We start from the raw sequence: 55,783 nt of genomic DNA, 5'->3' as shown, positions 1-55,783 counted from the left end.
CCCTCGGGCCCGCAGTTGGCGCCCGTGCCGCGCGCCCTTGCGACCAGTGAAGTCCCCGCTGTAGCGGAGTCGTACGCGGCCGCGGCGCGCCGGGCCATGGAGGCAGGCTTCGACGGCGTTGAGCTGCACGGCGCAAACGGATATCTGATCGGGCAGTTCCTGTCGAGCAACGCCAACCTGCGCACCGACCGCTACGGCGGAACGGTCTCCGGGCGCATCCGCTTTGCCGTGGAAGCGGTGACCGCGACGGCCGATGCAATCGGGGCGGACCGCGTTGGGCTGCGGGTGTCGCCCGGCGCGGGGATCTGGGACGTGAGCGAGTCGGAGATTCCCGAGCTGTACGGGGCGCTGCTCGAAGAACTGGCCCCGCTTGGCCTGGCCTATCTCCACGTGGGAGCAAGCCCGGATGACGACGTGATCCGCGGCCTGCGCCGGGCGTGGGAGGGCGCTCTCATCGTCAATCCGTCGAAGCCAGGCAGTGCCGTTCCCTCGGCGCGCGAAGATGCTGACCATTGGCTTCCTGAGGGCGCAGATCTGATCTCCTTCGGGCGGGCATTCCTCGCCAATCCCGACCTTGTCGAACGCCTGCGCGCGGACCACCCTCTTGCCGTTGCGGATGTCGACACCTACTACCAAGGCGGCGACGAAGGCTACATCACCTACCAGCCCTTCTGCCACGCGCCATCCGCCCTGGTCGCCGCGGAGGGCTAATGAGACCCCCCCGGCTCGCCGTAACGTGATCTTGGTGCCGCTGTAATGTCACCGCAATGGAGGCTCGTCATGCTGAAGCCATGAAGCAGACATTGAATCACTCAACTACTGCAGAGCTCCGGTGCGACTCGTGCGGAGTGCTTCCCGAACCCGGCAGGACAAGGCTGACACTGGCCAACGTGGCCGTGGTGCTTCCCATCGAACTGGCAGTCCATGCCCTCGTGGTCAACACGGAGCTGTCCTATGGCCTGAAAGTGGCCGTGCTGGCCGTCACGGCAACAGCGCTCGTGATCTGGATTGCCGAGCCGTCGGTCATGCGCCTGCTTCGTTCCTGGCTCCACGCCCCTGCCCTGCGTCACCGGGGGAGGCTGGCCGCGGCACCCGCTCTCTGGCGGGTACGGGTCGTCCTGGCGGATCGGCCTGGTGCCCTCAAGCGGATTACCCACCAGCTGACCCGACTCAACATCAACATCCTCGGAATCCACGTACACCCGACGGCCGGCGGAAGCCTCGATGAACTGGTGCTATCCGTGCCGGGCCAACTCACCAAAGAGGACGTCCTCGAAGCCCTCAATGCGGCCAGCAGCGGTGTGATCGGCGTATGGCCCACCACCCCTCTCGTCCTGGCTGACGGCCAGACACGGGCGCTCAGCCTCGCGATCAGTATCGCGCGGAACCCCGACATGCTTCCATGGGTGATCGCCGATATGCTCCGAGCCGACGTCGTTCCACCCCACCGGCAGGTTGTTCCACCTGCCGGTTCTCCGGTGTTGAAGGTACCTACAGCCTGGAAAGGGCCACTCCTGTTCCGCCGCGACGGCGAACCCTTCACACCTGCGGAATCGGCGCGGGCGCACCGCCTGGCCGAACTCGCCGAGATCCTCGAACTGGGCAGACCGGCGCACGCCCCCACACGCCAGACAGCCTGACCGGCCCCTGCCAGCCAGGGTGACATCACTGCATTCCAAGGAAGGGTTTTCATTATGCGAGTCGGTCTCATCAGGGCTCTATCCACCACTGACCGCCGGCTGCTGCACGCCCACGGGCGCTTGCTGCACAAGGTCTTCGGGTACGACGTGACCACACGGTGCATTCCCGACCAGCCCCACGGCGTCTATGACGCGGCATCATATGAAGCGGCGGGCCCCAAGGTCGCTGAGCTGGCCCGTGAAATGGCAGGAGGGGTCGACGCCCTGATCATCAGCTGCGCTGCGGATCCCGGACTCGAGGAAGCCCGCGCCACCGTCGGGATTCCCGTCATCGGAGCAGGGTCCGCCGCAGCAGCGGCCGCCCTCGCCTACGGCGGCCGTGTGGGCGTGCTGGGACTGAAACACCCGGTGCCCACCACTATTTCCAGAGCCCTGGGGGAGCGGGTGATCCTCCTTGATGGATCCGACGGTGTGGAGACTTCCAACGGCTTCCTGCTGCCCACCGGCATTTTCAACTCCCTGTCAGGAGCGCAGATGCTTGCCGAGGCGGGGGCCGATGTCATCCTGCAGGCGAGCACAGGCCTGAGCAGCATCGGCATGGCAGAGGTGCTGCGCCGTGAGCTCGGCCTTCCGGTCATTGATGCCGTGACGGCTGCCGGCTCCATGCTGACCGCAGCCGTATCGATGCGAACTCCCCAGCCCGTGTAGGAAAGACCGCCCGGCCGGCACGCCCCGATCCTGCAACAGGACCAAGGGTCCTTCGTGAAGGCAGAGCGCCGCGCTAGTCGCTGCCGGCTTCAGTGCTGATGCACAGCCGGTTGCCTTGGGCGTCAGTGGCCACTACCCACATGGGCGCGTGTTCATTATTGAGCTTTGCACCAACGCTTGCCAGAGCATTCAGAGTAGAGGCGCTTTCGCTGAAGGGGACAGTGACGTCCACGTGTAGACGATTCACGTTGGGACTCTGGGACTCCTGAAACCAGATGGCCGGACCCCTGCCATAGGGATCGGTCAGGCTTCCGTCTTCCCGCATCTTATAGCCCAGTGCAGTTCGCCAGACTTCCGAAATGGCCTCCGGGGCGTCGGTATCGATGGCTATCTCCACTGTGCGCAGGAGTTCCGGGAGGGGCGTGACGCCCGTAGCCTGGGCCTGCTTCGATATCGCGCGGGCCAACGTCACGTCACGCGCCGTCACCCTGCCTCCGGCATCGTGCGACGTGAGCGTGATGAACAAGGTGTCATACCGCCAGTCCACATCAGGGTGGTGGCCGGATTCCTGTGCCAGCCCACCAATGGTGGAAAGCAGATCCAAGGCAGTGGCGGATGATTCACATTTAAGTGCTGTCCGCAAAGCACCCAAACCATAGCGCCATTCCGGCAGCTCGAGCAGATTTGCTTGGATTTGCTCCTGGTTCAGAACATCTCTTGCTGGCATGGTTTTCTCCTCCGGTTTTCGGGTCACAGATAGGGGTCTGCCGCATGGGCTGGGATGGGAGCCAGAAACCGTTCATCGAATTGCGTCACGGTTGACAAAGTCATTCCCCTGTCGCTCCGTTAGCCGACACCCCCGTCATAGCGGCTGCGCGCTGCCTCGATGCCGGGCAGGTGAACCGCGGCCCATTCAAGGATCGTATCGACCGGCGCTCGAAGGGTCTTGCCCAGTGCCGTGATGCGGTACTCCACCGCTACGGGCCGGACGTCGAGAACGACGCGTTCGACGACGCCATTGCGTTCAAGCCGGCGCAAGGTGCCGGTCAATGATTTCTGCGTGACTGCCGGAATGGCCCGGCGCAACTCATTGAAGCGGCAAGGCCGCTCACACAACTCTCCCAGCACCTGCAGGGACCATTTATCGAGCACCTGATCGAGGAGCTCCCGATGCGGCGCGCTCAGCTCAAAGCGCTCCGTGGAATGGGTATCAGTATCCGACATGAAACCTAGTCTCGTTGAAGTGTCCAAAACATACCAAGTACCTTAATGATACCAATCACCAGCTGAAGGAGATTCCTGTGAGCGTTCGCCTTTCCTCCCCCCAGGGCATGATGCCCTCAACCCCTTACCACCACGTCGCCGTCGCGGCCGGCACCCGCCACGTGTACATTGCCGGCCAGGTTGCTACGAACCAGGACGGAGCACCGCAGAAGCCCGGTGACCTCGCCGGGCAGGTCGCCTCGGCCCTCCGCAACGTCCACGAAGGCCTGGCCAGCACCGGCGCCACCTTCAGCGACGTCGTACGCCTCACCTTCTACGTGACGGGCTGGGCCCCTGAAAAAATTGATGCCTTCATGGCGGGCATCGACTCCGTTGCAGAGGAACTCGCACTGCCGTTGCCGATGCCTCCCGCGTCATTGATAGGAGTCGAATCCCTCTTCGAACCCGATGTTCTCGTCGAGGTCGAAGCCACCGCCATCCTCGACTGACCAGCTGGTGTGAATCGCTCCCCGGCGACGCCGCGGCCCCGATGGTGCACGCACGCCGGTGCCTTCCGTGGCGGCTGCGGCGTCGCCGTTGACACCAGCGCCAGGGCGGGTGCAGCTAGCGCATCACCGAGCTGAGGAGCAGGCTCGTCTCGCTGTTCACGACCCCTTCGATTGAGCGGATCTGCCCGAGCACCGCGTCGAACCGGGCGAGGCTGTCCGTGCGCAGCTCCGCCACGAGGTCCCACCCGCCGTTGGTGGTGTGCAGGGTGGTGATCTCCGGCAGGCCCCTGAGCTGGCGGATCACCCGGTCGGTGGCCCGCCCTTCAACCGCGATCATCGACACCGCCCGGATGGCCAGCGGGTCCACCTCGTCACGGACCCGGACGGAGAATCCCACTACGGTGCCTGTCGCGACGAGGCGGTCGAGCCGGCTGTTCACTGTCGCCCGGGCCACGCCGAGGGTCCGTGCGAGGCTCGCCACCGAGGCCCTGCCGTCCGCGCGGAGGGCCGAGAGGAGCCGGTGGTCAAGGTCATCGAGAGTTGCCATGTACAGAAGGTACATCTACGGGCGTCAAAATGCTCAGCCAACCAGCAAAAAGTCGGCATCCCGCTCATTGAGTGTGCAAATGGACCAAGCCTAAGCTTTCTCCAAGACCACTAAGGAGGCGCTCGTGACAGGTTTTGTCGATGTCCGCAATATGGCCCGCTGGGTGGCCAGCCGGGGGCCCGAAAACGTGATCGCTGGCCTCGTCGACTACCTCGAGGCAGACTTCCTGCGATGGGAAAGCTTCGACAAGTCGCCGCGTGTGGCCAGCCACACCCCGTTCGGGGTGATCGAACTGATGCCCACGAGCGACAACGAGACCTACGGCTTCAAGTATGTCAACGGGCACCCCTCCAACCCCGGGCGCGGCTTCCAGACCGTCACCGCCTTCGGCGTGCTGGCCGATGTCTCCAACGGCTATCCAACGTTCCTGACCGAAATGACGATCCTGACGGCGCTACGCACCGCAGCCACCTCGGCCCTCGCCGCCAGGGCGCTGGCGAGGCCCGGCGCACGGCGCATGGCCCTGATCGGCGCCGGCAGCCAGGCGGAATTCCAGGCCCTCGCCTTCCGCGGCTCCCTCGGCATCCACGAACTCAGCCTGTGGGACACCGACCCGGCGGCCATCGAGAAGGTGGTGCGCAACCTGGCCCCCCTGGGCTTCGACATCACCGTGGCGTCCTCCGCCGCCGGGGCCGTCGGTGGTGCGGACATCGTGACCACCTGCACGGCGGACAAGGCCCGCGCCACCATCATCACCGACGACCTGGTCGAACCCGGCATGCACCTCAATGCCATCGGCGGGGACTGCCCGGGCAAGACGGAACTGGACCCGGCGATCCTGCGCCGATCTACCGTCTTCGTCGAGTTCACCCCGCAGACCCGCATCGAAGGCGAGGTCCAGCAGTTGCCGGCCGACTTCCCCGTCACCGAACTTTGGCAGGTCCTCACCGGCTCCGCCCCTGGGCGCACCTCGCCGCAGGAAGTCACGGTGTTCGATTCGGTCGGGTTCGCGGTCGAAGATTTCTCGGCCATGCGTTTCGTCCGCGACGCTGTGGAGGGCACCCGTTTCGTCGAGGACATCGACCTCGTCGCCAATCCGGATGACCCCAAGGACCTCTTCGGGTTCGTCGGGTCCTTTTCCCCAATCCTGACCTGACACGCCGGCGGCGTGCTCGGCCAACGACATCACGGTTCTTGGCATCATCTGCAGGACCTGGACTGGCGTCTCGTGTGCCCGTGCGGGGATCCAGGCGGACGGGCCGCACAAGGTCATAGATGAACTTCATGGCCTTTTCCCCGGCCTGGTCCTAGCTGTCGTGCTCCGCCGGCAAATCGTCGGCCAGCATCGATGAAGTGTCCGGCAGGGTCCGGGCGTTATAGTCGATGATCTGCCAGCCGCGGTCGGCGTGTTCTTCCAAAACGGTCCAGGCGCCATTGGCCATGCCGGCGAACATCTCGCGCATGTGGGCGGGGGCGTCGAAAAAAGCCATCAGTCCGCTGCGCAGGGCGGCTCCGTGGCCGACCAGCACACCGGTTCCGCCGTCCCGCAGGGCCAGGGCCGCCTCCCTCATCACGGTCTTCATCCGGTCGTTCACTTCCGAGGGCAGTTCGGCGCCTGGGACCCGGTAATTCTCCTCGGTGAAGAACTTCCGATGGATATCCGGGTGCTGCTGACGGAACTCCCCGAAGGTGGTGCCCTGCCGGATGCCCACATCGTATTCACGTAGCCGTTTGTCAAGGACGGTTTCGAGGCCGGTCAGTCGAGCCAGCTCGTCAGCGGTATGCCGGGCACGTTCCAGATCGCTGGACCAGATGAACCGGGGTTTGAGCGTCGCCAGCAGGTTCGCCGCCCGCCTCGCCTGGCGGCGGCCGGTCGCATCGAGCGGGATGTCCGCGTGGCCCTGCGCCTTCTCCAGGACGTTCCATTCGGTCTGGCCATGCCGCCACAACACCAGGCGGGGACGTGGGCCGTCGGCCCGTACCTCCTGCATCAGTTCTCCTCAATGCTGCTCGTTTCCAACGGCCACGACCCTTGATCCCGGACGTGGACCGGTCCTATCCGGTCGCTCTGCGGTCCCGGATCGAAAGGGTACTGAACTATTCCCAAAGGGCTGGCAGAACCGTAGGCTTCGAGCTGATCCTATCGATAGCCGGGACGGGGACCACCGGCGCCCTTGGTGAAAGGGAACCGGCATGCGCGCAGAGGTTCAGGATTGGTATTCGGCCCGGAGCTATCAGGGCAGCGTGTTCGACCGGCGGGACCTCGTGGCGCGCAAGCAGGGCCAACGCGTCAGTGTGGTGCTTCCTGCGAAGAACGAGGCAGCAACCATTGGGGCGATCGTCACCGCGCTCCGCGTCGAGTTGATGGAGGAAGTTCCGCTGCTGGATGAGCTCATCGTGATTGATTCGAACTCCACGGACAATACTTCCGCCATAGCGGCGAATGCCGGAGCGCGGACAGCGCATCAGGACCAGATCCTCCCGGACACCGGATGCATTCCCGGCAAGGGCGAAGCGCTGTGGAAGTCCCTGGCCATTGCCTCGGGGGACATCATCGTGTTCATCGACGCGGACCTGCATGGGTTCGACGCGCAGTTCGCGGTCGGTCTGCTCGGCCCGCTGCTGACCGATCCGCAGATCCACTTCGTCAAGAGCTACTACGACCGACCTCTCGACAACGGGGTCCGGGTCATGCCGGCAGGCGGTGGCCGTGTAACGGAACTCGTGGCGCGCCCCCTGCTGAATCTGTTCTGGCCCCAGCTGGCTGGCGTTGTTCAGCCGCTGGCCGGAGAGTACGCGGCCCGCCGCAGCCTGCTGGAATGCATACCGTTTGTCTCCGGCTACGGCGTAGAGATCGGCATGCTGATCGACGTGCTGGAAACAGTGGGCCTGGGCGGCATGGCCCAGGTGGACCTCGGCGAGCGCCGTCACCGCAACTCCACCGATGACGAGCTGGCCAGGATGGCGATGCAGATCCAGCTCACTGTGCAGTCGCGGCTGCACCGGCGCGGGCTCGCCCCGGCCGCCCCGCCAACCGTGGAGCTGACCCAGTTCCTGCGTGACGGCGAACACTACATCGGTGACAGCACCGTCATCGGGGTGTCCGAACGCCCCCCGATGCTCGAAATCGGCCAGCACTCGTTCACCACCGGCAAGTGGGCCTGAGCATGCGGATCCTCATCAACGCCGGACCATGGCTGCCCGTCCCTCCCTCCGGCTACGGCGGCATTGAAACGGTCATCGCCACCCTGGTCCCCGAACTGCGCCGCGCCGGCCAACATGTCACCCTAGCGACCGTCGGCACCAGCACGATCGAAGCGGACAGCTACCTGCATCCGGTGGCCGAGCCGCAGTTCGCCTCGATCGCCCGGCCCTACAACCAGGTGTCGGGTATCGCGCACGCCCAGATGCAGGGGATCGTGAAGGCCATATACGACGGCGGCAGCTGGGATCTCGTCCACGATCACCTCGAAGTCGTGGGGCCGGCGGTGTTTGCCGCCATGGGCCGGGCCGCCCCGCCGGTGCTGCAGACCATGCACTGGGACCTGGCTAAGCACAAGGCGTTCTACGAATCATTCGACGGCCGCGGCCGGGTCCGGTTCGCCGCAGTATCGCAGTCCCAGCTGGACAGGGCACCGGAGGCACTGCGGCGCCAGACAATCGGCGTCGTCCCGTTGGCGGCTCCGCCGGGGCTTGAAATCCACGCGGACAAAGCAGACCACGCCCTGGTGCTGGCCCGCATCACGCGGGACAAGGGACAGGATGCGGCCGTTCGGATCTGTCGGCAGGCGGGCCTGCCGCTGGTGCTCGCCGGGCCGGTCGCCGGCATCAACGATCCTGAGGAGCTGGATCGCCGTCTGGCGGCGGGCGACGCCCAGTTGATGTCCCACCCGGATGTTGCTTACTTCCAGGACGAGGTCCGTCCGCTGCTCGACGGCGACCGCTACCGGTGGATCGGAGGCATCGGCGGCGAGGTGAAGGAACGTGTACTGCGTTCTGCGCGGGTGCTGCTGGCGCCCAATCGATGGGCCGAGCCCGGAGCAACCGGGGTGGTGGAAGCCCTATCACGGGGCGTTCCCGTCGTCGGCACGCCGCTGGGAGTGCTGCCCTCACTGGTGGAGCACGGCCGCACCGGGTTCCTTGCCGCCGACGAACAGGATCTGGCCGGATTCCTTCACAAACTGGACACCATTCGTGCCGAGGACTGCATTGAGGCGGCGTCGGTCTGGACGCCGGAGGCGATGGCTGCCAGTTACCTGCGTCTGTACGACCAACTACTTTCGGAGGCCCCATGACCGTGAACGTAGCCCTCATTGGAGCCGGATCGGTGGGGCAGCGCCATGCCTCAAACCTGCAGAGGCTCGGCGTCCGGATCACCAGTGTCACCGACGCCCAGCCGGCTGCGGCCGAAAGGTTGGCCCGCGGCCTGGACGCACCGGCGTTCACGGACCCCGATACGGCGCTGGACCGGACGGAGGCCGACGCGGTCTATGTGTGCGTGCCTCCCTTCGCCCACGGTCCGGGTGAGCGCGCAGCACTCGCCCGGAATCTGCCCCTGTTCGTGGAAAAACCGGTCGGCCTGGGCCGGGAAACCGCAGAGGAGATCGGAGTGCTCGTCGGAGCCGCCGGTGTCATCACGGGCACCGGCTATCACTGGCGCTGTATGGACGCCATGGACCACGCACGCAACCTGCTGGCCGAGGCACCGGCTCTACTGGCAAGCGGCTACTGGCTGGACAAGCGCCCGCCGGTCCCGTGGTGGGGCAGGGTGGACCGCTCCGGCGGCCAGGTGGTGGAACAGCTGACCCACATCCTAGACACTGCCCGCTTCCTCCTCGGAGAAGTCGTCGAGGTCTACGCCGCCGGCGTCCGGGGGGCCACGGCCGCCGACACGTTGCCGGCAGACGGGGAGCCGGACGACGTCGACGACGCCACGGCGGCCACCATGCGCTTCGCCTCGGGAGCGGTCGCGACGTTGGCTGCAACGTCCGTGCTGGCGGCCAAGCACCGCGCCGCTCTGCACACCGTGAGCCCCGGCCTGTACTTGGAATTGTCGGAAGCCGGCCTCAGCAGTTTCGACGGCACTTCCCGCATGGATCTTGCCTGTGGGGAAGACCCCCGCGTAGCGGTGGACCGGGAATTCATCCAGGCCGTCCGCGGCGAGCGGGAAAACACACGCGCTCCCTATGCCGAGGCCCTGCGCAGCCATCGGCTCGGCTGCGCCATCGCTGAGTCGGCCCGCACCGGACTCCCCGTGAAGCTGCCCGAAGAGCGCTCCGCTGCACCAGGAGCGGCGCCATGATGCGCCGGAACCTCGTCCTCCCGGCGCCTGGAGTCCTCGAAATTGTCGAGGAGCAGCTGCCCGAAGTCCCGGAGGGCGGACTGCTGCTCGAGACCCTTGTCACGGGCCTGTCCGCGGGCACGGAACTGGCCTTTGTGAAGGGGGACCACCCGGGGCTGCGGTCGCGCCTGGATTCTAACCTTGGCCTGTTCCTGCCGGACGCCGCCGGCACTGCTTACCCGGTTCGCCGACTTGGCTACATGGAAGTCGCCCGGGTCGCCGAATCGCGGACCGCCGCCTTCTCGGAAGGGGATGTCCTCGCGGGCGCGTACGGGCACGCCACCGCCCATGTGGCGGACCCGCTGAACGAGCACCTTGTGCTGCTGGGCGACGACCTTGACCCGCTGCTCGGCGTCTTTGTGGCACATCTCGGCCCGATCTGCGCCAACGGCCTGCTGCATGCCGCAGCCGAGGCAACCGGCGGCCAGGTCCGAAGCCTCGCCGACGGTGTGGACGGACGTCAGGTGCTGGTCACGGGAGCCGGCCCCATCGGGCTTCTGACCGCCTTGTTCGCCCGGTCACTCGGGGCAGGGGAGGTCGCCGTCGCGGACTCGGACCCGCGCCGCCGCCGGCTGGCTGAAGAACTGGGATTCCTCGCCCTGGACCTCAACGACGATCCGGGCAGGCTATTGAAGACACGGTGGCGCCATGGGCCGGCGGACCGGGGCGCCGACGTCGTATTCCAGTGCCGCGGACGTCCCGAAGCACTTCATACGGCCCTCCGCGCGGCCCGCCCCCAGGGAACCATCATCGATCTTGCCTTCTATACCAGCGGAGCGGACACCGTTCGGCTGGGGGAGGAGTTCCATCACAACGGGCTGAACCTGCGCTGCGCTCAGATCAGCCGCGTGCCGCGCGGCCTGGCAGGGCACTGGGACAGGGCACGGCTTTCCGCCGAGACAGTTAGACTGCTTCGCTCCCACGGCGATGTGATCCGCAAGCATCTGGTGACCGATGTCGTACCGTACGAGGACGCACCGCGGCTCATGCGTGAGGTATCGCTGCGCGAACGGCACGTGCTGACCGCCGTTTTCGCTGTGGCCCCCGCATACCTCTAAGCACGAATCCGCTGTCGTCCACAGGACGTTAGTTGCGGACCTGGGAAGGGTTTGTTTTTCAAGACACGGGTGTCTGGGTGGTGCCCGGGTGAGGGATGAGAATGACTCTATCGCCGCTCTACGTTTCGAGCCGGTGAACCAAGAGGACCGTATGCTCGGAGGGGAAGGAATCGACGATGAGGCTCCTGCTGACATCTGGAGGCGTCACCAATGCGTCCATCCGGGGGATGCTGGTGGAGATGCTCGGCAAGCCGATCGAGGACTGCAAGGCCCTATTCATCCCGACTGCGCAATGGGGACATCCCATGTGCTCACCGCAGACGGTGTGGCTGACGCTGGCGGGCCACGGGCCCGGCCGGCAGGGTCTGCTCGACCTGGGCTGGAGGTCAGTCGGAGTGCTGGAGTTGACGGCATTACCAAGCATTGCAAAAAGCCGCTGGCTGTCCTGGGTGCTGGAAGCAGACGTTCTCCTGGTGGATGGGGGAGAGGCAATCTACCTCGCGCATTGGATGCGGCAGTCGGGTCTGGCAGATCTGCTGCCGTCCCTTCCGGACACCGTCTGGGTCGGGGTGAGCGCTGGGAGCATGGTGATGACTCCGCGAATCGGCGCGCAGTTTCTGGACTGGAACCCCAGCGGGGGCGACGAAGCGCTCGGTGTGGTGGAGTTTTCGATCTTCCCTCACCTGGACTACCCGGGGTGGTTCGCGAACACGTCCGAGAGCGCGCGTCGGTGGGCAATGGATATTCGTGGACCCGCCTATGCCATCGACGACCAAACCGCGATCTCCGTCGTGGATGGCAGTGTGAAAATCATCTCCGAAGGGCGCTGGCAACAGTTCAATTCCGAGATCGAGCAGAAGCGCTGAGCATCATGCGGCGGACGGTGGAGGGCGCGACCTGCGGTAGTTCCTCGAATGCTGGCTTCGCGAGCCAGTACCCCTGGAACAGGCGGATACCAACCGCCTTCAGGAAAAGAAACTCTGCCTCGGTTTCGACGCCTTCGGCGAGCACCGCGATGCCCAACTCCTCCGCGATGGCTACGATGCCTGTGACCACGGCGCGGCGGGCCGGGCTGGTATCAATTCCTCGGACGAGCTTCATGTCGATCTTGATTAGATCCGGCTGGAACTCGACCAGGAGCCCCAAGCCGGCATGACCGGCACCGAAGTCATCGATGGCGGTGGTGAAACCGTGCCTGCGGTATTCGGTGATGATGTTTGTGAGGTGCACGGTGTCCGTGACCTCCTCATTCTCCGTGAACTCGAACATGATGGACGATGTGGGAAAGCTGCACCGTGAGGCGGCATGCAGCGTCGCCCGCAGACATGCGGCTGGTTCATAGACCGCGTTCGGCATGAAGTTGATCGACAGCTTCAGATCCTCGCCCGCAGGAAACAGCCGTGATGCCAGCTCGATCGCCTTGACGCGGCAGTCCTGGTCAAAGCGGTAGCGCTGTTCCGGTGAAATTTTCGACAGGACCTCAGAAGCACCCTCACCGGACACGCCTCGGACCAGCGCCTCATAGCCCCAGACGCGCGCACCAACCGCGTCATAAATGGGTTGGAAGGCCATGCTGAAATCAAAGCCGGGTTTCAATGATGCGGCGCAACTTTTGCATGCCATGCAGGTGCTCCCTCCGTGGATTCGTCCACCATAGGACATGCGGCACCAATCCGCGCAGAGGGCGCCGGCTCAGGGCCATTTGCGGGCGGCCGCCGGATGTTCCCCTCGATGGGCCATCTCCGGTTCTTGGAGACCGAGCCGAAGGAGCTGTCCCTACTCGTCGTGCCCTTCCGATTCTTCGTCGGCCTTATGCCGGGCCTCTTGCTGATGCTGCCTCAGCTTCGCCTCGGCGTCCCTGCGGCGGTAGATAATGGCCTTCGCTTGTTCAGCAGTTGGGTGGCGGTGTTCCCGCTCCCAGGCATGGTCGTTCACCCCGGTCCTCGGAGGTGGCCCTTCATTGCGTGCGCTATCGTTTTCGCCCATACCGTATGGTCCCATGAGACGCCGGACGGTGTACGGCCCGGGCCCGCCCCTACGCCCTGGAGGTCAGCGGACCGCCGGGACGGGCATGAAGCGTGGCGGAGCGCGGAAGGCGGGGGCTAACTGGTCTGAATCGCGATGGTGGGATCAAGGGCGCTGAAGGAGGTGTCGATCAGCGTCGACAGGTCCTCCCGCCCTTCTGATTCCCTCCAGACCGCTAGCGCCGCCGCAAAACACTCCATCGCGGCCGCTACCCGAACCTGAGTGACGATTGACGCATCCGGAGCGGCATGGGTTCGTTGCAGTTGGCGGACAATATTCGGCCGCCAGTCGAACTGCTTCTCCCGGAACCGGGCGCTGAGCGCTGGTGTCTCGTAGATCAAATCCAGGAATGCCATCACTTCGCTTGTGTCGCGCATGAGGAAGTCCACTACCGGATTCAAAGCGCGCCGCAGCGCATGCCAGTCATCGTCTGACCGGGCATCGGAGGCCAGGGCTTCGATGATGGTGTCTCCGATCGGATCGAAGAGGAACAGGACAACGTCTTCTTTGTTCGTGAAGTACCGCAGGAATGTGCTTCGGGACACTCCGGTAGCACCCGCCAGGTCAGCAAAAGTGACCTGATTGAAGCCGGTTGCGCAGAACTCGTTAAACGCAACGCGTGCGAGCTCTGCTCGGACTGCGTGCCTACTGATGGCTCGGACACTGACAGGACTAGGAGGCATGCCTTAACTCTACCCCGTGTCCCACGAATACACCCCAAGTGCTAAACTGATACTCAGTGTCACTATTGACGCCGGAGTGCCCAAGGTGCGGTGTCTCCACCCTTCGGCTGCGTGCGGCCCTTTCGAATCGAGATATTTTGACTTACAACAACCTGCCGGGACTCCACGTATCTGTCGAGGCCGGAATCGCCACGGTGACGCTGGATCATCCGCCGCTGAACCTGATGGACGGTGTCCTGCTGCCCTCACTGCGCGGATTTCTCTACCGAGTGCATGATGACGCCGCAGTCAAGGTCATCGTGTTCCAATCTGCTGATCCGGAATTCTTCGTCGCTCATGGGGACATGGGTTATCTGACAGATCCCGAGGCCCTTCCGGCAGCCACCAACGCGGCCATCGCGGCCGCACCCGGCTGGGATGTCCCGGAGGGCCTGAACATTCTTCAGGCTTTGAGCGAGGACGTGCGGAACCTGCCCCAGGTGACGATCGGCAAGCTCGCAGGTTTTGCCCGCGGCGCGGGCAATGAGTTCCTCATGAGCCTCGACATGCGGTTCGCGGCAATCGGCAGGTCCGGACAGGCCCAGCCCGAGGTTCAGATGGGCATTCTTCCCGGCGGCGGTGGCACCGTAAACATGACCCGCCTCATCGGCCGTGCCCGAACCCTGGAACTCATCCTGGGCGCTGAACTTGTCGACGCGGAGCTGGCCGAGCGGTACGGCCTCGTCAACCGGGCCCTGCCCGCCAAGGAGATCGACGCACACGTCGATGCTCTTGCGCGTCGCATCGCGCGGCTTCGCCCGGAAGTCATCTCTGCAGTCAAAACGACCGTCAACGCCATGGCACCGGCAGTGCCGTTGGAGGCCTACGCGGTCGAAAACACCTCCCTGTACGCGGCATTCGGCGACGAAGTTTTCGAGCTGGCCGACAAGCTCCTCGCCGCTGGCGTCCAAACCCGCGAAGGTGAACTGGATTACGAGCGCATCTCCAATAGCATCTAGGCTTCGGCCGAAGCGCAGGACAGCGTGAGAAAGGCCCTGCCTATTACGGCGGGGCCTTTCTCACGCTGCTTCGAGTACACCCAAATAAAACTGTTCAAAACGCCACGAAACGCGGCCGTATGGTGGTCACATCAGTACCGCTGCGTAAGGAGGGAAGCGGGCTCTGCGATGTTGACGGCCACGGATACTGAAGATCGGGACGGTAGAGGCACCCTCATCGACAGGAGACTGTAATGACCGACTATGTGACGTCACAGGACGGCGCCCGTATAGCCTACGACCGGGTCGGGGAGGGTCCCGGAATTATCCTCGTCGGCGGGGCCATGCAATTCAGGGCCGTCGACCCCACAACGACCGACATGGCCCGCCTACTGGCGGGCCGTGGATTCCCGGTCTTGAACTATGACCGGCGGGGACGAGGCGACAGCGCCGGCGCCACCTCCTTCACGCTGCAGGATGAGATTAACGATCTCTCTGCACTGCTTGAGGCAGCCGGGGGTGAGGCGGCACTCTACGGCAGCTCATCCGGGGGGGGCGATCGTCCTCGCGGCTGCCGCCGCGGGACTCCCGGCCAGCAGGCTGGCGTTGTGGGAGGTGCCACTTGGTGAGGAGAACGGCACCGACGCCGCCGCGTCTCTTGCCGGGCTGCGTCAACGCATCGACACCGGGAACAACACCAGCGTCATTGAATACTTCATGGACGGCATGCCGCGGGAGTGGCTCGATCCGGTCCTGCAGAACCCCGCGATGCTCGCCACGGCCCCCAGCCTGGCCGCCGACACTGAAGCGCTTGCCTGGACGCAATCCGCTCCCCGAACGGAACTGTGGGGAGGCATCGAACAACCGACTCTGATCATCCTTGGAGATGAGACGCTTCCGATCATGCCTCCGGCGGCGGAGGAAATTTTCGCAGCGATCCCGAACGCCCGTATGGAAATTATCGAAGCAAGCGGCCACGGGTGGGAAAGCGCCGTCATGGCCGAAACCCTGAGCAGCTTCCTCAGGAACTAGCTGCAAGGACTCCGCAACACCTGAGGGGTCCAGTCGGGATCCCATTCCACGCAGGAATGCTGGAGACGGCGCCGCGGTCCTCCACGGGGCGTCACTTGGCTGGCCGGAATCGGCCTTCTAGTTCCCCCGTGTCGCTTCGGCTGGCGCTGCTTCGGTCGGCGCGGCAGGCGGTGTCGCCGGCCCAGGGGATATGGCGCTCGCCTGAAGAAATTCTGTGATCTCCTGAGCCATCGCCTTTGACTGGGTCCAGTGCAGGGAGTGCGGGCCCTCGAGTTCGACGATTTCGTGGCGTCTGACGTTCCTGAGCTGGTTCTCGTGCGTCTCGCGCCACTTCGGGTCGGCGGCGATGCTGTCGCTGGCAAGAATGCCAAGAACGGGCAGGTTCTCCGGGTAAGTCACTCCATTGAGTGCTACGGCGTTGCTGCCTATTCGAGCGGTTTCATCCGCGACTGCCGCGTTGCCGAAATTCCAGGTCGTCATTTGGCGCATGCGTTCCAGCTCGGCGGGCGTGAAGTCCTCGCCGGGTGGGTCCGCCAGGCTCGGCGCGACCCATAGCGCGGCTCGGACCAGTCCGATCGTCGACAGGATCTTGGTGATATTGATGCCTGCGCCACTGTCCGCGGAATCCGTGTCGGCGTTGATTGGCACGGCGGGCACGGAGGGGTCGATGCCGACCACCGCGGATACTTCGCCGGGGTACCGGTTGGCATAGTCGAGCGTGTAGAAGCCGGCGATTGAATGTCCGGCGAGAACGTATGGTCTTCCGATGTCGAGGGAGGAAAGGGCCTGATGGAGTTCAGCGCTGATGTTCCTCACGGTCCGTTCTGGTGCGCTCATGTCGCTGTAGCCGTATCCGAAGCCCTCGACGACGATGACGTCGTAGGAACTCAGTTCCCGGATCAGGGGCGCGAAATCCAGCGCCGGTGCGGTCGTGCCGAGACCGCTTAGCAGAACGAGGGGTTGTGCACCTTCCGTGCCGGCCCGGTAGACGTTCATCGAGCCGCCGCCGACGTCCACAAGGTCGCCGTAGGGGGTAATGCTCGACTTCTCGTGTAGCTCCAGGAAGGAGTTGGCGGCCGTGGATGCAACGGCGATCCCCAGCGTGGCAAGCATGACGACGCCGGTGACTCTGATCGCGCGACGTGGACCGCGCTGCTTCAGCTTCGGTTTGTCTTTTGCGGGGGAAGATACGAGATGACTGGGGTGTGCCATGGGGACGTTTCCAGACGTGGGAATGTTCGAATGAGTGGGAGCCCGTCGAAAGGCGGGCCGTTCGCCCGGCTGGCGTCACCCCGACGAGCGAAGGGAAGTCCTACAGGCGTGTCATTTTTTCGCTGAGGTGAACAATGATGTTCGCGTGGAGGACCTGGTGTGCCTTGTGTGAGCCGAGAGCGTGAGGTTCATCCACAACCTGAAACTATACCCCTAGGGGGTATATGTCAAGAGATCCTCAAGACTGGGATCCCTGCGCATCTCATCATGCTGCGCTCGCACCGGCCGCCGGCGGGCTGGCCGAGCGGCTCGAGGGCTCAGCGCCGCTTCCGCTTTGACCGCTGCTCATCCTCCCGCTCTGATCTGGCGCGCTCTGCGGAACGCTGGGATTTTCCTCCTCCGACCACTTTTTGGTGCCACTCACGCTGGTATGCCCGGGTGGCTGCGGCATCCTTGCGGCGGGCCAGTGCGGCCATTTCGCGTTGGAGTTTCAGGTAGTTGTTCCAGCGGCGGTCCTCGAGTGTGCCGTCAGCGAGGGCGGCCTGCACAGCGCAGCCGGGTTCCTGTTGATGGGCGCAATCGGAAAACCGGCATAGGCTGGCGAGTTCCTCCACATCCCTGAACATCTGCTCCATCCCGTCGTCGGCGTCGAATAGCCCGAACCCGCGGACGCCGGGAGTGTCCATGAGGACAGTGCCGTCGGCCAGCGGTACAAGCTCCCGGGAGGTGGTGGTGTGCTTGCCCCTGAAGTCGCCGGAGCGGACTTCGCCTGTGTGCTGCACGTTGTGGCCGACCAGGGCGTTGATCAGTGTGGATTTACCTGCGCCGGAGGGCCCCAGGAGGACTAACGTGCTGCGCGGCGGCAGATGTGCCAACAGGTCCTCGATCCCGTCCCCGTTCTCAGCGGAGGTGGTGACCACGTCAACACCTGCTGCCTGCAGGATGACCTGCCCGACGACGTCATCCGCCGCGTGCGCCAGGTCCGCTTTGGTGACGATCACCAGAGGAACGGCGCCTGAGTCCCAGGCGGCGACGAGCGTCCGTTCGAGACGGTTGTGCGTGAGCGGCCGGTCAACCGGAACCACCACGCCGATCACGTCTATGTTGGCAGCCAGGACCTGAGCGGCGGAGGAGTCCTCGAAGGCGCGTTTCCGGCTGAGCTCCGAACGCCGGGGAAGCACTTCGATAATCTGGCGATCACCCGCGCGGTTGGGTCCTATCCAAACCCAGTCGCCCGTGACCGGCACGCCGGCTTCAAGCGGGTAGGGAAGGTGCAGGAGCTCCATGCCCACAGCCACCAGAACGAGGCTGCGGTCAACCCGCACCACGCGGCCAGGTTCGCAGGGCTTGTCCGCGCTACCAACAGGCGGCGGGTTGTCGTCGAAGTGGCGTGCGACGACGGCGTTGTAGCCGTAGGGGGTTGGGCCGGTGCGATCTGATATGGATGCAGCAGGACTGTCTAGGCCGTGGCCTGAGAAATTTTTCATTGGAGTACCTCGGGAAAGTCCCCTGGCACCGGCCACTACCGGGCAAAGACCCAAGGTGTTGTGGCGTTCCGCGGGCAGTGCCCTATGCGGTATGGAAGCGGGAGACGGGGGCGGTTGTTTTGATGGTTTCAAGGCGCCGGGGGCGCATGGCAATGACAGTCATCAAAAAACACCTCCGCTCTCGTCTGTGGTCCATTGACGTTATACCGGACCGGTTCCCAACTTTAGCTTCCGCCCGAGGCTTTTGCCATGGCCTTCGCGATCCGGGACCAGGAATCGCGGCGGTGTTCATCACGCCACCGACGCGGGGGCTTCTGCACTACCTCAGAGGCTCCTTGTTCGTTGCACATCGCTTGCTTGTTTTCGATCGCGTCGCGTCAACGTGGGCAGCTCGAACAACAGAGTGACTGAGACGTGCTCGCGGGTTGAATAGATCCAGGCGAGCCCGAGCGGGACGCCGATGCCAACCAGCAGCAACAGCGGCAGAACATACCATTCCCCGGCAGAGCCGACCGCGTCGGCCAGGGCGAGGGTGATGATGATTGGTCCGAGATGGGCGACGTAAAACACGATCGAGTAGCGTCCGACGAATTCGAGTGCGGTGGTCACCGGTCCGGCGGGGAGTCGGGGAAAGAACCAGTACACGATCACGAGCGCACCCGCCACGCCCCACGCGAACTCCCCCTGGTACAGCACCTCCCAACCGGCCACGCTCAATACACCAACGGTCACCGCGCACGCACCGGCAACAGCCAGGACCCACGGCTTCCCGATGAATTCCGCGATCTCCCGCGGGTGCTTGGCGCACCAGGCGCCAAAGAAGAAAAACGCTGAGAGAAAGGCCATGGCCTCCGGGCGGCCGTTGTCGGTGAGCATGAACGACATGCCCACTCCGGTGCCGGCGATCAGCAGCGGCGGGACGCGTCGCAACGGATAGGCAAGAGCGTAGAAGACGAGGATGAACCAGAGGTACCAGAGGTAGGTCGGCGAATCGTGGAAGATCTGACTCACCGCGGCAGGGCTGAGCTCGCCGCTTGCCGCTAGGATGATCAGCGACCAGAGAACGTACGGCCAGGCCACCTTGGAGGCCTTGCCGGCGAAGTACTTCCTCCCGGTCTTGGTCATCGACTGTGGCAGCGTGATTCCGGACAGGAACATCAGCACGGGCATGCGGAACGGCTCGAAGAAGAGATTGAACTGGTCGACGCCTGGAGTCGGGCCGGCGGTTATGCGAAGGGCCTCGCCGGCATGAAGCACGACGACCAGCAGGATGGCAACCCCACGGCAGCTGTCCAGCCACCGTATACGGGTGTCCGTGGAAGTAGTCATGGCGGCCTCCCCGTCGAGTCTCATCAATCGAACCTGTGTACTGCCCCTGGGTTCGCTTGGGTGAGGTTCGGTGTCGGGATGAGTCCGGATGGCCCGTCACAGGTGGTTCTGTATTGGTGATGGCCGGGCATTTGCGGAAGGACCATGCCCGGGCGCCGCGTGATGGGCGTGTCACTATTCTTGCGGATATTGGCATTGTCGCCACTGGAGGATGTGGATCGTGTGCGAAAAACTGGGAGAGAACCGCCTGTCCCGGCGCTTCGCAATCCCAGAATCACGATGAGGAACACCGTTATGACTGATCAGATGAAGGCCGTTGTGCTCGCCCGTTTCGGAGGCCCCGATGCTTTTGAGCTGCACGATGTCTCCGTACCGAAGGTCGGACCCCGCCAGGTTCGGGTGCGCGTCCATGCGACGGCCCTCAATCCCCTCGATTACCAGGTGCGGCGCGGAGACTACGCGGACTATGTTCCTCTTCCTGCGATCACCGGACACGACATCTCCGGCGTGATCGAGGAAGTCGGCTCCCACGTGACGGAGTTCCGCGTCGGCGATGAGGTCTACTACACGCCCCAGATCTTTGGCGGCCCCGGCTCCTACGCGGAGCAGCACGTCGCCGACGTCGACCTCGTCGGGCGGAAGCCGGAGAACCTCAGCCACCTGGAGGCGGCGAGCCTGACACTCGTCGGTGGAACGGTGTGGGAGGCCCTCGTGACGCGGGCTCAGCTCACCGTGGGGGAGACGATCCTCATCCACGGCGGCACGGGCGGTGTCGGCACGATCGCGATCCAGGTTGCGAAGGCAATGGGCGCACGGGTGATCACCACCGCGAAAGCAGGCGACCATGAGTTCGTGCGCTCCCTCGGATCGGATGAGGTCATCGACTACACCTCGACGGACTACGTGGACGCCGTGGCCGAGCTGACGGGGGGCGAGGGGGTCGAGGTCGTCTTCGATACGATCGGCGGCGACACGCTCACGAAAAGCCCGCTGATACTCGCCGACTTCGGACGCGTCGTCAGCATCGTCGACATCGCGCAGCCGCAGAACCTCATCGAGGCGTGGGGCAAGAACGCCGCCTACCACTTCGTCTTCACACGACAGAACCGCGGCAAGCTCGACGCACTCACCAGCCTGGTCGAGCGCGGCCTCGTGAAGCCGGTCATCGGCGCGACTCTTCCGCTCGCCCGAATGGGCGAGGCTCATGAGCTCCTGGAGAACAGGGGTTCCTATGCACTCCGCGGCAAGGTCGCGATCGACGTGGCAGGTGACACCGTCGCGCTTCCGCCTCGCATCTCGTAGCCGAACGTTCCAGGCACCCGGGCGATGATCGCGGTGGTCAGCCCCGCCCGGAGAAGGTGGCGCGGTACTCCGAGGGAGACACATCCAGGAGCCGGCGGAAATGCAGTCGGAGGTTCGATCCGGTTCCCAGTCCGACCTGGTCCGCGATGCGGTCGACCGACAGCCTCGTGCTCTCCAGGAGTTCGCGGGCGGTGTCGACCCGAGCGCGGAGGATCCACTGCACCGGGGTGGTGCCGGTCTCTTCGGCGAAGCGGCGCAGGAACGTGCGGGGCGACATCCGCGCGTGTGCGGCGAGCCCGGCGATCGTAAGCTGCTGGTCGAGCCGCGTCAGGGCCCATTCGCGCGTCGCGGCGAGGGTTTCGCCATGGGCTGCCGAATTGGTCTTCGGCAGGTACTGGGCCTGACCCCCGGTCCGGTAGGGCGCGGTGACGAGTCCTCGTGCGATCTCGTTCGCCGCGCTCACGCCGAGGTCGCTTCGAACGATGTGCAGGCAGAGGTCGAGGCCGGCGGCGGCCCCGGCCGAGGTGAGGATGGATCCCTCGTCGACGAAGAGCACGTTCGGCTCGACCGTGATCTGCGGATGCCGCTCCGCAAGCTTTTCCGCCGCATCCCAGTGCGTCGTGGCCCGCCGGCCGTCGAGCAGGCCGGCATCGGCGAGGGCGAATGCGCCGTAGCAGATCGACGCGATGCGTGCCCCGCGGGATGCTGCGCTCCGGAGCGCTTCGCGCACCTCCTCCGGTATCGGCCGACCCGCCGGAGCGTACCCCGGGACGATGATCGTGTCCGCGTCGGCCAGTGCGTCCAGGCCCCGCGGGACCGTGTAGCCGAACCCTCCGTGGGACGGCACCGTTCCGGCGGTGACCCCGCAGGCCGACACCTCGTAGGGGAACCCCGACTCCGGATGGAACACCTCCGCCGGGATCCCTACGTCCAGCGGAAGCGCCCCGTCGAGTACGAGGACCACCACCCGATGAGGTCGCTGCATCATTCGACTCCGATCCGGTCGAAGCGTGCCGACCGCATCATTATTTTTGCACGCTGGGACAGCGGTCTCGGGCACCGCGCGATGGGCCGCCCCTCAATGAACGTATTTGTCCATATGGTCCAGAATTGCTAGTCTTGAGTCGTGGAAGGGACAAATAGAATGGAAACGTCTAACGTGAAAACCCGCGCAACGAAGACCGCGTTTATCTTCAACTCCTACTACCGAGTGCATCCCGAGGACCGCCAGAAGTTTGTTGATGCGGTAGCAGAGCACATCCCGCCCACCGCCCAAATGCCCGGGTGCGTGTACTACGTCTTCGCTGCTGACATCCTCGATCCCAACACATTCCACCTCTCCGAGGGGTGGGAGGATGAGGAGACGATCGAGCGCCATCACAGGTCGGATCTGTTCCAGGAGGCCCTCAAGAAGGCCACGACGTCGGTGCGCATCCTTGAGAACCAGGGACAGCGATACGAAATCGCCGCGCAGACCGATGGTCGCCCTCCTCGGCTGAGCTGAGAGCAGCAGTTCCACCGCCTGTCCGACGATCAGTAGAGAAGCGGGCAAGGCAGCGGGCCGTGTGCCGTTCGGACGTGTGGAAAGGTTCGCTGCCCGGCGAGGTTACGATGAAGACGCCCCGGCACTCGCCTCAGGAGAAGGAGCGGAAGTGGACGCCTCACCCGCCCCCGATAACGCGTTGTTCGTGCGAGCCACCGGTACCGGGCAGGAAGGGCTGATCGCCGCGGAACTGATCGGTTCAGGGGCTTCCGCGCTCGGCGTCGGGCTCGTTCTTGCGGCCTTGCTGATGCGGCTGCTCAACGGCTCCATGATGAGAACCACCGCCGTCCTCGCCGGAACCGCACCCGATCTGGTCCTTCGGTGGCACGACCGGTTCAACATGGTCCATGAGGCGCCCTGGTCGGGTCACGTACCGGACGACGGTGACCGCGACCTTACCCTGTTCTATTCGGCCTCCGACCCCGACCGGTGGCAGCTGCACCGCCCCCACCGGGGAGCCGGCATGCTGGCACTGGTCGGTGTGGGACTCCTGCTTGCGGGGGTCGCGTCGGCTGTGCTCCCGCTGTAGGGACCGGCGGCGAGGGGGATAGATCCTTGGACGTCCCGGCTTGGCCTACGTGCACCCTGGTCTGCGGGAGAGCCCGGCCCGCTATCCACTGACTTCGGAGAGTGAGCGGAAGCTTCTCCTCGGGGACTGGTTCAGAGTCGGGGGAGGCGTTCACCTGTCTCGTCGGCGAGGGCCGAGAGGAGCCTGTCCTGGAACGCCGTGTCGTGAACGGAGGAGTGAGGCTCTCGTCGGTGCTGGTGGTACCAGTACCCACCGCTGGTGTGCGCTTCAGGGTCGTCGCTGGTGGCGAGCCACTCCTGCGTGCGGTGGCCTAGTTCGAGGCTGTCCGGGGCTCCGGCTCCGCCCATCCGGGTGGGTACCCATCCTGGGTCGACGGAGTTGGACAGAACAGCCGGGAACAGGCGCGCCATCGCCGCGGCGAGAGTGGTCACGTAAAGCTTGCTGTCACTGTAGGAGCCGGCCCCCTTGCCTTTCCAGTCGACGCCGTCCACGCGCGGCCGGCCGCCGAAGTGGGACCCGCTGCTGAGGTAGACAAGCCGTTCCGGGAGCGGAAGAAGGGCCGTCAAGAGGTACGGGGCTATGACGTTGACGGGCATGACATTCCGCCCGCCCCCAACGCCGACGTTGTGAATGACTGCGTCCAGCGGTGCCTGTTCGGCCAGTTCGGCGGCGATGTGGCGTAGGGCGTTGCGATCGGCGACGTCTCCGATGACGATGCCGGCACCCTGGTCGGTGAGACGGTGCAGGTGCGCTGCGCGGTCGGCGTTTCGGGCGTGCACGACGACGTCGTGCCCCTGGGCGTGCAAGGCTTCGGCGGTGAGGCGGCCCAGTCCGTCAGCTGACCCGGTGATGAGGATGCGACTCATGATTAGTTTCCTTCATGGGGCCCAGGGATCTCAGGGATCGTTCCCGACCTGGGAGGGGGTCAGCCGGCGGCCTTCCTGACTAGAGTACGAAGTTTCTTTTCAGCGGCTTCGGTGATCTCCAGCACCGCGAACGCGGTGGGCCAAAACTCACCGTCATCGAGTGCGGCGTCGTCATTGAAGCCAATCGACCCGTACCGGGATTTGAACTTGGCAGCCGGTTGGTAGAACACGATGACCTTTTCGTCCCTGGCATAGGACGGAAACCCATACCAGGTCTTGGGGTGGAGGCCAGGGGCTTCCTCCAACACAATGACGTGCAGTCTTTCCGCGATTTGGCGATCGGTGCCCTCGAGACCCTCAATCGCGGAGAGGCAGTCCTCGTACTCTTTCGCGCGCTTGGCCGCGCCCTTCACTCCCTTCATTGCCTTCAGTTCGGCGGCTCGCTGTTTCATGGCGTCGCGCTCGGCGTTCGAAAATCCGCTTGTGTCGCTCATAATCGGCATCCCTCAATTCCCCGTCCAAAGATCACTCCCGCCCGCCGGGGCACGGAGTGCGGCATCACTTACCGTAAGCCCGACGACGCAGGTGACAACAGCTGCGCCTGACTTAAGCGAAGATCTCACGTGAAAGTCCCGAACCGATCCAGGCGTTCGTGGGATACTCCTCGCACCACGCAGAACTCCTTGCCCCCGGCTGAAGGATGCACGGCTCGTTACCGTCTGGATCGCCCAGGACGACGTGCTCGGCATCCGGTCCCTGGCCGACATCAATGTGGCGTGCGCCCAACGCCAACGCCAGCGCTCGATCGACCGCAGACGCCTGCTCGTGGATAGACTCCGGTTTCAGATCGGGATGCATCTGGTTGGGACCCCACTTCTCACCGGCACCGGCAACCAGTCGGAGACTAAAACCCACCCCGGGCAGTGCCGTAAGCGACGGTGCGCCCCGTTCGATGGTGACGTCCTGGCCGAGCAGGCCGCCTCAGAACACGGCGAGACGCTCCAGATCGGGTGACCTGAAGGTCAGGGCAATCAACTCACACACCATGGCCGCTAATCTTCCGATCCGCCAGTGGCGCGTCAATCGAATAGCCAGCCGGCCCAAACCCCGCTGGAATATTCAGACCTGGGTTTCCCCTCCGTCCGCGAACAATTCGGTCCCGGTGACGTAGCTTGCCTGATCTGAGGCGAGGAACAGCACGGCGTTGGCGATTTCAGCCGGCTGGGCGACGCGGCCGAGTGGAACGTTGCCGGCCATTGCGTCAAGCATGCCCTGAGTCTGGCTCGGGTCGGGGGCGAGTCCTGTCAGGCCGGGGGTCTCAGTGGGTCCCGGGGCGATTGTGTTCACCCGGATGTGGCGGCCGGCGAGCTCTGCCGCCCACGTGCGCGTAAACGAACGCAAGGCTGCCTTTGTCGCAGCGTAGACGCCGAACGCAGGGTTCCCCTTGCTCGCCGCGTTCGATCCAGCGATGATGACGGAGGCGTGATCCGCGAGCATGGGCAGCGCCTTCTGCACCGTGAAGACTGTGCCCCGCACGTTCACGCCGAAGGTCTGGTCGAACGCCTCCGGGGTCAGCTGCTCAAGAGTTGCGAATCCTCCGCCGCCGGCGTTCACGAAGAGAACATTCAGGTCCTTCCCGGTCGATGCGACGACGGAAAAGATGCGGTCCAAGTCGTCGAGATCCGCGACGTCGCCCCTGATGCCTGTCGCCCGGTCTCCCAATGCGGCGACCGCGGCATCCAATTCCGCCTCGCGGCGACCGGTGATGAAGACATGCGCTCCCTCCTGGACGAAGCGCTGGGCGGTCGCGAAGCCGATGCCCGATGTTCCCCCAGTGATCAATGCGGTTTTGTTCTCAAGCTGTCCCATGGCGGGCCTCTGTTCTTCTGATACGACGTGAATGTCTCATCGTAGATCGTTTTAGTCTATATGGTCAATAATGGGTTTTGCATGCGGTCGCGCTGACGTTGCCCTCCCGGGCCTCAGGGGGCTACCTCGCTGGGGGAGGCACGCGCCGCGCGAGATGACCTGACGGCGCGGACGGTAAGCTGCGCGGCGACGACGAGGAGCAGCAGGCCAAAGAGAATGCCAGACAGCCGCGCCGGCAGGGCCAGAGCGAGTGCGGCACCCGGTATGGAAGCAGCCGTTGCGGCCACCCCAACGATCAGGCCGGCGCCAACGTCGACGGTTCCGGCCCGCCAGTTGGCGCCCGTGCCGATGGCGCTGGTGGGGATCATGACCAGCAATGAGGTGCCTTTGGCGATGAGGTCGCTGATGGCGAAAATTCCGATCAGGGCCGGCACGACGATGATTCCGCCTCCGATTCCGAACAGGCCCGAGAGTATCCCCATGGCAAGGCCGAGCACGACATAGCCCAGCGCGACCAGCGCGGAGAATTCAAGGCTTTCTCCGCGGACCGGCGAGACCAGGACCATGCGTGCTGCGACCAGGAGGGTGAAGACGATGAACATCCAGCGCAGCCACACAATGGGGATTCTTTTCAGGAGGGCGCTGCCGAGCAGCGCCCCCACGATGCCGCCGACGGCGATGAAGAACCCGGCAAGGAGGTCGATCTCACCGGCGAGCAGATACGTGGTTGAGCCCACGACCGATGCCGGCACGATCGCGGCAAGCGAGGTCGCGGCGGCCCTGCGCTGGTCGAAGTTCGCCAGGGCCATCAGCAGCGGCACCATGATGATTCCGCCCCCGATGGCGAACAATCCGGACAGCAGCCCTCCCACCACTCCGACTCCGATGAGAACGATCCAGAATCCCGTCCCCGCCGCTCCGGGTACGGGCGGGGAGCTTTCCTTCACGCCGCTCATTTTCTCTCCTCGATGGGGCGGATGTGCTTGGAGGTGCCGCCCGTCAGTTCCAGGTGAAGAGTGCGGGCTGCTGGCCTGCCAGGTCCGGGTCCGCGTAGATATGCAGACGGCTGATCAGCCGGCCGCGGAACTCAAAGACATTGCAGAAAAGGCCGCTGCTGCGCGCGTCGCCGGGAAAAGGAACCCCGGAGGCAAGCATGCCGGATTCGGCTCCTTCGACGACGACGCGGTTGTCGCTGGAGGTAAATGTCATCCGGGCCTCCGGGTGATCGAACGAGGTCACGGCCGAACCCAGGCCGACGAGAAACGGAACGATCTCCGCTTTTCCGCGCGCGATTCCGAACTTCGGGAAGAAGATCTCGGTGTCGTCGGTAAACATGTCGAGCAGGTTGGGATCACCTGAGTCGACTTTCCTGAAGTATTCCTTGGCAAGGGCGATCTGATCCGTTGTGCTGATCTGTTGCTGATCCATGGTGGTGCACCTTTCAGTTCCTGCAGGTGAGGGGATGCCGCGTCATTGGCATGGGGACTGGGGCTCCAAGGACCTCTGTCTGTCGTCGATGCGGAGGGTTCAGCGTAAGTTGTTATGGTCGGAATGGTCAATAAAAGTGGAACGTGTCACTACACTTCCCCCGCCAGCTCACGGGGTTGCTTCAGTCCTTTCCGGTCCCCAGGGCTTTCTGGAGCGAGCGGATTGCCTGCTCGATGGCGGCGGTCGTTCCCTGGGTGACGCGTTCGGGGTTGAGCATCATGAAGTCGTGGGTGACGAAGTTGTAGCGGACGCTGGTGGTGGGCACCCCGGCTTCGACGAGTTTCGCCGCGTAGGCCTCGCCCTCGTCCCGGAGCGGGTCGTTCTGGTCCACGAGCAGCAGGGCCGGCGGAAGCCCTCGAAGGTCCTCGAGCGTGGCCCTCAGCGGTGAGACGGTGATCTCCGAGCGGCGGCTGACGTCGGGGAGGTAGGCGTCCCAGAACCAGGCCATGCTTCTGGCGGTCAGGAACGGTCCGTCGGCGAAGGTGCGGTAGCTTTCGGTGTCCTGGCCGGCGTCCGTGACCGGATAGTACAAGGACTGGTGGACGAAGGTCACGTCACCGCGCTGCTTTGCGAGCAAAGTCAGGGCCGCGGTCATGTTGCCGCCGACCGAGTCACCGGCAACGGCCATGCGGGACCCGTCCAGGCCCTCCGTGGCGCCCTGCTTCGTGATCCACTGCGCGGTGGCGTAGGCCTGCTCGATGGCCTTCGGGTACTGGGCCTCGGGGGAGCGGTCATATTCCACGAAGGCCAGGGCGGCGTTGGCCCCGGCGCACAGTTCCCGGATGAGGCGGTCGTGGGTGCCGGAGTTGCCAAGGATCCAGCCGCCTCCGTGGACGTAGAGGATCACCGGCAGCGTCCCGGTGGCGCCCACGGGTTTGATGATGCGCACCTGTACGTCTCCGACCTCGGCCGGGACGGTGATCCACTTGTCCTCGCCGATCTCGACCTTGTCGACCGGCGCTGCCTGGAGGTCATCGAGCAGTTTGCGGGCACCTTCGACCCCCAGGTCGGCCAGAGCCGGTGGCTGGGCGGTGGCGTCGGCGATGATCTGGGCACCTGGTTCGAGCACTACTTTGGACATGGTGGTACCTTTCTGGGCTGCTGCATGGATGGATGATGTGCACTGATGTTCATTCGGCACGTTCCGGTGCGGGGTAGTTGGTGACCAGAGGCTCGTCCGCTTCGACGAAGTAGGTCGAGAGCATTTTCGTGGTGACAGAACCGACGTTCACCGCGTTGTGGATGGTGTTCGGCGGAATGAGGAACGGGCTTCCGGCGTGAAGCTCGAGCGGGGGCCTGTCGTCGAACTCCATGGACACGTCTCCGCGGATGATGTAGCCCACTTCGGGCCCGGGATGGCTGTGCCGGCCGGAGGAGGTGCCTTCGGGGATTTCCACCAGGGTCTGACGGATCCTCCAGCCCTGCACCGGACTGGACGCATCCTGCAAACTGACCCGGGTCAGAGCCGGCTTGGCCTCTTGTGCTTCGGTCATGTTCCTGATCCTTCTGAGCTTGGCAGCTCGTGTTGCCCGGTTATCCTCTTACTGGCGGCCGGTGGTCGCGGCGGCGGCTTCGCGGATGAGGTCAACGACCTGGGCCGCCTCGGGAATCGCCACCGTGTGGGAGCCGCCTTCAAGCTCGATCGTTTTCCGTGACCCGGCGCGCTCGGCCATGAAGCGGTGGGCGGCGGCCGGGATGTTCCGGTCCTCGGCACCGAAGAGGAACCATGAGGGCACCGACTTCCACGCCGGCTCTGTGGAGGCCTCCGAGAAGGCGGCCTCCAGGATGGGGCGCTGGCCGACACCCATCACCGCGGCGACCTCCGCCGGGGAATCGGCCGCGAACTGCGCGTGGTAGCGGCTCTGCATGATGTAAAGGTCCCTGCCGCCGGGGACATCCACCGCAGCGAGCGTTTCCCCGAGGGTGGAGCCTTCGAACTTGTTGGCAAGCTCCCTGGGGGTCTCTCCTTCCTCGGGTGCGAAGGCACCGATAAACACCAGGGCTTTCACGCCGGGGTTGCCGGTGCCGCCGCCGCTGATGACCGTGCCGCCGTAGGAGTGCCCGACCAGGATGATCTCGCCGGTGATGTCGGCCAGCAGGGCCCGGAGGTATTCGGAATCGACGGTGACCCCGCGCAGCGGGTTCGCGACGGCGATCGCCGGGTAGCCCTCGGCCAGAAGCGGGCTGATCACCGCGTTCCAGCTCGATGAATCCGCGAACGCGCCGTGGACGAGCACGACGGTGGGCTTGGCGGGGGACGGTTCGGTGATGCTCATGATGTTCTCCCTTGTGCAGTGGGCGCCGGTACCGTGCCCGCGCGGGCCTTTGACAGCTCAAGTCTCGTCCGTCGTCTCCACCGCCGCGCCGGGGATACCCGGAGTAATGCTCTGGTAAACCCCCCTGCAGAAGAGCAGACTGAGTGGGAGGCTGGGGGATGGCCCAATTCGTGCTCGTCGTCGATGATGATGAAAGGTTTCGGGACTTGGCCAGAAGACTGCTCGAGAGCTGCGGGTACGCGCCAGGGGGCGATGCTGGCAACGTGGCCGAGGCATTGCGTTGTGCCGACGCTTCGCGGCCCGACATCGCACTTGTTGATATTGGGCTTCCCGACGGCGACGGTCTGGAACTGAGCCGGCAACTCACCGGAGCACCGTATCGGGTTCGGGTAGTGCTGATTTCCGCCGATAGCGACGCAACCTCGGCAGAGGAAGCCGCCGCGGCAGGTGCGGACGGGTTCATTCCGAAAAGCGAATTGTCGTGCTCGACGCTTCGGTCGATCATGGGCGACGGGTAGGGAAGGTTGGTGAGTTCACCCGCACCGTCCCCGGTGCGCGTTGCCGTCGGAGAGGACGATGTACTCCTCCGTGAGGGAGTGACGCGGGTGCTCCTGGGTGCAGGGCTAGATGTCGTCGCTTCGACCGGGGACGCGACCAAACTTCTCGCCATGACTTTGGCGTTCCGTCCCGATGTCGTCGTCGTCGATGTTCGAATGCCTCCACATCACGGTGACGATGGCTTGCGTACCGCCATCGAAGTCCGCAAACGCCTGCCCGGTACGGGAGTGGTGCTGCTGACGCAGTACTGCGAGCCCGAATTCGCGATCGATCTGATCGGTGATCGGCCGCAAGGCGTCGGATATCTCCTCAAAGAACGTGTGGGGGACGTCGACGATTTCGCAGCGGCGGTCAAACGGGTTGCCCATGGAGGAAGTGCCCTGGATCCCGAGGTCGTCACACGGATGCTGCGGCCGCGCACTGTCCCCTCCGAGCTCGCTGATCTCACCGACCGCGAGCGCAGTGTCTTGGCCTGCATGGCAGAAGGATTATCGAATCGAGGCATCGCCCGTGCGCTTCTCATCAGCGAAGCGGCTGTCGAGAAGCACGTCACGGCGATGTTCCGGAAGCTCGGGCTCGCCCAGCTGACCGATGGCCACCGCCGGGTGCGCGCCGTGCTCCGCTACCTCGCCGCTCAGGGCCCCTGATCATGAGCCTGTCCGAGCTTCCAGTTCCCGATCATGACCTCGAAGGGTTACAGAGACTAGCCAGCGAAGGGCGCTCTCTCCGCGACATCGCTGACCTCGTTGCGCGAGCGAGCCGCACTGAAGATGTGTTTCAGTTGGCAGCGATCGAGGCATCCCGGCAACTTGACGGAGACGCGGTCACGATCACTCGATACACCGCTGGCGACGAAATCATGGTCGTGGCCGCCCATGCCGGCCCGACGCCGATCGGCACCCGCATAAAGTTCGGACCGGGTACCCAGCCGTATCGAGTACGCCATCAGAAATCCAGCGTGCGTGTTGATGACTTCAGGCTCGAGGTTAACGCCGCGCTCGCCGAGACATATGGGCTTCGGGCGTGCGTTTCAGTACCGGTGATCATCGAAGGCGTCGTCTGGGGTGCGTTCTCAGCCACCTCACTCACCGGGCCCCTACCCAGGCGTACTGAGGACAGACTCCAGAGCTTCGCTCAACTCGTTGTGACGACGATCGCCAACATCGAGGCCCGGGAGGAACTGCGCGCTACCGCCCAACACGATTCCGCAATACGGCTTTTGGCCGAGCAATCAGTCACGGGCGCCTCATCCGAGAGGGCGCTGGCGATGACAGTGGCTCACGCGCTCACCCTGCGAGGCGTCGTGCGGGCATCGATCAATCCGCACCTGCTGACACTCTCATCACATCCAGAAAGCCCGACCTCGATGGCGGAGGATCATCCATCCCTGTCCTATCCCATCCAGACCCACGAGCGCACGTGGGCGTATCTCGAGATTGAAGCACGGACCCACCCACTACCCGACACGACGGACGCGCGATTAAGGAACCTCACACAGGTCACCGGCCAGGTCGTATCCGCGATCCTGACGCGCCTGCACCTACGCCACCTTGCCGAGGAGCAGACAGCACTTCGCAGGATTGCCGAACTCATTGCAAGCGGCGCAGCGCCGTCGGCCGTCGTCCATTCCATCGCGGCAGAACTGTCCCGCCTGCTCGAGAACTCGCCGGTCGTGATCGTACGATTCGACGCGGACGGACCGGTGATCGCGGCGGCCTGTCAAAGCGGGATCGCGGCAGGAACAAGACTCCCCGCAGTCAAAGAAACACCTGTCGAGCGGAGCCCGCGCGGCTCAAGACAGGTCGACGAGATAACTTCCGCGGCGCGTTGCGTGTTCGGCGGTGACGCAGGGGCCCACGTCGGGGTACCTGTCACAGTCGCAGACCAGTTGTCCGGCGCTTTGCTCGTTGCGCCCCGTCCGGATTCGACGGCGGACACTGCCGGGACCGATCTGGAAGCCTTTGCTGATCTCGTTGCGGCCACTTTTGCCAACGCCCGGGCCAGGGAAGCGCTCATCGCATCCAGGGAGCGCATGGTCAAAGCCGCAAACGACGCACGGCACCAGCTGCAACGCGATGTGCACGACGGAGCGCAGCAGCGGTTGGTACACACCATCCTGGCACTCAAACTCGCCCGCGACCGGGGCGCGCACGGCATGTCCACGGCCGCCCTCATTCAGGAAGCCTTGACGCACGCCGAGGAAGCCAACCGGCAACTGCGGGACCTGGTGCGGGGCATCCTGCCCGTCGCGCTCACGCGGGGAGGTCTCGTGGCCGGCATCGAATCCTTCGTCACCGACCTACCGGTGCCCGTCAGGTTGCACCTGCTGCTGCCCAGGCTTCCCGGGACGGTCGAGACGACAGGGTATTTCACCGCCGCCGAGGCGATCACGAACGCCATCAAGCATGCGCACGCAGAGCATGTCGACGTGGCAGCGTGGCTCTCGGAAACAGGAGACGAGCTTCACCTACGGGTGCGCGATGACGGCGTGGGCGGCGCCGACCCGGACATGGGAACCGGACTCACCGGACTGACCGACCGCATCGAGGCCGCCGGTGGAACGATCACCATCACGAGCCCACCGGGATCTGGCACCGACCTCGAAGTGACTCTTCCCCTGCCCTCGGCTTCGCAATACGACCGGGACAGGTGACTGGAGCCGCCTTCAGGACACGCTCCACTCCGGCTCGTTCCAGCCTTCCCGCCGCACACTGGGCCCAGCGTTGAGCGAACGCGGCTCCTACTGCGGGTCCTGGACAACTTCCGCCGGGGACCATCCCAGGGCGGGTCCCAGGCTGGTGGCGATGTCGGTGAGGATCTGGACGTAGTCCTCATGATCGAAACTGAACGGCAAGGCGAAAGCCACCTCATCGACCTCCTGGAAGCCGGCGTGTGCGTAGAGCTGTTCTGCGATCTGGTCGCTGGTGCCGATCAGATCCGGGGCGAACAGCATCCCCCTCGGCCCCTGCGGTGCCCGGGTGCGTGGTAGGCGTTCATTCACGTACTGGGTGTACTTCTTCCGCTGGCCCGACGACGCCGAATCGGTCGGGATCACCACCAGGCCCTGCGAGACCCGGGCCCCTCCGAGCGCATCGGGTGATGCAGCCCCTGCTTCACGGTAGGCGCGGATCTGAGACTGCTGGATCTGGGCGAAGACGGGGTCCTGGTCCTCATCGGGGAAGATCACGCTGCTGGAGAGCAGGTTGAACCCATTCGCTGCGGCCCAGACGGCCGACCTCCTGCTCCCTGCCCCGTACCACAGGCGTTGCCTGAGCCCAGGGGAGTGCGGCTCGACACGGTCGGAAAACTCCTCGACCACGCCGTGCCGTCCGGAGAATGCCCGTATCGGTTCCCCGGCGACAAAGCGGGCGAACCGTTCAACGCGCGTGTAGCTGAAGTCCTCCGACGCGGACGAATTCGGGTACAGCTCGTCCTTCACGGTCTCGTAGTGCATCGGTTCCCCAACACTCAGGCCCGGATTGATCCGTCCGCTGGAAAGGAGATCGACGGTGGCCAGATCCTCAACCAGGCGCAGCGGGTTCTCCCAGCCCATGGGTGTCACTGCAGTGCCAAGCTCAATCCGGGAGGTGCGCTGGCTGGCGGCTGCCATCATCGCGACAGGCGAGGAGATTCCGAACTGCAGGTGGCGGTGGCGCAGCCAGGCGCTGTCAAAACCCAGCCGCTCGCCGAGTTCGATGATCTGCAGGGTCGACTCGTGCCCAGCGGCCGGATCCGCCGGATCGAACAAACCGATCGTGAGGAATCCGAGCTTGCGTAGCGGGCGCGGGGAGACGGGCATGGGCTTCCTTCGACGGATCGGCGTACGACTGACCTCAGACTATGCGCCGGGTCCCGCGACGCCTGCGAGGGTGAAGGAAAGTTACCCTTCACGTCCTCGGCGCCCCTCACCTCTGCGTTGAAGCTTGGAGATCTGTCCGACCGCTGCCGCTCCTGGCCGGCAGGAGCCAGTAGCCCTATCCCCGCCGGCGGGACCGGACGGCGACTCCATCCTGAGCGTGGATCAGACGGCGTCCCCGCCCTTCACCGAGCTGGATCCACAGCATGCTGCGGTCCTCGGCGAGATCGTCGACCCACCCGGGGAGGCTGTGGCCATCGACCGGCTCAACGGTCACAGCCTGCCCGCGGCGCAGGTCCTTCCAGTTCATCCCGGTTTCCGATGACCCGATGCCCGCTGCACTCTCTTGCCCGTCAGCTGCCTGTGACACGTCGTCCTCCTGTTCCGCCCCGCACGATCGATGTGTTCCAAGGCTTCCACGAGGAAGTGAACGTGCCATGAACCCGCCGTGAAGACGCCGCGTTCCATCCCTCCGCTGTCCTGCCGCCAGCCACGCGGAATGCGTCACCCCATTGTCCGGGCCTTGGCCTTTACCGCGCTGACCAGCCGCCGTCCATCGTGTAGCTGGCGCCGGTCACCATTCCGGCGTCGTCCGAAGCCAGCCAGGCCACCAGTGACGCTACTTCCGGGGGCTCCACCAGACGCTTTATGGCCGATTCGGTAAGCATCACCTTGGCCAGGACCTCGGCTTCGGGAATGCCATGAACGCGGGCCTGCTCTGCCAGCTGCTTCTCTACCAGGGGAGTTCGGACGTAGCCCGGGTTGATGCAGTTGGAGGTAACGCCATGGCCGCCCCCTTCGAGTGCCGTCACCTTGCTCAGCCCTTCCAGGCCATGCTTGGCGGAAACGTAGGCGCTCTTGAACGCCGAAGCGCGGAGCCCATGCACCGAGGACACGTTGATGATGCGTCCAAAGCCGTTGGTGTACATGTGGGGCAGGGCGGCCCGGATCAGCAGGAACGGGGCTTCCAGCATCAGGGCAATGATCCGGCGGAACTCCGCCGGATCGAACTCTTCGATAGGGCTTATCCGCTGGATTCCTGCGTTGTTCACCAGGATGTCGCAATCCAGACTCATGGTGGCGAGCGAGTCCACGTCCAGCAGATCCACTGCCCATGAGGTGCCGCCCACCTCATCGGCGAGAGCGGCGGCGCTGGCAGAGTCGACATCGGCCACCACCACTTTCGCGCCCCGCCCCGCCAGTTCCCGGACGCACGCAGCACCGATTCCGCTGGCACCTCCGGTCACCAATGCCTTACGGCCCTTCAAACCGTCTTCCATTTCCATCCTGGCTTCCTCTGTTGTTCCAGCGGACTGTCCCACCAGCAGCTCAGCGCTTGCCGGCCGACAGCACTCCTTCACGGGCGGCGTCGGCCCTGTCCACTTCCTCCAGCGCGATGCCCTTAGTTTCCTTCAGGCTCAGCACGGCAGCCGACGTGATGGCGCACGCGACCATCAGGTAGATCGCGGTGGGCACCCATGAGCCGGTGTCTTTCAGCCACTGGGTGGCGAGCAGCGGAGCCAGCGAACCGGCGAAGATGGACGTCACCTGGGAACCGAGCGATACGCCGGAGTAGCGCATGCGGGTAGGGAACAGTTCGGCCATGATGGCCGGCTGCCCGGCGTACATGAACGCGTGCAGGCACAGCCCAATGGTCACAGCGGCAACGATGGCCGCGGCATTGCGCGTGTCGAAGATGGGGAAGGCAAAGAATGGCCAGCTGGCGCCGAGGACGGCTCCGACAAGGTAGACCGGCTTCCGGCCCCAGCTGTCCACGAGGCGTCCCACCTGCGGAATAACCAGAAAATGCACGATGTGGGCAATCAAGAGCGCCAGCAGGAGCGAGGACGTGTCGTACTGGTGGACGGTCTTGAGGTAAACGATCGAGAAGCTGACCACCAGGTAGTACATGATGTTCTCGGCGAAACGCAGCCCCATGGCCTGCAGAATTCCCTTGGGGTACTTGCGGACCACTTCGAAGACGCCGTAACTGACGGCCTGCTCCTTCTCCACCAAAGCCTTGGCCTCCAAGAAGATCGGAGCCTCGGTGACATGGGTGCGGATGTAGTAGCCAACGAAGACGATCACCGCTGAGAGCCAGAACGCCACGCGCCAGCCCCAGCTGAGGAATTCTTCGCTGCTGAGCACGGAGGACATGATGAACAGCACGAGCGTGGCCAGCAGGTTGCCCACCGGAACGGCGGCCTGGGGCCAGCTGGACCAGAATCCACGGGACTTGGCGGGGCTGTGCTCCGCGACCAGCAAGACGGCCCCACCCCATTCGCCGCCCAGAGCAAAGCCCTGGATGAAGCGCAGCGCGACCAGCAATGCAGGTGCCAGATAGCCGATTTCGGCGAAGCCTGGCAGGCAACCCATCAGGAACGTTGCCACGCCGACAATCACGATCGTCAGCTGGAGCGTGGGCTTGCGGCCCAGCTTGTCACCGATCTGCCCGAACACAATGCCGCCCAGCGGGCGTGCTACGAACCCGACGGCGTAGGTGAGGAAGGCCTGGATGATGCCGTCCAGCTCATTCCCGGTGGCGGGGAAGAAGTACTTGCCGAAGACCAGAGTGGCGGCGGTGGCGTAGAGGAAAAACTCGTACCACTCCACAACGGTGCCCACCATTGAGGCGGCCACGATCTTCTTGAGTCCGGATCCTTGGGATGCAGGTCCGGCTGCCTTGTGCGGCGGGCGTTGCTCAACGCTCATGAGGTTCTCCTTCGTGGAAGAAACGACGCGTGCTGTGATCTACAGCACTAATGCTCCGATGGACTTTACTGCACAGAATCGAGTCGTCTATGGCTAAAACAGCACCGCCACTGTGCATAATTGCAGACATGAGTGCCCGTCCTGATGACCTGCTGGTCCTGCTCGAGGTTTCCCGCTCCACCAAGTTCACCGCGGCGGCCCAGGCCCTGGGGCTAAACCACACCACCGTCGCGCGGCGGATAGCGGCTTTGGAGAAGGCGCTGGGCGGCCGGGTTCTGGCCCGGGCCACCAGCGGCTGGGAGCTCACAGACCTTGGAGCCCAGGCGGTGCTGGTGGCGGAGCAGGTGGAAGCGGCGGTGGGCACACTCGGCCCCGCCGGGCGGGCACCCGACCCGATCACCGGCGTCGTGCGGATGACGGCCACGGACGGGTTCAGCGCCTACATCGCCGCGCCGGCCGTAGCGCGGCTGCGGCGCGAACATCCGGGGCTGAGCGTGGAGGTGGTGACCATGACCCGGCGTGCCCTGCAGCAGCGTTCGGGACTCGACATCGAGGTGGTGGTCGGTGAACCGCAGGTTCACCGGGCCGAAGCGATCCGTCTAGGCGAGTACATGCTGGGGATCTACGCCTCGCGCGGCTACCTGGCGGTGCATGGAAACCCGGCCACCATGGCCGACCTTAAGGAGCATCCACTCGTCTACTTCGTGGATTCGATGCTGCAGGTGGATGCCCTGGACGCCCCACGGCGGCTAATGCCAGAGATGCGGGACGGCTTCACATCCACCAACGTCTTTGTCCATGTGGAAGCCACCCGAGCGGGAGCCGGAATAGGTTTCCTGCCCTGCTTCATGGGTGACCTCCATGACGACCTAGTGCGACTGCTCCCTGCTAACGTCGCCGAACTGCTGCCCTATTGGATGGTGCTCCGACCCGACTCGATGCGGCGTCCCGCGGTGGCCGCCGTGGTTCACGCACTGCGTGAGCAGATGGCCATAGACGAGGAGAAGCTGCTGGGCCGCGGCTAGGTACAACTACCGAAGATCTATGGCGGCGTGCCAGTACCGAGCGTTGGTCCTCGAGGCGGCCAACACCACCAGGCCGGTCTGACCGGTGACATTTTGTTTTGTTGTGGTGGGGTCGTTGATGTCCAGGTCGGTACTGCTGCTGATGATGGGCGTTCCGGGGCCGGGCGGGAAGGAAACGTTGTCAAGCGGCGCCTTCTTGTAAAAGACGGTGCCGCCACCCTCCGGCGCGACCGCGAACATCCACACCTGGCGGCGCTCCTGGTCGATCATGACCATGGGCCGGGTGTGGGCGTCCTCGACAGCACCGAACGGCGCGCTGGTCCAGCGGCCATTGCTGTCTCGCACCAGGAGCGCCACCAACGTCTGACCGGGTTGCTGAGCGGATGTCTTGATCGCGGCGTAGAGTCGGCCGCTGCCGTCGGTTGTCAGTTGCCTGAGGTTGAGATGGTCGTTCGCGCATCCCCCGGTGCAGTTGTTTCCCGCTCCATAGGCGACCTCTGTCTGCCACGATTTGTCCGGCTGACCGTCCTGGTGGATGGCCAGGTAGAACCTCTTTTGCTCCGACCGCTGGTTGCTCCACATGACTGCGATCTTGTTGCCCTGGAAGGAGGTGACTGCGGAGATATCGTCGTGGCTCGTCTGGGCGTTGGGTGTTGGCAGGACGAACGGTGTTCCCCACGCCGCGTCGCTCGTCGTCGAGTGGTTGACGTAGACACGGTTGCTGTTGTCGGCCGAGACGACGGTGTAGGTGACCCAAAGCTTTCCGAGGGAATCTTTGGCCACCGTAATGGATTCCGAGCTCCCACTGTGAAGGGTGACGGGGAACCCGGCGTCCCGAGTGTAGGTCTTCGTCGATGCGTTGTAGCTGAATCGATGAAGCTCTGCGGACCCGGAGGTCACCGCCTCCTGAGGCGGTGGCGAACCCCACTCCGAGAGCACAGTCGTGCCCGACACCACGTAGAGCTTGCCGCCCCTTTCGTCCCAGAGCGCGTCACCGCGCGCATTCGGCCGCTTGTCAACAACCGTTTCCGTCTCCTGCCACACCTGCGTCGCGGCGTCGAGCCGGTGGATTTTCGTCGCATTTGCGGACGCGCTCCACAACAGCCCCCACCACGTCCCGTCCTGGATCCACAGCTTGCTCTGGGCCTTGTCCGCAGTCGGGGTTCTGACGCCGTCGCCTGCATACGATGGCCCGGGCACTCCCACATCGGCAGCCTGGGCAGGAACGGGGAGCGTGACAGTGACGGTCACCGCGAGCAGCAGAGCAATGAAAAGGCGCAGCAGACGCATGGGGGTGCCCTCGAAGTTATGTCGGCGGACCGGTTGAGTCATGATTGTTCTCCGATAGGAGACAGGGCATTGCGAAGGACGCCATCCCTGTCATGAATAGCTGAAAAGACGGTGCCTGCTCGGCGACAAAATAATTCGCGGCGGCGGCTCTCGGCCGCACTTTCCTCTGGCAACCACAACTTAAATCCGCCCACTGGGTGTGTCAACGATTGTGCCTACCCTAAATGAAATAAAGGTAGGGGCGGCTCGAACGGTTGTCCCTGCCACCCTGCGCGGAAATGTTGCTTTGGGTAGGGGTGGCTCCGAGCCTCGAACACGCCAACGGCTTCTCCAGCGGGCGCTTCGAGAGATGACGCCTGCCACGGCCACTTAGCGCCCAGGAAGTCCTTGCTCCAACGCTTCAAGCGCACAAGGAAGGGCGAACACTGAGCTGATAAAGCTGAGGCTGATATCCAAATCGGCCCGAACTGCGTTCTTCTCAAGGCCCCATACCCGCGTGCCGTTGCGGCGGATCCACCACAGCGAAAGGTTGACCCACCGTTCGAAGTCCTTTGAGACAGCAGACCTGGAATCAGCCTGGGAACCGAGGGAGCTTGGACTGATGGTATCCGGACGTTGTTTCGCAGGCTGCCATAACAGGACAGGTGAGGCATTCGAATCGACTAACGCTTCATGCGGGGAAGGAGACAATCGTTCCCAGTTGATTCTGTTGAACATGCTGGCTCTCGATGCTCCCTGCGAAGCGGCGTCACCGAGCCTTACTGGCACCGGTGAACCAAGGTTCTGGTGCACGATCATGACCTGAGGTTTCCATGCTGGTCTTGAGGTGTCCCGTAGGCCGATCCCTGAGTCGGCACTCTGCGGGCGGTGTCATCGCGGCAGGGGAGTGCTTCTCAAAGAGTCTTGCGGGACCTGACTCAGCCTCAAAGATTTAGTGAAGTGGATGGCGGCTATTGCGGCGACGGGGAGGAACACCATCCAGCCGAGCACTGGTACCGGCGCCTCGAAGGGCGGCATCCCTGTGAGGAGGCTCACCGCGGCCAAAGGGCCCAGCACAGCGCCGAGAACAGCGGCAGGGATTTGCAGCCCGGGCATTTTGGCTTCAGCTAGCCTGTGCAGTCCAAGGGCCGGTGCTGCCGCCGAGGCGGCGGCCGGGAGGCCGGCCAGGAATGCCATTCCGGCGTTCCCCAGGACGGTCATAGGGTGCGGAAGCCCTGAGATAAAGGATCCCATGATGTGCAGGGCGAGGCTGGCTGCAACCCCGCCTGCCCCTCCGAAGACGACCATCCTGAAAAAGGCGCTGGCAAGCGGTGTTGAATGTTCCCCATAAGGGGGAGCCTAGCGTCGGGTCCCACCTGACAACAGAGTCTGCGCCACCTCCTGCTCCCTCGAGAGCCGTATTCGTCTCATGGGCCGATCCCTCGGCGGGCAATCAGCGCTTTCAACGCGGCAGGAGAGTGCTTCCTGGGCGGCCGAGAACGCGCAGGCGCGGAAGGTCGCATAACAAGCCGGCGCGGACACCAGCGAGGGGCACCACCCAGGAGGGGTGGTGCCCCTCGTCCGGTTCCCCCGCTTTAGGAACGTCAGCCTCGGCCTGCGCACCTCCGCCCCAACAAGCCTTTCAAATGAGTCAAAGCGGACTCTTGAGCGCTTGCTTTAGGCCCCGTACGCTTTCGTTGTAGCTGGGGGAGCGAGTTGCCAAGCAAGGAGCCCTTCTACGCCGCCTTCGTACAGCGCACCGGCCAACGGATAGGAATGCCATGGCCCACTCTGTAAGTGTTCGACGCACGCTGATCCGGCTCGTGGTTCTGCTTGTCGCGGTTTTAGCTGCCGCCCTCGCAGTCCTCAACTTAGTCGTCGCCCCGCAGGACACCCCGCAGGCGGCTTCGGCCGGCGCCCCGGTTCCGTCCGAAGAGACAATGCCCGTTCCGAGCGCTGAGGACGCGGCAGATGACACCGCGATCTGGATACACCCCACGGACCCGTCGCAGAGCGTGGTGATCGGTACGGACAAAACAGAAACCGGAGGCGTGGGGGTCTACGACCTATCGGGGCGCCAGTTGCATTTCTACCTGCACGGCAGTATGAACAACGTCGATCTCCGGTACAACTTTCCGTTGGGCAGTGAGAGGATCGCCCTCGTCGGTGCGACGGAGAGGAATGAGGGATCGACCGGCGTTCGGTTCTATAAGGTGAACACCGCGGATCGGTCCCTGACAGAGGTAGGGCGCATCAGCACCCCAGGTAGGCCCCGCGGCTTCGGCATGTACCACTCCCCGGTCTCTGGGAAGTATTACGCCTTTGTGCATGACTTTAATACCAACGAGATAACCCAGTTCGAACTGGACGGCACCACTGGAACGGTTCGAGGGACCGCCGTGCGTTCCTTCGACAACGGCGGCAGCTCGGAAGGCATCGTGGCGGACGATGAGCTGCAGCGTGTCTATGTGGCCGAGGAGGAGGTTGGCTTGTGGCGGTACGGAGCCGAGCCGGGGCACGGTGCAATCCGGACACTCGTGGATCGCACCGAGGCAACCGGTGGACGAATAGTGGACAACATCAAAAACCCCGCCATTTATTATGGTCGGAAGGGGACCGGTTATCTGATTGTGTCGAGCCAGGGTGGATCCAACTTCGTCGTCTACAACCGCGGTGACAATGACTACGTCGGCTCCTTCGAAATCGGCGATGGAGAAAGCATCGACGGTGTGAGTGGTCAAGACGGCATTGACGTGACCAATTTCCCACTCGGGCCTTCATATCCTGCTGGACTTTTCACCAGCCAGGACCACACCAACACCGATGCGGGCAACGACAACAGTGGTAACCAGAACCACAAACTTGTCTCCTGGCAGCGAATCGCCGATTCCTTCAACCCCAAGCTGCTCGAGGACACCACTTTTGACCCGCGGCAAATAGGAGCAGAGAGCGAATGAGTCGACCCCGGTCAGCGATGGGGGCTTCCTCGTCGAAGGCCGCCGCCCGGGTCCGGCGCACTCCCGCCCCGTCTCTTGTGCATTTGCAATTCATTGCCTCTGCGCTCTGCGGTCGGACTCCCCGCCGCAGGGCACTGACGCGGCGGGTCCCGCGGAGTAGGGTGCTCCCATGGCCCGCGAAGAAACCACCCTCTCCGTCCCCGGCCCTCATGGCGCCCGCGACGTCCGTATCTCGAGTCCCAGCCGGGTGCTCTGGCCCGAGCTCGGCCTGACGAAGCTCGACCTGGCGCACTACCTCATCCGGGTGCAGGAGGCGTTCCTCGCCGCGAACGGTGACCGGCCGGTGTCCCTGCAGCGATTCTCCGGCGACATCGACGGAGAGCAGTTCTTCTCCAAGAACCCACCAAAGGGCGCACCCGACTTCATCCGCTCCGTGCCCGTGGTGTACCCCAGCGGCCGGTCACACCCCCAGCTGGTCCTCGATGAGCCAGCCGCCGTGGTGTGGGCCGCGCAGATGAACACTCTCGTATTCCATCCTTGGGCCTCGCGTGCCGGCAACCCCGACAACCCCGACCAGCTGAGGATCGACCTCGATCCCCAGCCGGGCACCGGCTTCGAGGAGGCCGTCCCGGCCGCCCTCGAACTGCGGTCGGTGCTCACGGCGGCCGGACTGACCTCCTTCGTGAAGACCTCGGGCAACCGCGGGCTCCACGTCTTCGCCCCCATCCGCCCGGACCATGAGTTCCTCGAGGTGCGGCACGCCGTCATCGCCGCCGCCCGCGAACTCGAGCGCCGCATGCCCGACAAGGTGACGACCGCGTGGTGGAAGGAGGAGCGCGGGCAGCTCGTCTTCGTCGACTACAACCAGGCCAACCGGGACCGCACCATGGCCGGGGCGTACAGTCCGCGCCCGCTGTCCCACGCCCCGGTGTCCTGCCCCCTCGCCTGGGACGAACTGGGCACGGCGGACCCCCGCAGCTTCACGATGGTGACGGTGCCGGCGCGGCTGGAGGAGCGGGGGGATCCGTGGGCGGACATGCACTCCGAACCGGGCACCATCGACACGCTGCTCGGCTGGTGGGAGCGGGACGTGGAGGCAGGCCTCGGGGAGCTTCCCTTTCCCCCGGACTATCCGAAGATGCCCGGTGAGCCCCCGCGCGTTCAGCCAAGCCGGGCGCGGGCCAAGGGATAGCGGCCTCCCGTGTATGACGCCGGGGGACCCCCGGGGTGGCGCTGGGCGGGAGGACACCCGCAGAATGGACAGTGTAGGAAAAATTTAGGAAACGTTTAGGAAAGACGCAGGATTACTCAGGACGCGGCGGGGCGAAGGAGCGCCTCCCGCGGAAGGTCGCGTTGCGGGCAGGCTGGGGTGCTGACCGGCGGAAGGGGTCCTTCCGCTGCCAAGTGGGTTTGCCGAAGTCGGGGGAGTGCAATGGCCGGAATCGATGCGATTAACGTGCTGCCGGTGGAACGGCCGCCGGAGGGAGGACGCCTGAAGGCGCGCCCTCCCGGCCCGCGCCGCCCCGCGGGCGGTGCACGGTGGTGACGGCGTCAGTGCCGGGCCCCCGCCGCGCGTCCGTCGCCCAGTCCTCCCTGCCCGGCGCGGATCAGGTGCTGAAGGATTTCCTGCCGCACACCGAGGACCTCCTCCATACCCAGGAGCGGCTCCAGGGCCTGCTCTCGGCGGTAATGTCCCTCGCGGAGAACCTCAGCCTCGAGGCGGTGCTTGACCGGGTGGTCACCTCCGCCTGCCAGCTTGTAGGGGCGCGGTACGGTGCCCTGGGGGTGATCGGGCCCGACGACGCCCTGACCCACTTCGTCACGGTCGGCATGGAGGAGGACCAGGCCCGCCGTGTCGGGGATATCCCGAAGGGCCGCGGCGTGCTGGGGCACCTGATCCGGGACCCCCGGCGGATCCGGCTGTCCGATCTCAACGAGCACCCGCAGGCCAGCGGCTTCCCGGAACACCACCCGCCCATGCGCACGTTCCTCGGCGTTCCCGTGCGGGTTCGCGGGGTGGCCTTCGGAAACCTCTACCTCACCGAGAAGGAGGGCGGGGAGCACTTCACGGCCGAGGACGAGGAGCTCGCCGTGGCGCTGGCCGCGGCCGCAGGCGTCGCCATCGAAAACGCGCGCCTGTTCGAGGACGCCACCCGGCGCCAGCGTTGGCTCGAGGCGGGCATGGACGTCAGCGAACGGCTGATGGGTAACCCCACGGCCGAAGCTGCGGGCCTCGACCTGATCGCCGAAGGCGCCCTCGAGCAGTCCGAGTCCGCGGTGGCGATGATCGCGTTCCCCGATCCGGGCGGCCGCGTGCTGCGCTGCGGCACGGCCGTCGGGGACAGCCACCTGGTGAAGGGCCACGCCATCGCCGCCGACAGCACGCCCATCGCGCACCTGCTGACCACCGGGGAATCCGTCCTCTGCCGGGCCCCTGATCTGTGGGCGGGGGCGGCGGCTGACGAACTCGGCCCCGTCCTGGTGGCGGCTCTTGGCCACAAAGGCACCCACGCGGGGATCCTGATCCTCGCCCGCCCGTTCGGAGCGCCCGGGTACGGGCAGGTCGATGTCGAAATGAACGAGGTGTACTGCTCGCGTGCGGCACTGGCCCTGGAACTGGCCCATGCCCACCTGATGCGCGAGCAGCAGATCGTCTTCTCCGACCGGGACCGCATCGCGCGGGACCTTCACGACCTGGTGATCCAGCGCATCTTCGCAGCCGGCCTGAGCGTACAGAGCCTGCGCCGCCACACCACGGACCCGGTCGCGCAGCAGCGGATCAACTCCATCACCGGCGAACTCGATGAGACGATCCGCGGACTGCGGGACACCATCTACGCGCTGGGTGACAACGGCGGGCGCGAGCGGCTCAGCTCCCGGATCGTCAGGGCGGTGCAGGACGGCACCTGGCAGGCGGGCACGACACCGGAACTGCAGATGCGCGGCCCGGTCGACGGCATCCCGGAACCGGTGGCCGGTCACCTGCTGGCTGTGCTCTCGGAGGGCCTCTCGAATGCTCTTCGGCACTCCGGGGCGCTCCACATCACCATCACCGTCTCGGTGCGGGGCGGGCAGGTGAAGCTGCTGATCGAGGACGACGGGAAGGGCTTCCGCAACCCCGGCCGCACCAGCGGCCTCTCCAATATGCAGCACCGTGCGGCGGCGGTCGGGGGAACATTTGTCCCCGTGAGCGCCCCGGGGCATGGAACGAGGCTCTCGTGGACGGTACCCCTTCCGCGGTAAGGAACGGCGTGGGACGAAAGCCCCTGTGCAGGAGCCCGAAGTTGAGCTTTACTTGTGGCGACGGCGCAGCACCTCCAACGGATCGGAGCATTCAATGAGCCTTGAGGAAACCTGGGACAAGCTGGACCAGCCCACGCGCCGATGGATCACGACGAACCGCGGATGCAGGGTGCTTCCGCGGACGGTGGCCGGAGCTGTGCGCCGCGCCGCAGGCCACCCGGAGATCGACACCCAGCACGGCCAGATGGAGCTGACGCCCGAGGATCTGCGCTTCATCGCGCGGAAGTCCGATGAGGCCGCCGGGCAGCAGTTGGCGGCGCCGCTGAATCCGCCGCTCCCTCAGGGGTAGGGAGGGCCGGCCGATGCAGCACAGAGCAGCCCCCTTGGACATCGACATCCGCCCGCTTCCGGCGAAACGTGCTGTGGTGGAGGGCGAGAGCTTCGCCGTCGACATCGAAGCCGTCGCCGAACGTGACGTGGTGGCCGATCAGGTGGTCCTCGAGGTGGTCCAGGTGATCGACTACGGGTACGGCCGCACCAACCTCCACGGCGTGATCTACACCGCCCGGGACCGCTCCACGAACGTCATCTCGCAGCAGCCCCTGCCGCCGGCCGGCAGGGTGATGGCGGGCGAGACCTACCGGACCCGCGCCGTCGTCACCGTTCCGGCGCTGAACCTTCCCTCCGTGCGGGGAGAGCTGATCAGCATCTCCTGGATTCTTCGGGTGCGTATGTCCGCCCGGAACGACCAGGAATCCGTGGGCGAGGGCATGTTTACCGTCCAGTCGGCCGCACCGGGCTGCAGCTCCGATGCCGTCCAGGATCCGGAGACCACCGTCCAGTGGACCGCGTCCATTGAACTGGTCGAGCTGTCCGCGCGTGTCCTGACCAACGGGACCCCGGTCACCGGGCGGGTGCGGGTGGCGCCGCACCACGGAACGCTGCGTTCGGTTCGGATGGAGCTGGTGATGCTTGAATCGGTCGCCTATGGGCCCACGCCCGCGGGCCAGGCCGGTGACCGCCCGCAGAAGCACCCCCGGCACACCGAAAACACGATTACCGCGACCACCCTGACTGAGGGGATGCCCTCCGCCGGAGCGGAAGTCGTGCTCCCGTTCGAGGTCGCGCCTCCGCGGTTCCTGCCCTCGCCTTCACTGGATACCGGGAAGTTCCGGGTGCGCTGGCAGCTGCGGATCACCGCCGATGTGCCGCACCGTCCCGATCCGCAGCTGCGGATCGGCCTGGTCGCGGTCACGGCGCCCCTGGCGGCGCATTCGTCGTAGCCCTGCCCAGCAGGTACCGGCGCCACGGGCGCTCTGCGCCACCGACCGAAAGGATCCACAATGAGGCGAAGCGCCCGGGGCCGTGCGGCCCGCAAAAAGTCGTGGAAGGACCTCGACCGTGACCAGCGCAGGGCCGTGATGGTGCTGGGAACAGTGCAGGCGACCCTGATGGCCGCCGCGCTCGCCGACCTCGCCCGGCGGCCTGCGGCCGCGGTCCGGGGCCGCCGCGCCGCGTGGGCCGCAGCGTGTTTCCTCAACTTCGCCGGGCCGATCGCCTACTTCCTCTTCGGGCGCCGCCATCCGGCCGCCCCGCGTTGAGTAGACTTGCCGAATGCAAGACGATAAGCCAGCGCGCGCCGCGGTGGTCATTGAAGATGACGACGACGTCCGCGACCTCCTGCACGCAGTGCTCACGGGGTTCGGATTCACCGTGCACACCGCCCCCGCAGGTCAGGCAGGTGTCGAAATGGTGCGCCAGATCGCCCCGCAGGTAGTGACCCTCGACGTCGGCCTGCCCGACATCGACGGATTCGAGGTGGCACGGCGGATCCGCCGGTTCTCCTCCACCCTGATCGTCATGCTCACCGCCCGCTCCGACCCACGCGATGAGGCCCGCGGGTCGGAGGCCGGGGCCGACGAATACCTCACCAAGCCCTTCCGCCCCGCCGAACTGCGCCGCCGCATCGAGGACGGGCTGAACAAGCGCAGCGTTCCGATCCCCTCCTAGGCGGCACCCGTCCCGGCACTGCTCAGTGGCTGCGGACACCCCGCCGCGAGATCAGCCGCGGGGCGATCCACCGGTCCGCCGCGACGCCCGTGACGAGGGAATACACCGCCTTGTGCAGGTAGTCCACCGTCTTCTCCCCGACCGGCCAGAGCGACGGCGGCGCACCGGCGCCCGTCGCGTTCTCCAGGGTCTGGTCGAAGGCGAGGCGCACCACGGTGTGGGTGGCATTGGCGGCCCCTCCGCGGATGCCGGTCATCGCCCAGACGCCCCGCAGCGCCCCGAGCGCCGCCCCCGTTCCCCAGTGCATCGCGGAGTTGGCCGCGGCGGGCCGAGCCCGGTCCGACACCGGCCGACCGAGCAGTGTGCTCAGCGTGCGTCCCGGCACATATGAGTCCGGCCGTCCGGTCAGCGCCTGTTCGACCTTCTCGCCGAGGGTCATGGCGGCGGCGCCCACGAGGCCCGCGCAGGCTCCCTGCACCGCGGACCCCAGGATCAGGGTCAGCCGCACCCCGGTCGAGTTACGTACCCGCCTTTTGCGCCGTTTCATCTCCGCACTCCTGTCCCGTCCGCAGGGCCGACGGCGGATCCCCGCCCCGGCCGGGTGTCATTGGTTGTCGTTGTCCTCGCCGCGGGCGTCGTCGCCCTGGTCGGTATCGATGCCGTTGTTGTCGTCGTACTGCGGGGTCTCCTCCGGTGAGGATCCTCCACCGTCCTGGTTCCCGGAGTCATCACAGCCTACGAGGAGCATCGCGCTGAGGGCGAGGACGAGCGGGTATTTTTTGCAGGCATCGGCTGCCACCGTTCTCACTTCTTTCCGTTCTGGACCACCTGCCTGTGCTTGAACCGTAGGACGGCCGGTCGGGGCAAGGGAAAGATTTTAACGGACTGCCGCGGCAGCAGAGAGCGCTGGCAGGGCGCGGCTCCCCATGTGAGCGCCCTACCGGGCGTCGCGGATGAGATTGGTGATCCGCGCCGTGGAGAGCCTCCGGCCCTCCTCGTCGGTCATTACCACTTCGTGCGTGGTCAACGTGCGCCCAAGGTGGATTGCGGTGGCCGTCCCCGTGACCGTCCCGGCGGCGATGCTGCGGTGATGGGTGGCGCTGATCTCGATCCCCAGGGCGTGCCGTCCCGGGCCGGCATGGATTCCGGCGGCGAAGGACCCAAGGGTCTCGGCCAGCACCAGGTGCGCGCCGCCGTGGAGGATCCCGGCCACCTGCTCGTTGCCCGCGACCGGCATCGAAGCCACCATGCGTTCGGCGCTCATCTCGGAGAAGGTGATGCCCATCTTCACAGTCAGGCGCCCGATCCCGTGCCGGCCCAGCCAGTCGTGCATCTCCGGGGGGACCCCCGCGGCGGTGAGTTCCTCGGCATACGGGCTGGCTGCGGAGCGGCCCGCGGGCGGCTGAATGAAATTGTCGACCATGGGAACTAGGCTGGCACCTGTGAGTGAAACAACCAAACCTGGAACCACCCTGCCCGCCCCGAGAACAGCGACGGGACAGCGCAACCGCCTCCTGGTCATTGATGGACACTCAATGGCGTTCCGGGCGTTCTACGCCCTGCCCCCCGAAAACTTCTCCACCGACACCGGCCAGCACACCAACGCCGTGTACGGGTTCACCGCAATGCTGATCAACCTCATCAAGGACCAGAAGCCCACCCATGTGGCCGTCGCATTCGACCTCGACACCCCGACGTTCCGGTCCGAGGAATACACCGAGTACAAGGCGGGCCGCTCCCGGACGCCCGAGGAGTTCCATGGGCAGGTCGACCTGATCATCAAGGTGATGGAGGCCATGCGCATCCCCACCATCTCCATGGACGGCTACGAGGCCGACGACATCCTGGCCACGCTCTCCACCAAGGCAGCGGCCGAGGACTGGGACGTCCAGGTGGTCAGCGGGGACCGCGACGCCTTCCAGCTGGTCAACGACCGCGTGACCGTCCTGTACCCGAAGCAGGGCGTCACCAACATCCCCCAGATGGACGCCCAGGCCATCGAGGAGAAGTACTTCGTGCCGCCGCACCAGTACTCCGATCTCGCCGCCCTCGTGGGAGAGAGCGCCGACAACCTGCCCGGCGTGCCCGGGGTCGGACCCAAGACGGCCGCCAAGTGGATTAAGCTCTACGGCGGGCTCGAGGGGATCCTCGAGAACCTCGACTCCATCGGCGGCAAGGTCGGAGACGCGCTCCGGGCCCACGCCGACGACGTCCGCCGCAACCGCCGGCTGAACCGGCTGCTGACCGATCTCGACCTGCCCGTGGACCTCGACGCGATGGTCTCCCAGCACCCCGACCGCTCGGCCGTCGAGGACCTTTTCGACTCGCTGCAGTTCAACACCCTGCGCAAGCGGCTGTTCGACCTGTTCGGCGAGGAGGAGGCCGAGGAGACCGGCGACGAAATGACCCCGCCGCCGCACGTCGTCCTCACCGACGCCGCGCCCCTGACCGCGTGGCTGACGTCCACCAACCAGGCCCTCGCGGCGGTCCACCTCGCCACCGAGGCCACCGCCGGGGGCACCGATGTCACCGGGATCGCCATCGTCACCTCCACCGCGGCCGCCTACGTGCCGCTCGAGGGGCTCGACGCCGAGGCGGAGCAGGTCCTCGCGCACTGGCTGGCCGACCTCGACGCGCCCAAGGTGGTCCACGACTTCAAGGAGGCCTACAAGCTGCTCGCACCGCGCGGGCTGCACCTGGCGGGCGAGGTGGACGACACGGCCATCTCGGGCTACCTGATCCAGCCGGACCGCCGCAGCTACGACCTGGCCGACCTGAGCCAGTACCACCTGCGCCTGACCCTCGGCACGGCACCGGGCAACGCCTCCGGCCAGCTCGCCCTCGAACTCGGGGAGAAGGACGTCGCCGGTCCCGCAGTGATGCGCGCCTTTGCGGCCCTGCAGCTCAGCGAGCACTTCGCCGGCCAGCTCGTCGAAAAGGGCGCCAAACAGCTCCTCGGTGAGCTGGAGCTGCCCCTGTCCGAGGTTCTGGCCGAGATGGAGCTCACCGGCGTCGCCGTCTCCGTCGAACGCCTCGACCGGCTCCTCGACGACTTCTCCAAAACCATCAGCACCGCCGGGGCCGAGGCGTTCCGCATCATCGGCAAGGAGATCAACCTCGGTTCGCCCAAACAGCTGCAGACGGTGCTGTTCGAGGAACTCGGGCTGCCGAAGACCAAGAAGATCAAGACCGGATACTCCACCGACGCCGACGCCCTCACCGACCTGATCGTCAAGACCGGCCACCCGTTCCTCGAGCAGCTCCTGGCCTACCGCGACGCCACCAAGCTCCGGCAGACCGTCGAGGGCCTGCGCAAGTCCGTCGCCGAGGACGGGCGCATCCACACCACCTACGCCCAGACGGTCGCCGCGACGGGCCGGCTGTCCTCGATCAACCCGAACCTGCAGAACATCCCGGTGCGCTCGGACGAGGGCCGGCGGATCCGCGAGGTGTTCGTGGTCGGGAAGGGCACCGACGGCACCCGCTACGAGACGCTGATGACCGCCGACTACTCCCAGATCGAAATGCGCATCATGGCCCACCTCTCCGGGGACGAGGGCCTGATCTCCGCGTTCCGCGAGGGGGAGGACCTTCACCGGTTCGTCGGTTCGCACATCTTCGGGGTCGCCCCCGAGGAGGTCACCAGCGCCATGCGCTCCAAGGTCAAGGCGATGTCCTACGGCCTGGTGTACGGGCTGAGTTCCTTCGGGCTCTCCAAGCAGCTGGCCATCTCCGTCGACGAGGCGCGCACCCTGATGCGCGATTACTTCGAGCGGTTCGGCGCGGTGCGCGACTACCTGCGCGGCATCGTCGAGCAGGCGCGCAAGGACGGTTACACCTCGACCATCGAGGGCCGTCGCCGCTACCTTCCCGACCTCTCCAGCGACAACCGGCAGCTCCGGGAGATGTCGGAGCGGGCGGCCCTTAACGCCCCCATCCAGGGCTCGGCGGCCGACATCATCAAGAAGGCGATGCTCGGCGTGGACAGCGCACTGAAGGCCAAGGGCCTGTCCTCGCGCATGCTGCTGCAGGTGCACGACGAACTTGTGCTCGAGATCGCCGAGGGGGAGAAGGACGTCGTGGAGGCGCTGGTCCGCGAGCAGATGGCCGGCGCGGCCGACCTGTCGGTGCCACTGGACGTCTCGGTCGGAACCGGGCTGAGCTGGCACGAGGCGGCGCACTGACGAATCCTCCCTGGCCTGTGGTACAGGGCGCGTAATCCGGCTAGGGTCTTGGAGCGTGAACACACAGACGACGACGCCGGGCACCTCCACCGAACTGCGCCTTGAGAAGTTCCAGGTCACCGCGGAGGAGGACGCCTCGCCGGGCGGACGGTTCGCCAACTGGTTCTACGCCGTGGGCGTCGGGTTCTTCGAGCCCCGCGCCGACGCCGAGGACTACCCGGCCTACGTGAGGGCCTTCACCGCCGACGGGCGCGTGCTGGTCGGGGTGCACGATGACGCACCCGGCGCGCTGTCCGTCGACGGGGCCGTGCCGGTCGCGACGTACGCCTCGATGCGCAACACCCTCAACGCCGGAGGGCCGGAGCCGCTCAAGGCCCACCTCATCACCTCCGTCACCGTGCGGCCCTCCCACCGGCGGCGCGGCCTGCTGCGCCGGATGATGACCGAGGACCTGCAGGACGCGGCGGCCGCCGGCGTGCCCGTGGCGGTGCTGACCGCCTCCGAGGCCACCATCTACGGGCGGTTCGGCTTCGGCTGCGCCACCTTCACCTCGAGCGTCACCGTGGACGTGCGGGAGCGCTTCGCCGTGCTCGGCACCCCGACGGGACGCACGGAGCTGGCCGAGCCCGCCGAGGTCCCCGCGCTCTCCGGGGAGGTCTTCGCCCGCTTCCATGCCCGCACCCGCGGCTCGGTCGGGCGCCAGTACTCCTACGCCCGCCGAGTCTCCGGCCAGTGGGGCCGGGAGCGGCCGGTCGAGGACAAGGCGGTGCGCACGGCGGTTCACTACGACGACGCAGGCAACGCGGTCGGGTACGTGGCCTACCGGTTCGAGGGGTGGTCCAAGGAGCCCTACACCGTCAGCATTCTCGACCTCGTCGCCGGGACCGAGGAGTCCTACCTCGCTCTTTGGCGGTACCTCGGGGCGCTCGACCTCATCCAGGAGATCACCTGGGACGGGGCGGCCGTGGACGATCCGCTGCCCTGGGCCCTTGCGGACCGCCGCTGCTACCGGGTCAACGGCGTCGAGGACGTCCTGTGGGTCCGCCTCCTCGACGTCGCTCGGGCCCTTGAGGGCCGGGGGTACCGCAGCAGCGGGCGGCTGGTGTTCGAGGTGGCCGACGCGCTCGGACTCGCAGGCGGCACCTACCAGCTCACCGTCACCGGCGGCCGGGGACGCGTGGAGCGGGTGGACGCCGACTCGGAGGTCGATGTGGCGATGGACATCGCGGCGCTGGGCTCGCTCTACCTGGGTGGGGTCAGCCCCGGGGCGCTTGTCGGTGCCGGGCTGGTGGAGCAGCGCACCGAAGGCGCCATCGAGCTGCTCAACGACCTGTTCCGCGACGCCGAAAACCCCTACTGCATCACGCATTTCTAGGCGCGGCACCGCCGGCGGGCCCTACCGGCCCGCTTTGACGGGGTTGGCTCCCGCCGTTAGACTAGACGGGCGCGTATTGCGCTGTGGTTCGGGCCGGCATCCGCCGTGCGAGTTCCGGCGCAATACCAATAGAACCGCTCTTTAGGTTTTATCCAATCTGTCCGCTTCCGGACATCGGATTCCCCTGGATGGCCCGGCTTTTTCGGCCGGTTTTTCCAGCGTCCGTTTTCCGGATCAAGAAAACTTCCACAACGGAGCCCCAACTACATGACCATCACCACCACCGAGAAGCAAGGTGCCCCGCAGGTCGCTATCAACGACATCGGCACCGCTGAGGATTTCCTCGCAGCAGTCGACGCGACGATTAAGTACTTCAACGACGGAGATCTCGTCGAAGGTACCGTCGTCAAGGTCGACCGCGATGAGGTCCTGCTCGACATCGGTTACAAGACCGAGGGTGTCATCCCTTCCCGTGAGCTTTCCATCAAGCACGACGTTGACCCCGGAGATGTCGTCTCCGTCGGCGATCAGGTCGAGGCCCTGGTGCTCACCAAGGAGGACAAAGAAGGCCGTCTGATCCTGTCCAAGAAGCGCGCTCAGTACGAGCGTGCTTGGGGCGACATCGAAAAGGTCAAGGAAGAAGACGGCGTCGTCACCGGTACCGTCATCGAGGTCGTCAAGGGTGGTCTTATCCTCGACATCGGCCTTCGCGGCTTCCTGCCCGCGTCGCTCGTCGAGATGCGCCGTGTGCGCGACCTGGCTCCGTACATCGGCCAGCAGATCGAAGCGAAGATCATCGAGCTCGACAAGAACCGCAACAACGTTGTGCTGTCGCGTCGCGCCTGGCTGGAGCAGACCCAGTCCGAGGTCCGCTCGACCTTCCTCAACAAGCTCGAGAAGGGCCAGGTCCGTCCGGGCGTTGTCTCCTCGATCGTCAACTTCGGTGCGTTCGTGGACCTCGGCGGCGTCGACGGTCTGGTTCACGTTTCCGAGCTGTCCTGGAAGCACATCGACCACCCGTCCGAGGTTGTCGAGGTCGGCCAGGAAGTCACCGTCGAGGTTCTCGAGGTCGATCTGGACCGCGAGCGTGTTTCGCTCTCGCTGAAGGCAACGCAGGAAGATCCCTGGCAGACCTTCGCCCGCACCCACGCGCTGGGCCAGGTTGTTCCCGGTAAGGTCACCAAGCTGGTTCCGTTCGGTGCGTTCGTCCGCGTCGAAGACGGCATCGAAGGCCTGGTCCACATCTCGGAGCTGGCTGTCCGCCACGTTGAGCTTGCAGAGCAGGTCGTTTCCGTTGGCGACGAGCTCTTTGTCAAGGTCATCGACATCGACCTCGAGCGCCGCCGCATCTCCCTCAGCCTCAAGCAGGCCAACGAGGGCGTTGACGCCGACAGCACCGAGTTCGACCCGGCTCTGTACGGTATGGCCGCCGAGTACGACGAAGAGGGCAACTACAAGTACCCCGAGGGCTTCGACCCCGAGTCGAACGAATGGCTCGAAGGCTACGAGACCCAGCGCGCCGCTTGGGAAGCTCAGTACGCCGAAGCCCAGGCCCGCTGGGAGTCCCACAAGAAGCAGGTTGTGCAGCACGCGTCCGACGACGCCGCTGCCGCGAACGAGCCCGTCGAGTCGAACGCAACGAGCTACTCTTCGGAGCCCGTCGCCGCCGAGACCGGTTCAGGCACCCTTGCTTCGGACGAGGCGCTTGCGGCTCTCCGCGAGAAGCTGACCGGAGCCTAAACCCTCCGGCTTACGCCGAACACTGAGAAGGACCCCCGCCGTTTGGCGGGGGTCCTTCTTTTTGCTCCCGGACGGCCGGTGGTGGTGTGCCCGGCCTTCATCGAGGGTGCAGTGAGAACCGGCGGACGGAGCCTGGGACGTACGAGCTGCGCCCTCGACGGGCCCCGAGGGAGCTGCGTGGGTCAGCGGCGGACGGAACAGGTGATGGTGAACCGCTGGTTGCGGTCGATCTGCCGGGTCGGGCCGACGATCCGGGACAGGGCGGGCCGGTACGCGAGGTGGCTGTTCCAGACGGTCCACAGTTCCCCGCCGGGGGCGAGCACCCGGGCGGCATCGGTGAACAGCTTCACCGCGATGCCGGCGTGAACGGTGGCGCCGATGTGAAATGGCGGGTTCAGGACGATCAGGCCCGCAGACCCCGCCGGCTGGGATGACAGGGCGTCGTCGCGCACCACGTCCACCCGGTCCCCGACGGCGTTCGCGCGCGCGGTCTCCCTGGTGGAGGCCACGGCGGAGGCCGACTGGTCCGACGCGATCACCCGCAGCCCGGGCCCGGTCAGCGCCAGGTAGGCGGCGATGGCACCGTTGCCACAGCCGAGGTCGATGGCCGAATCCGCCGCCGCCGCGGACGCGAGGTGGGGGAGGAGGAAACGGGTTCCGGGGTCCAAGGCCGCCCCGCCGAACGTCTCGCCGAACGCGCGCAGCACCAGCGGGTGGGGGAGCCCGACGTCGTGCCGCTGCGTGACAGGGAAGGCCGATTCGCCCACGGGCAGCGGTCCGGAGGCGGTGAGAACCCGGGATTTCTGCCGGGCCAGCCCTGCGGTGACGGATCCGAAGTACTTCTGAAGCACCGCGGTCATGGCCAGGCTCATGTGCTTGAGCCGCCCGCCGGCGTAGACGGTGACCGAAGGATCGGCATGGGTGGCGATGTTCCAGGCAGCCTCCTCCAGGGCGTCGAGGGAGCGTGGAAGCTGGAGCAGCACCGTGCGGGCATCCCGGAGCAGCTCGGGGCCCAGCCCGTGGCGCTCATACCGGTCGGACGCGTCCACCGCGGCGGCATTGCGGGCCAACGCCAGTTCGTGCGAGAGCGGATCCTGATAGACGCGCGGGCGGGGGACCGCGTGCAGCAGGGCCGCTCCGAGGGTGAGGGCGCCGTAACGGTCGCCGAGCAGGACGACGCCGGCTGGCTGAGCGGCGAGCCTGCGGGCCGCCGAGTCCAGGAGCAGCCGG

The 55,783-nt window shown here is 65.5% G+C and carries 59 protein-coding genes (2 of these 59 only partly in view); 29 read left to right on the top strand and 30 right to left on the bottom strand.

Features of this window, described 5'->3' with window-relative positions; translation table 11 throughout:
* The 3 genes from I6N91_RS11930 to I6N91_RS11920 all read left to right on the top strand — a co-directional run.
* A protein-coding gene (locus I6N91_RS11930) for an alkene reductase (protein ID WP_198812777.1) crosses the window boundary here: on the top strand, positions 1–711 show its 3' portion. Its footprint begins 390 nt before the window's first position; the window shows 711 of its 1,101 coding nt (coding positions 391–1,101); its start codon lies beyond the left edge, outside the window; the stop codon is at positions 709–711.
* An 80-nt stretch (positions 712–791) separates the two neighbouring features.
* On the top strand, positions 792–1,640 hold the full coding sequence (locus I6N91_RS11925; RefSeq protein ID WP_198812775.1) for an ACT domain-containing protein: 849 nt from the start codon (positions 792–794) through the stop codon (positions 1,638–1,640).
* A 54-nt stretch (positions 1,641–1,694) separates the two neighbouring features.
* The gene (locus I6N91_RS11920) at positions 1,695–2,348 is read left to right on the top strand and encodes an aspartate/glutamate racemase family protein (RefSeq protein WP_198812773.1); all 654 of its coding nucleotides are present in this window, start codon (positions 1,695–1,697) and stop codon (positions 2,346–2,348) included.
* Between the two features lie 73 nt (positions 2,349–2,421).
* On the opposite strand, the gene I6N91_RS11915 is transcribed toward I6N91_RS11920, so the two are convergent.
* Both I6N91_RS11915 and I6N91_RS11910 read right to left on the bottom strand, forming a co-directional pair.
* Entirely contained in the window at positions 2,422–3,075 is a 654-nt protein-coding gene (locus I6N91_RS11915; RefSeq protein ID WP_198812771.1) for a 4a-hydroxytetrahydrobiopterin dehydratase, read from the bottom strand.
* A 119-nt stretch (positions 3,076–3,194) separates the two neighbouring features.
* On the bottom strand, positions 3,195–3,572 hold the full coding sequence (locus I6N91_RS11910) for a helix-turn-helix domain-containing protein (protein WP_198812769.1): 378 nt from the start codon (positions 3,570–3,572) through the stop codon (positions 3,195–3,197).
* A 77-nt stretch (positions 3,573–3,649) separates the two neighbouring features.
* Between I6N91_RS11910 and I6N91_RS11905 the strand changes: the two genes are divergently transcribed.
* Positions 3,650–4,060: a RidA family protein gene (locus I6N91_RS11905; RefSeq protein ID WP_198812767.1), complete on the top strand. Its 411-nt coding sequence runs from the start codon at positions 3,650–3,652 to the stop codon at positions 4,058–4,060.
* A 115-nt stretch (positions 4,061–4,175) separates the two neighbouring features.
* On the opposite strand, the gene I6N91_RS11900 is transcribed toward I6N91_RS11905, so the two are convergent.
* Positions 4,176–4,607, bottom strand: a complete 432-nt coding sequence (locus I6N91_RS11900) for an Lrp/AsnC family transcriptional regulator (RefSeq protein ID WP_198812765.1) — start codon at positions 4,605–4,607, stop codon at positions 4,176–4,178.
* A 124-nt stretch (positions 4,608–4,731) separates the two neighbouring features.
* On the opposite strand from I6N91_RS11900, the gene I6N91_RS11895 reads away from it, so the two are divergent.
* Positions 4,732–5,763: an ornithine cyclodeaminase gene (locus I6N91_RS11895; RefSeq protein ID WP_198812763.1), complete on the top strand. Its 1,032-nt coding sequence runs from the start codon at positions 4,732–4,734 to the stop codon at positions 5,761–5,763.
* 151 nt (positions 5,764–5,914) lie between these two features.
* On the opposite strand, the gene I6N91_RS11890 is transcribed toward I6N91_RS11895, so the two are convergent.
* A complete protein-coding gene (locus I6N91_RS11890) occupies positions 5,915–6,598 on the bottom strand; it encodes a histidine phosphatase family protein (RefSeq protein WP_198812761.1) in 684 nt (227 codons plus the stop codon).
* Positions 6,599–6,800: 202 nt separating this feature from the next.
* On the opposite strand from I6N91_RS11890, the gene I6N91_RS11885 reads away from it, so the two are divergent.
* The 5 genes from I6N91_RS11885 (at position 6,801) to I6N91_RS11865 (ending at position 11,872) form a co-directional block, all read left to right on the top strand.
* On the top strand, positions 6,801–7,772 hold the full coding sequence (locus I6N91_RS11885) for a glucosyl-3-phosphoglycerate synthase (protein ID WP_198812759.1): 972 nt from the start codon (positions 6,801–6,803) through the stop codon (positions 7,770–7,772).
* 2 nt (positions 7,773–7,774) lie between these two features.
* Entirely contained in the window at positions 7,775–8,902 is a 1,128-nt protein-coding gene (locus I6N91_RS11880; protein WP_233091772.1) for a glycosyltransferase, read from the top strand.
* Positions 8,899–9,909, top strand: coding sequence for a Gfo/Idh/MocA family protein (locus tag I6N91_RS11875; protein WP_198812757.1), 1,011 nt, complete (start codon positions 8,899–8,901; stop codon positions 9,907–9,909). Before I6N91_RS11880 ends, I6N91_RS11875 begins: the two co-directional genes overlap by 4 nt.
* The gene (locus I6N91_RS11870; RefSeq protein WP_198812756.1) at positions 9,906–11,006 is read left to right on the top strand and encodes a zinc-binding dehydrogenase; all 1,101 of its coding nucleotides are present in this window, start codon (positions 9,906–9,908) and stop codon (positions 11,004–11,006) included. Before I6N91_RS11875 ends, I6N91_RS11870 begins: the two co-directional genes overlap by 4 nt.
* Before the next feature lie 176 nt (positions 11,007–11,182).
* Positions 11,183–11,872, top strand: a complete 690-nt coding sequence (locus tag I6N91_RS11865) for a Type 1 glutamine amidotransferase-like domain-containing protein (RefSeq protein ID WP_198812755.1) — start codon at positions 11,183–11,185, stop codon at positions 11,870–11,872.
* Here the strand turns inward: I6N91_RS11865 and I6N91_RS11860 are convergent.
* The 3 genes from I6N91_RS11860 to I6N91_RS17365 form a co-directional block, all read right to left on the bottom strand.
* Positions 11,844–12,578 (bottom strand): EAL domain-containing protein, encoded by a 735-nt coding sequence (locus I6N91_RS11860; RefSeq protein ID WP_233091771.1) that lies wholly within the window; start codon positions 12,576–12,578, stop codon positions 11,844–11,846. The two genes, I6N91_RS11865 and I6N91_RS11860, sit on opposite strands and share 29 nt — an antisense overlap.
* Before the next feature lie 204 nt (positions 12,579–12,782).
* Positions 12,783–12,941, bottom strand: coding sequence for a hypothetical protein (locus I6N91_RS11855; protein ID WP_198812753.1), 159 nt, complete (start codon positions 12,939–12,941; stop codon positions 12,783–12,785).
* A 167-nt stretch (positions 12,942–13,108) separates the two neighbouring features.
* On the bottom strand, positions 13,109–13,714 hold the full coding sequence (locus tag I6N91_RS17365; protein WP_198812752.1) for a TetR/AcrR family transcriptional regulator: 606 nt from the start codon (positions 13,712–13,714) through the stop codon (positions 13,109–13,111).
* Between the two features lie 137 nt (positions 13,715–13,851).
* Between I6N91_RS17365 and I6N91_RS11845 the strand changes: the two genes are divergently transcribed.
* Both I6N91_RS11845 and I6N91_RS11835 read left to right on the top strand, forming a co-directional pair.
* On the top strand, positions 13,852–14,712 hold the full coding sequence (locus I6N91_RS11845) for an enoyl-CoA hydratase/isomerase family protein (RefSeq protein ID WP_198812751.1): 861 nt from the start codon (positions 13,852–13,854) through the stop codon (positions 14,710–14,712).
* A gap of 594 nt (positions 14,713–15,306) precedes the next feature.
* Positions 15,307–15,723 carry a hypothetical protein gene (locus I6N91_RS11835; protein WP_198812747.1) on the top strand — a complete coding sequence of 139 codons (417 nt, stop codon included), beginning with the start codon at positions 15,307–15,309 and terminating at the stop codon, positions 15,721–15,723.
* Between the two features lie 117 nt (positions 15,724–15,840).
* Here the strand turns inward: I6N91_RS11835 and I6N91_RS11830 are convergent, their stop codons facing one another.
* The 3 genes from I6N91_RS11830 to I6N91_RS11820 form a co-directional block, all read right to left on the bottom strand.
* A complete protein-coding gene (locus I6N91_RS11830; RefSeq protein WP_198812746.1) occupies positions 15,841–16,935 on the bottom strand; it encodes an alpha/beta fold hydrolase in 1,095 nt (364 codons plus the stop codon).
* Positions 16,936–17,252: 317 nt separating this feature from the next.
* The gene (rsgA, locus tag I6N91_RS11825; protein ID WP_198812745.1) at positions 17,253–18,422 is read right to left on the bottom strand and encodes a ribosome small subunit-dependent GTPase A; all 1,170 of its coding nucleotides are present in this window, start codon (positions 18,420–18,422) and stop codon (positions 17,253–17,255) included.
* A 324-nt stretch (positions 18,423–18,746) separates the two neighbouring features.
* Positions 18,747–19,751 carry an acyltransferase gene (locus tag I6N91_RS11820; RefSeq protein ID WP_198812744.1) on the bottom strand — a complete coding sequence of 335 codons (1,005 nt, stop codon included), beginning with the start codon at positions 19,749–19,751 and terminating at the stop codon, positions 18,747–18,749.
* A 294-nt stretch (positions 19,752–20,045) separates the two neighbouring features.
* Between I6N91_RS11820 and I6N91_RS11815 the strand changes: the two genes are divergently transcribed.
* On the top strand, positions 20,046–21,053 hold the full coding sequence (locus I6N91_RS11815) for a zinc-dependent alcohol dehydrogenase family protein (RefSeq protein ID WP_198812743.1): 1,008 nt from the start codon (positions 20,046–20,048) through the stop codon (positions 21,051–21,053).
* 37 nt (positions 21,054–21,090) lie between these two features.
* Here the strand turns inward: I6N91_RS11815 and I6N91_RS11810 are convergent, their stop codons facing one another.
* Positions 21,091–22,041: a DJ-1/PfpI family protein gene (locus I6N91_RS11810; RefSeq protein WP_307843339.1), complete on the bottom strand. Its 951-nt coding sequence runs from the start codon at positions 22,039–22,041 to the stop codon at positions 21,091–21,093.
* A gap of 156 nt (positions 22,042–22,197) precedes the next feature.
* Between I6N91_RS11810 and I6N91_RS11805 the strand changes: the two genes are divergently transcribed.
* Together I6N91_RS11805 and I6N91_RS11800 are read left to right on the top strand one after the other, a co-directional pair.
* Entirely contained in the window at positions 22,198–22,557 is a 360-nt protein-coding gene (locus tag I6N91_RS11805) for a putative quinol monooxygenase (protein WP_233091770.1), read from the top strand.
* Between the two features lie 148 nt (positions 22,558–22,705).
* Complete coding sequence (locus tag I6N91_RS11800) at positions 22,706–23,125, top strand: hypothetical protein (RefSeq protein ID WP_198812741.1); 420 nt, start codon at positions 22,706–22,708, stop codon at positions 23,123–23,125.
* Positions 23,126–23,256: 131 nt separating this feature from the next.
* Here I6N91_RS11800 and I6N91_RS11795 read toward each other — a convergent pair whose 3' ends face one another.
* From I6N91_RS11795 to I6N91_RS11755, 9 genes are all read right to left on the bottom strand, one after another.
* Positions 23,257–23,991: an SDR family NAD(P)-dependent oxidoreductase gene (locus I6N91_RS11795; protein WP_198812739.1), complete on the bottom strand. Its 735-nt coding sequence runs from the start codon at positions 23,989–23,991 to the stop codon at positions 23,257–23,259.
* A gap of 59 nt (positions 23,992–24,050) precedes the next feature.
* A complete protein-coding gene (locus tag I6N91_RS11790; RefSeq protein WP_198812737.1) occupies positions 24,051–24,485 on the bottom strand; it encodes a hypothetical protein in 435 nt (144 codons plus the stop codon).
* Positions 24,486–24,597: 112 nt separating this feature from the next.
* Complete coding sequence (locus tag I6N91_RS11785) at positions 24,598–24,906, bottom strand: VOC family protein (protein ID WP_198812735.1); 309 nt, start codon at positions 24,904–24,906, stop codon at positions 24,598–24,600.
* 204 nt (positions 24,907–25,110) lie between these two features.
* Positions 25,111–25,860 carry an SDR family NAD(P)-dependent oxidoreductase gene (locus I6N91_RS11780; protein ID WP_198812734.1) on the bottom strand — a complete coding sequence of 250 codons (750 nt, stop codon included), beginning with the start codon at positions 25,858–25,860 and terminating at the stop codon, positions 25,111–25,113.
* A 113-nt stretch (positions 25,861–25,973) separates the two neighbouring features.
* Entirely contained in the window at positions 25,974–26,816 is an 843-nt protein-coding gene (locus I6N91_RS11775; protein WP_198812733.1) for a sulfite exporter TauE/SafE family protein, read from the bottom strand.
* 43 nt (positions 26,817–26,859) lie between these two features.
* Positions 26,860–27,288 (bottom strand): nuclear transport factor 2 family protein, encoded by a 429-nt coding sequence (locus I6N91_RS11770; protein WP_198812732.1) that lies wholly within the window; start codon positions 27,286–27,288, stop codon positions 26,860–26,862.
* Positions 27,289–27,469: 181 nt separating this feature from the next.
* Complete coding sequence (locus I6N91_RS11765) at positions 27,470–28,429, bottom strand: alpha/beta hydrolase (protein ID WP_159616248.1); 960 nt, start codon at positions 28,427–28,429, stop codon at positions 27,470–27,472.
* A 49-nt stretch (positions 28,430–28,478) separates the two neighbouring features.
* The gene (locus I6N91_RS11760; protein ID WP_198812731.1) at positions 28,479–28,841 is read right to left on the bottom strand and encodes a cupin domain-containing protein; all 363 of its coding nucleotides are present in this window, start codon (positions 28,839–28,841) and stop codon (positions 28,479–28,481) included.
* A 48-nt stretch (positions 28,842–28,889) separates the two neighbouring features.
* On the bottom strand, positions 28,890–29,624 hold the full coding sequence (locus I6N91_RS11755; RefSeq protein WP_198812730.1) for an alpha/beta fold hydrolase: 735 nt from the start codon (positions 29,622–29,624) through the stop codon (positions 28,890–28,892).
* Positions 29,625–29,782: 158 nt separating this feature from the next.
* On the opposite strand from I6N91_RS11755, the gene I6N91_RS11750 reads away from it, so the two are divergent.
* From I6N91_RS11750 to I6N91_RS11740, 3 genes are read left to right on the top strand one after another with little or no spacing between them, the layout of a single operon-like run.
* Complete coding sequence (locus tag I6N91_RS11750) at positions 29,783–30,142, top strand: response regulator (protein WP_198812729.1); 360 nt, start codon at positions 29,783–29,785, stop codon at positions 30,140–30,142.
* 9 nt (positions 30,143–30,151) lie between these two features.
* Positions 30,152–30,829: a response regulator transcription factor gene (locus I6N91_RS11745; protein WP_307843338.1), complete on the top strand. Its 678-nt coding sequence runs from the start codon at positions 30,152–30,154 to the stop codon at positions 30,827–30,829.
* A gap of 2 nt (positions 30,830–30,831) precedes the next feature.
* The gene (locus I6N91_RS11740) at positions 30,832–32,835 is read left to right on the top strand and encodes a GAF domain-containing protein (protein ID WP_198812728.1); all 2,004 of its coding nucleotides are present in this window, start codon (positions 30,832–30,834) and stop codon (positions 32,833–32,835) included.
* Positions 32,836–32,922: 87 nt separating this feature from the next.
* Here I6N91_RS11740 and I6N91_RS11735 read toward each other — a convergent pair whose 3' ends face one another.
* The 4 genes from I6N91_RS11735 to I6N91_RS11720 all read right to left on the bottom strand — a co-directional run bounded on the left by I6N91_RS11735 (position 32,923) and on the right by I6N91_RS11720 (position 36,750).
* Positions 32,923–33,981 carry an LLM class flavin-dependent oxidoreductase gene (locus I6N91_RS11735; protein ID WP_198812727.1) on the bottom strand — a complete coding sequence of 353 codons (1,059 nt, stop codon included), beginning with the start codon at positions 33,979–33,981 and terminating at the stop codon, positions 32,923–32,925.
* Positions 33,982–34,156: 175 nt separating this feature from the next.
* A complete protein-coding gene (locus tag I6N91_RS11730) occupies positions 34,157–34,408 on the bottom strand; it encodes a hypothetical protein (RefSeq protein ID WP_198812726.1) in 252 nt (83 codons plus the stop codon).
* Positions 34,409–34,568: 160 nt separating this feature from the next.
* Entirely contained in the window at positions 34,569–35,318 is a 750-nt protein-coding gene (locus tag I6N91_RS11725) for a 3-hydroxybutyrate dehydrogenase (protein ID WP_198812808.1), read from the bottom strand.
* Between the two features lie 49 nt (positions 35,319–35,367).
* Positions 35,368–36,750, bottom strand: coding sequence for an MFS transporter (locus I6N91_RS11720; protein WP_198812725.1), 1,383 nt, complete (start codon positions 36,748–36,750; stop codon positions 35,368–35,370).
* A 128-nt stretch (positions 36,751–36,878) separates the two neighbouring features.
* Between I6N91_RS11720 and I6N91_RS11715 the strand changes: the two genes are divergently transcribed.
* Positions 36,879–37,775, top strand: a complete 897-nt coding sequence (locus I6N91_RS11715; RefSeq protein WP_198812724.1) for a LysR family transcriptional regulator — start codon at positions 36,879–36,881, stop codon at positions 37,773–37,775.
* Between the two features lie 6 nt (positions 37,776–37,781).
* Here the strand turns inward: I6N91_RS11715 and I6N91_RS11710 are convergent, their stop codons facing one another.
* Together I6N91_RS11710 and I6N91_RS11705 are read right to left on the bottom strand one after the other, a co-directional pair.
* Positions 37,782–39,107: a hypothetical protein gene (locus I6N91_RS11710; RefSeq protein ID WP_198812723.1), complete on the bottom strand. Its 1,326-nt coding sequence runs from the start codon at positions 39,105–39,107 to the stop codon at positions 37,782–37,784.
* A gap of 327 nt (positions 39,108–39,434) precedes the next feature.
* On the bottom strand, positions 39,435–39,863 hold the full coding sequence (locus tag I6N91_RS11705) for a hypothetical protein (protein WP_198812722.1): 429 nt from the start codon (positions 39,861–39,863) through the stop codon (positions 39,435–39,437).
* 962 nt (positions 39,864–40,825) lie between these two features.
* Here I6N91_RS11705 and I6N91_RS11700 point away from each other — a divergent pair.
* From I6N91_RS11700 to I6N91_RS11670, 7 genes are all read left to right on the top strand, one after another.
* On the top strand, positions 40,826–42,001 hold the full coding sequence (locus I6N91_RS11700; protein ID WP_198812721.1) for a phytase: 1,176 nt from the start codon (positions 40,826–40,828) through the stop codon (positions 41,999–42,001).
* Positions 42,002–42,170: 169 nt separating this feature from the next.
* A complete protein-coding gene (ligD, locus tag I6N91_RS11695; protein WP_198812720.1) occupies positions 42,171–43,193 on the top strand; it encodes a non-homologous end-joining DNA ligase in 1,023 nt (340 codons plus the stop codon).
* Positions 43,194–43,543: 350 nt separating this feature from the next.
* Positions 43,544–45,244 (top strand): GAF domain-containing protein, encoded by a 1,701-nt coding sequence (locus tag I6N91_RS11690; protein ID WP_307843337.1) that lies wholly within the window; start codon positions 43,544–43,546, stop codon positions 45,242–45,244.
* 94 nt (positions 45,245–45,338) lie between these two features.
* The gene (locus I6N91_RS11685; RefSeq protein ID WP_198812719.1) at positions 45,339–45,593 is read left to right on the top strand and encodes a hypothetical protein; all 255 of its coding nucleotides are present in this window, start codon (positions 45,339–45,341) and stop codon (positions 45,591–45,593) included.
* A 13-nt stretch (positions 45,594–45,606) separates the two neighbouring features.
* The gene (locus I6N91_RS11680; RefSeq protein WP_198812718.1) at positions 45,607–46,527 is read left to right on the top strand and encodes a hypothetical protein; all 921 of its coding nucleotides are present in this window, start codon (positions 45,607–45,609) and stop codon (positions 46,525–46,527) included.
* Positions 46,528–46,587: 60 nt separating this feature from the next.
* Positions 46,588–46,845 (top strand): PLDc N-terminal domain-containing protein, encoded by a 258-nt coding sequence (locus I6N91_RS11675; protein WP_198812717.1) that lies wholly within the window; start codon positions 46,588–46,590, stop codon positions 46,843–46,845.
* Positions 46,846–46,858: 13 nt separating this feature from the next.
* Positions 46,859–47,254, top strand: a complete 396-nt coding sequence (locus I6N91_RS11670) for a response regulator transcription factor (RefSeq protein ID WP_198812716.1) — start codon at positions 46,859–46,861, stop codon at positions 47,252–47,254.
* A 22-nt stretch (positions 47,255–47,276) separates the two neighbouring features.
* Here I6N91_RS11670 and I6N91_RS11665 read toward each other — a convergent pair whose 3' ends face one another.
* From I6N91_RS11665 to I6N91_RS11655, 3 genes are all read right to left on the bottom strand, one after another.
* Positions 47,277–47,801, bottom strand: a complete 525-nt coding sequence (locus I6N91_RS11665; RefSeq protein WP_198812715.1) for a hypothetical protein — start codon at positions 47,799–47,801, stop codon at positions 47,277–47,279.
* Between the two features lie 57 nt (positions 47,802–47,858).
* Positions 47,859–48,053, bottom strand: coding sequence for a hypothetical protein (locus I6N91_RS11660; protein WP_198812714.1), 195 nt, complete (start codon positions 48,051–48,053; stop codon positions 47,859–47,861).
* Positions 48,054–48,191: 138 nt separating this feature from the next.
* On the bottom strand, positions 48,192–48,677 hold the full coding sequence (locus I6N91_RS11655; RefSeq protein WP_198812713.1) for a hotdog fold thioesterase: 486 nt from the start codon (positions 48,675–48,677) through the stop codon (positions 48,192–48,194).
* Here I6N91_RS11655 and polA point away from each other — a divergent pair.
* The 3 genes from polA to rpsA all read left to right on the top strand — a co-directional run bounded on the left by polA (position 48,676) and on the right by rpsA (position 54,553).
* A complete protein-coding gene (polA, locus tag I6N91_RS11650) occupies positions 48,676–51,438 on the top strand; it encodes a DNA polymerase I (RefSeq protein ID WP_198812712.1) in 2,763 nt (920 codons plus the stop codon). The two genes, I6N91_RS11655 and polA, sit on opposite strands and share 2 nt — an antisense overlap.
* 55 nt (positions 51,439–51,493) lie before the next feature.
* Entirely contained in the window at positions 51,494–52,813 is a 1,320-nt protein-coding gene (locus I6N91_RS11645; RefSeq protein ID WP_198812711.1) for a GNAT family N-acetyltransferase, read from the top strand.
* Between the two features lie 267 nt (positions 52,814–53,080).
* The gene (rpsA, locus tag I6N91_RS11640; protein WP_120168329.1) at positions 53,081–54,553 is read left to right on the top strand and encodes a 30S ribosomal protein S1; all 1,473 of its coding nucleotides are present in this window, start codon (positions 53,081–53,083) and stop codon (positions 54,551–54,553) included.
* 182 nt (positions 54,554–54,735) lie between these two features.
* Here the strand turns inward: rpsA and I6N91_RS11635 are convergent, their stop codons facing one another.
* Positions 54,736–55,783, bottom strand: partial view of a methyltransferase gene (locus tag I6N91_RS11635; RefSeq protein ID WP_233091795.1) — the 3' portion only. It continues 80 nt past the right edge of the window; the window shows 1,048 of its 1,128 coding nt (coding positions 81–1,128); its start codon lies off the right edge, out of view — the gene reads right to left on this strand; its stop codon occupies positions 54,736–54,738.

Origin of the sequence: Arthrobacter sp. MSA 4-2, assembly GCF_016405885.1 — a bacterium.
GTDB lineage: Bacteria > Actinomycetota > Actinomycetes > Actinomycetales > Micrococcaceae > Arthrobacter_D.
This window is presented reverse-complemented; position numbering and strand designations above follow the sequence as displayed.

Coding starts and splice junctions, on each gene's coding strand:
- I6N91_RS11875 (WP_198812757.1), top strand. CDS start 8,899: ATGACCGTGAACGTAGCCCTCATTGGAGCCGGATCGGTGGGGCAGCGC.
- I6N91_RS11750 (WP_198812729.1), top strand. CDS start 29,783: ATGGCCCAATTCGTGCTCGTCGTCGATGATGATGAAAGGTTTCGGGAC.
- I6N91_RS11810 (WP_307843339.1), bottom strand. CDS start 22,041: ATGATGCAGCGACCTCATCGGGTGGTGGTCCTCGTACTCGACGGGGCG.
- I6N91_RS11735 (WP_198812727.1), bottom strand. CDS start 33,981: ATGCCCGTCTCCCCGCGCCCGCTACGCAAGCTCGGATTCCTCACGATC.
- I6N91_RS11860 (WP_233091771.1), bottom strand. CDS start 12,578: ATGGCCTTCCAACCCATTTATGACGCGGTTGGTGCGCGCGTCTGGGGC.
- I6N91_RS11865 (WP_198812755.1), top strand. CDS start 11,183: ATGAGGCTCCTGCTGACATCTGGAGGCGTCACCAATGCGTCCATCCGG.
- I6N91_RS11915 (WP_198812771.1), bottom strand. CDS start 3,075: ATGCCAGCAAGAGATGTTCTGAACCAGGAGCAAATCCAAGCAAATCTG.
- I6N91_RS11795 (WP_198812739.1), bottom strand. CDS start 23,991: ATGAGTCGCATCCTCATCACCGGGTCAGCTGACGGACTGGGCCGCCTC.
- I6N91_RS11665 (WP_198812715.1), bottom strand. CDS start 47,801: ATGAAACGGCGCAAAAGGCGGGTACGTAACTCGACCGGGGTGCGGCTG.
- I6N91_RS11815 (WP_198812743.1), top strand. CDS start 20,046: ATGACTGATCAGATGAAGGCCGTTGTGCTCGCCCGTTTCGGAGGCCCC.
- I6N91_RS11675 (WP_198812717.1), top strand. CDS start 46,588: ATGAGGCGAAGCGCCCGGGGCCGTGCGGCCCGCAAAAAGTCGTGGAAG.
- I6N91_RS11870 (WP_198812756.1), top strand. CDS start 9,906: ATGATGCGCCGGAACCTCGTCCTCCCGGCGCCTGGAGTCCTCGAAATT.
- I6N91_RS11720 (WP_198812725.1), bottom strand. CDS start 36,750: ATGAGCGTTGAGCAACGCCCGCCGCACAAGGCAGCCGGACCTGCATCC.
- I6N91_RS11760 (WP_198812731.1), bottom strand. CDS start 28,841: ATGACCGAAGCACAAGAGGCCAAGCCGGCTCTGACCCGGGTCAGTTTG.
- I6N91_RS11790 (WP_198812737.1), bottom strand. CDS start 24,485: ATGAGCGACACAAGCGGATTTTCGAACGCCGAGCGCGACGCCATGAAA.
- I6N91_RS11670 (WP_198812716.1), top strand. CDS start 46,859: ATGCAAGACGATAAGCCAGCGCGCGCCGCGGTGGTCATTGAAGATGAC.
- I6N91_RS11655 (WP_198812713.1), bottom strand. CDS start 48,677: ATGGTCGACAATTTCATTCAGCCGCCCGCGGGCCGCTCCGCAGCCAGC.
- I6N91_RS11740 (WP_198812728.1), top strand. CDS start 30,832: ATGAGCCTGTCCGAGCTTCCAGTTCCCGATCATGACCTCGAAGGGTTA.
- I6N91_RS11705 (WP_198812722.1), bottom strand. CDS start 39,863: ATGATCGTGCACCAGAACCTTGGTTCACCGGTGCCAGTAAGGCTCGGT.
- I6N91_RS11725 (WP_198812808.1), bottom strand. CDS start 35,318: ATGGAAGACGGTTTGAAGGGCCGTAAGGCATTGGTGACCGGAGGTGCC.
- polA (WP_198812712.1), top strand. CDS start 48,676: ATGGGAACTAGGCTGGCACCTGTGAGTGAAACAACCAAACCTGGAACC.
- I6N91_RS11715 (WP_198812724.1), top strand. CDS start 36,879: ATGAGTGCCCGTCCTGATGACCTGCTGGTCCTGCTCGAGGTTTCCCGC.
- I6N91_RS11680 (WP_198812718.1), top strand. CDS start 45,607: ATGCAGCACAGAGCAGCCCCCTTGGACATCGACATCCGCCCGCTTCCG.
- I6N91_RS11700 (WP_198812721.1), top strand. CDS start 40,826: ATGGCCCACTCTGTAAGTGTTCGACGCACGCTGATCCGGCTCGTGGTT.
- I6N91_RS11685 (WP_198812719.1), top strand. CDS start 45,339: ATGAGCCTTGAGGAAACCTGGGACAAGCTGGACCAGCCCACGCGCCGA.
- I6N91_RS11755 (WP_198812730.1), bottom strand. CDS start 29,624: ATGAGCATCACCGAACCGTCCCCCGCCAAGCCCACCGTCGTGCTCGTC.
- I6N91_RS11920 (WP_198812773.1), top strand. CDS start 1,695: ATGCGAGTCGGTCTCATCAGGGCTCTATCCACCACTGACCGCCGGCTG.
- I6N91_RS11900 (WP_198812765.1), bottom strand. CDS start 4,607: ATGGCAACTCTCGATGACCTTGACCACCGGCTCCTCTCGGCCCTCCGC.
- rsgA (WP_198812745.1), bottom strand. CDS start 18,422: ATGAAAAATTTCTCAGGCCACGGCCTAGACAGTCCTGCTGCATCCATA.
- I6N91_RS11765 (WP_159616248.1), bottom strand. CDS start 28,429: ATGTCCAAAGTAGTGCTCGAACCAGGTGCCCAGATCATCGCCGACGCC.
- I6N91_RS11780 (WP_198812734.1), bottom strand. CDS start 25,860: ATGGGACAGCTTGAGAACAAAACCGCATTGATCACTGGGGGAACATCG.
- I6N91_RS11885 (WP_198812759.1), top strand. CDS start 6,801: ATGCGCGCAGAGGTTCAGGATTGGTATTCGGCCCGGAGCTATCAGGGC.
- I6N91_RS11820 (WP_198812744.1), bottom strand. CDS start 19,751: ATGACTACTTCCACGGACACCCGTATACGGTGGCTGGACAGCTGCCGT.
- I6N91_RS17365 (WP_198812752.1), bottom strand. CDS start 13,714: ATGCCTCCTAGTCCTGTCAGTGTCCGAGCCATCAGTAGGCACGCAGTC.
- I6N91_RS11805 (WP_233091770.1), top strand. CDS start 22,198: ATGGAAACGTCTAACGTGAAAACCCGCGCAACGAAGACCGCGTTTATC.
- rpsA (WP_120168329.1), top strand. CDS start 53,081: ATGACCATCACCACCACCGAGAAGCAAGGTGCCCCGCAGGTCGCTATC.
- I6N91_RS11925 (WP_198812775.1), top strand. CDS start 792: ATGAAGCAGACATTGAATCACTCAACTACTGCAGAGCTCCGGTGCGAC.
- I6N91_RS11775 (WP_198812733.1), bottom strand. CDS start 26,816: ATGAGCGGCGTGAAGGAAAGCTCCCCGCCCGTACCCGGAGCGGCGGGG.
- I6N91_RS11830 (WP_198812746.1), bottom strand. CDS start 16,935: ATGGCACACCCCAGTCATCTCGTATCTTCCCCCGCAAAAGACAAACCG.
- ligD (WP_198812720.1), top strand. CDS start 42,171: ATGGCCCGCGAAGAAACCACCCTCTCCGTCCCCGGCCCTCATGGCGCC.
- I6N91_RS11890 (WP_198812761.1), bottom strand. CDS start 6,598: ATGCAGGAGGTACGGGCCGACGGCCCACGTCCCCGCCTGGTGTTGTGG.
- I6N91_RS11770 (WP_198812732.1), bottom strand. CDS start 27,288: ATGGATCAGCAACAGATCAGCACAACGGATCAGATCGCCCTTGCCAAG.
- I6N91_RS11910 (WP_198812769.1), bottom strand. CDS start 3,572: ATGTCGGATACTGATACCCATTCCACGGAGCGCTTTGAGCTGAGCGCG.
- I6N91_RS11880 (WP_233091772.1), top strand. CDS start 7,775: ATGCGGATCCTCATCAACGCCGGACCATGGCTGCCCGTCCCTCCCTCC.
- I6N91_RS11710 (WP_198812723.1), bottom strand. CDS start 39,107: ATGACTCAACCGGTCCGCCGACATAACTTCGAGGGCACCCCCATGCGT.